General features: G+C 66.8%; 58 protein-coding genes and 1 riboswitch (2 of these 59 cut by a window edge). Of the genes, 27 read left to right on the top strand and 31 right to left on the bottom strand.

All coding sequences use genetic code 11. From position 1 onward, the window contains the following. The 4 genes from NVV99_RS08690 to NVV99_RS08675 form a co-directional block, all read left to right on the top strand. Positions 1-97: the 3' portion of a response regulator transcription factor gene (locus NVV99_RS08690; protein WP_006552214.1), read on the top strand. Its footprint begins 542 nt before the window's first position; only the last 97 of its 639 coding nucleotides appear in the window; the start codon falls outside the window, past its left edge; the stop codon is at positions 95-97. 120 nt (positions 98-217) lie between these two features. Beyond that, positions 218-1,537 (top strand): MFS transporter, encoded by a 1,320-nt coding sequence (locus NVV99_RS08685; RefSeq protein WP_170318517.1) that lies wholly within the window; start codon positions 218-220, stop codon positions 1,535-1,537. A gap of 174 nt (positions 1,538-1,711) precedes the next feature. Next, complete coding sequence (locus NVV99_RS08680; RefSeq protein WP_260782813.1) at positions 1,712-2,473, top strand: SDR family oxidoreductase; 762 nt, start codon at positions 1,712-1,714, stop codon at positions 2,471-2,473. A gap of 14 nt (positions 2,474-2,487) precedes the next feature. Next, on the top strand, positions 2,488-3,909 hold the full coding sequence (locus NVV99_RS08675; protein ID WP_252173295.1) for a TrkA family potassium uptake protein: 1,422 nt from the start codon (positions 2,488-2,490) through the stop codon (positions 3,907-3,909). An 87-nt stretch (positions 3,910-3,996) separates the two neighbouring features. On the opposite strand, the gene thiC is transcribed toward NVV99_RS08675, so the two are convergent. Then, positions 3,997-5,781 (bottom strand): phosphomethylpyrimidine synthase ThiC, encoded by a 1,785-nt coding sequence (thiC, locus tag NVV99_RS08670; protein ID WP_260782812.1) that lies wholly within the window; start codon positions 5,779-5,781, stop codon positions 3,997-3,999. After that, a riboswitch (TPP riboswitch) is annotated at positions 5,779-5,889 on the bottom strand. Its footprint overlaps the gene before it by 3 nt. Positions 5,890-6,185: 296 nt before the next feature. Then, on the bottom strand, positions 6,186-6,725 hold the full coding sequence (locus NVV99_RS08665) for a hypothetical protein (RefSeq protein WP_260782811.1): 540 nt from the start codon (positions 6,723-6,725) through the stop codon (positions 6,186-6,188). A 194-nt stretch (positions 6,726-6,919) separates the two neighbouring features. Between NVV99_RS08665 and NVV99_RS08660 the strand changes: the two genes are divergently transcribed. Continuing rightward, a complete protein-coding gene (locus NVV99_RS08660) occupies positions 6,920-7,648 on the top strand; it encodes an MOSC domain-containing protein (protein ID WP_260782810.1) in 729 nt (242 codons plus the stop codon). A 6-nt stretch (positions 7,649-7,654) separates the two neighbouring features. Here NVV99_RS08660 and NVV99_RS08655 read toward each other — a convergent pair whose 3' ends face one another. Beyond that, positions 7,655-9,085 (bottom strand): acyl-CoA synthetase, encoded by a 1,431-nt coding sequence (locus NVV99_RS08655; protein ID WP_260782809.1) that lies wholly within the window; start codon positions 9,083-9,085, stop codon positions 7,655-7,657. A gap of 138 nt (positions 9,086-9,223) precedes the next feature. Here NVV99_RS08655 and NVV99_RS08650 point away from each other — a divergent pair, with 138 nt between their 5' ends. The 3 genes from NVV99_RS08650 to NVV99_RS08640 all read left to right on the top strand — a co-directional run bounded on the left by NVV99_RS08650 (position 9,224) and on the right by NVV99_RS08640 (position 10,977). Then, a complete protein-coding gene (locus NVV99_RS08650) occupies positions 9,224-9,961 on the top strand; it encodes an IclR family transcriptional regulator (protein WP_064852319.1) in 738 nt (245 codons plus the stop codon). Between the two features lie 123 nt (positions 9,962-10,084). Beyond that, positions 10,085-10,759, top strand: a complete 675-nt coding sequence (locus tag NVV99_RS08645) for a hypothetical protein (RefSeq protein WP_071936068.1) — start codon at positions 10,085-10,087, stop codon at positions 10,757-10,759. Then, positions 10,759-10,977, top strand: coding sequence for a helix-turn-helix transcriptional regulator (locus NVV99_RS08640; RefSeq protein ID WP_260782808.1), 219 nt, complete (start codon positions 10,759-10,761; stop codon positions 10,975-10,977). Before NVV99_RS08645 ends, NVV99_RS08640 begins: the two co-directional genes overlap by 1 nt. A gap of 100 nt (positions 10,978-11,077) precedes the next feature. Here NVV99_RS08640 and fahA read toward each other — a convergent pair whose 3' ends face one another. The 4 genes from fahA to NVV99_RS08620 form a co-directional block, all read right to left on the bottom strand. Further along, positions 11,078-12,262: a fumarylacetoacetase gene (gene fahA, locus NVV99_RS08635; RefSeq protein WP_260782807.1), complete on the bottom strand. Its 1,185-nt coding sequence runs from the start codon at positions 12,260-12,262 to the stop codon at positions 11,078-11,080. Further along, positions 12,259-13,140 (bottom strand): hypothetical protein, encoded by an 882-nt coding sequence (locus NVV99_RS08630; RefSeq protein WP_260782806.1) that lies wholly within the window; start codon positions 13,138-13,140, stop codon positions 12,259-12,261. Before NVV99_RS08630 ends, fahA begins: the two co-directional genes overlap by 4 nt. Further along, positions 13,137-14,339, bottom strand: coding sequence for a homogentisate 1,2-dioxygenase (locus tag NVV99_RS08625; RefSeq protein ID WP_024102288.1), 1,203 nt, complete (start codon positions 14,337-14,339; stop codon positions 13,137-13,139). The genes NVV99_RS08630 and NVV99_RS08625 overlap by 4 nt, the downstream gene beginning before the upstream one ends. A gap of 116 nt (positions 14,340-14,455) precedes the next feature. Next, complete coding sequence (locus tag NVV99_RS08620) at positions 14,456-14,986, bottom strand: MarR family winged helix-turn-helix transcriptional regulator (RefSeq protein WP_006554665.1); 531 nt, start codon at positions 14,984-14,986, stop codon at positions 14,456-14,458. Between the two features lie 157 nt (positions 14,987-15,143). Here NVV99_RS08620 and NVV99_RS08615 point away from each other — a divergent pair, with 157 nt between their 5' ends. From NVV99_RS08615 to NVV99_RS08605, 3 genes are read left to right on the top strand one after another with little or no spacing between them, the layout of a single operon-like run. Next, on the top strand, positions 15,144-15,794 hold the full coding sequence (locus NVV99_RS08615) for a DedA family protein (RefSeq protein WP_006554664.1): 651 nt from the start codon (positions 15,144-15,146) through the stop codon (positions 15,792-15,794). A 9-nt stretch (positions 15,795-15,803) separates the two neighbouring features. Further along, positions 15,804-16,895: a sensor histidine kinase gene (locus NVV99_RS08610; RefSeq protein ID WP_071936064.1), complete on the top strand. Its 1,092-nt coding sequence runs from the start codon at positions 15,804-15,806 to the stop codon at positions 16,893-16,895. Continuing rightward, complete coding sequence (locus NVV99_RS08605) at positions 16,883-17,557, top strand: response regulator transcription factor (protein ID WP_138844829.1); 675 nt, start codon at positions 16,883-16,885, stop codon at positions 17,555-17,557. The genes NVV99_RS08610 and NVV99_RS08605 overlap by 13 nt, the downstream gene beginning before the upstream one ends. 13 nt (positions 17,558-17,570) lie before the next feature. On the opposite strand, the gene NVV99_RS08600 is transcribed toward NVV99_RS08605, so the two are convergent. Next, entirely contained in the window at positions 17,571-17,975 is a 405-nt protein-coding gene (locus NVV99_RS08600; RefSeq protein WP_252173299.1) for a hypothetical protein, read from the bottom strand. 216 nt (positions 17,976-18,191) lie between these two features. Between NVV99_RS08600 and NVV99_RS08595 the strand changes: the two genes are divergently transcribed. After that, positions 18,192-19,697, top strand: a complete 1,506-nt coding sequence (locus NVV99_RS08595; protein ID WP_006554660.1) for a YhgE/Pip domain-containing protein — start codon at positions 18,192-18,194, stop codon at positions 19,695-19,697. A gap of 27 nt (positions 19,698-19,724) precedes the next feature. Continuing rightward, entirely contained in the window at positions 19,725-21,395 is a 1,671-nt protein-coding gene (locus NVV99_RS08590) for a bifunctional 3'-5' exonuclease/DNA polymerase (RefSeq protein ID WP_041803479.1), read from the top strand. Here NVV99_RS08590 and NVV99_RS08585 read toward each other — a convergent pair. From NVV99_RS08585 to NVV99_RS08570, 4 genes are read right to left on the bottom strand one after another with little or no spacing between them, the layout of a single operon-like run. After that, positions 21,368-22,264 carry a DNA-3-methyladenine glycosylase gene (locus NVV99_RS08585; RefSeq protein WP_006554658.1) on the bottom strand — a complete coding sequence of 299 codons (897 nt, stop codon included), beginning with the start codon at positions 22,262-22,264 and terminating at the stop codon, positions 21,368-21,370. The two genes, NVV99_RS08590 and NVV99_RS08585, sit on opposite strands and share 28 nt — an antisense overlap. Further along, entirely contained in the window at positions 22,261-22,857 is a 597-nt protein-coding gene (locus NVV99_RS08580) for a methylated-DNA--[protein]-cysteine S-methyltransferase (protein WP_006554657.1), read from the bottom strand. The genes NVV99_RS08585 and NVV99_RS08580 overlap by 4 nt, the downstream gene beginning before the upstream one ends. Further along, complete coding sequence (locus NVV99_RS08575) at positions 22,845-23,360, bottom strand: RNA polymerase sigma factor (protein WP_037215917.1); 516 nt, start codon at positions 23,358-23,360, stop codon at positions 22,845-22,847. Before NVV99_RS08575 ends, NVV99_RS08580 begins: the two co-directional genes overlap by 13 nt. Then, positions 23,347-23,877, bottom strand: coding sequence for a methylated-DNA--[protein]-cysteine S-methyltransferase (locus NVV99_RS08570; RefSeq protein WP_006554655.1), 531 nt, complete (start codon positions 23,875-23,877; stop codon positions 23,347-23,349). The genes NVV99_RS08575 and NVV99_RS08570 overlap by 14 nt, the downstream gene beginning before the upstream one ends. 108 nt (positions 23,878-23,985) lie before the next feature. On the opposite strand from NVV99_RS08570, the gene NVV99_RS08565 reads away from it, so the two are divergent. Continuing rightward, entirely contained in the window at positions 23,986-24,708 is a 723-nt protein-coding gene (locus tag NVV99_RS08565) for a hypothetical protein (protein WP_024102294.1), read from the top strand. Positions 24,709-24,773: 65 nt separating this feature from the next. Here the strand turns inward: NVV99_RS08565 and NVV99_RS08560 are convergent, their stop codons facing one another. Continuing rightward, positions 24,774-25,394, bottom strand: a complete 621-nt coding sequence (locus NVV99_RS08560; RefSeq protein WP_006554893.1) for a TetR/AcrR family transcriptional regulator — start codon at positions 25,392-25,394, stop codon at positions 24,774-24,776. A 95-nt stretch (positions 25,395-25,489) separates the two neighbouring features. Between NVV99_RS08560 and NVV99_RS08555 the strand changes: the two genes are divergently transcribed. Further along, entirely contained in the window at positions 25,490-26,869 is a 1,380-nt protein-coding gene (locus tag NVV99_RS08555; RefSeq protein ID WP_260782805.1) for a cytochrome P450, read from the top strand. 4 nt (positions 26,870-26,873) lie between these two features. On the opposite strand, the gene NVV99_RS08550 is transcribed toward NVV99_RS08555, so the two are convergent. From NVV99_RS08550 to NVV99_RS08530, 5 genes are all read right to left on the bottom strand, one after another. After that, on the bottom strand, positions 26,874-27,608 hold the full coding sequence (locus NVV99_RS08550; RefSeq protein ID WP_019288270.1) for an SDR family oxidoreductase: 735 nt from the start codon (positions 27,606-27,608) through the stop codon (positions 26,874-26,876). Then, positions 27,605-28,633: a phosphotransferase family protein gene (locus NVV99_RS08545; protein WP_024102296.1), complete on the bottom strand. Its 1,029-nt coding sequence runs from the start codon at positions 28,631-28,633 to the stop codon at positions 27,605-27,607. The genes NVV99_RS08550 and NVV99_RS08545 overlap by 4 nt, the downstream gene beginning before the upstream one ends. Then, positions 28,630-29,841, bottom strand: a complete 1,212-nt coding sequence (locus tag NVV99_RS08540) for an acyl-CoA dehydrogenase family protein (protein ID WP_260782804.1) — start codon at positions 29,839-29,841, stop codon at positions 28,630-28,632. Before NVV99_RS08540 ends, NVV99_RS08545 begins: the two co-directional genes overlap by 4 nt. Positions 29,842-29,935: 94 nt before the next feature. Continuing rightward, positions 29,936-30,562, bottom strand: coding sequence for a TetR/AcrR family transcriptional regulator (locus NVV99_RS08535; protein WP_064256474.1), 627 nt, complete (start codon positions 30,560-30,562; stop codon positions 29,936-29,938). 47 nt (positions 30,563-30,609) lie between these two features. Then, positions 30,610-31,737 carry an NDMA-dependent alcohol dehydrogenase gene (locus tag NVV99_RS08530; RefSeq protein WP_006554686.1) on the bottom strand — a complete coding sequence of 376 codons (1,128 nt, stop codon included), beginning with the start codon at positions 31,735-31,737 and terminating at the stop codon, positions 30,610-30,612. A gap of 150 nt (positions 31,738-31,887) precedes the next feature. On the opposite strand from NVV99_RS08530, the gene NVV99_RS08525 reads away from it, so the two are divergent. Further along, the gene (locus NVV99_RS08525; RefSeq protein WP_260782803.1) at positions 31,888-32,328 is read left to right on the top strand and encodes an SRPBCC family protein; all 441 of its coding nucleotides are present in this window, start codon (positions 31,888-31,890) and stop codon (positions 32,326-32,328) included. Positions 32,329-32,336: 8 nt separating this feature from the next. Here NVV99_RS08525 and hppD read toward each other — a convergent pair whose 3' ends face one another. Further along, entirely contained in the window at positions 32,337-33,542 is a 1,206-nt protein-coding gene (gene hppD, locus NVV99_RS08520) for a 4-hydroxyphenylpyruvate dioxygenase (protein WP_006554688.1), read from the bottom strand. Positions 33,543-33,728: 186 nt separating this feature from the next. Here hppD and NVV99_RS08515 point away from each other — a divergent pair, with 186 nt between their 5' ends. The 3 genes from NVV99_RS08515 (at position 33,729) to NVV99_RS08505 (ending at position 37,119) form a co-directional block, all read left to right on the top strand. Further along, a complete protein-coding gene (locus tag NVV99_RS08515) occupies positions 33,729-34,238 on the top strand; it encodes an Lrp/AsnC family transcriptional regulator (protein WP_260782802.1) in 510 nt (169 codons plus the stop codon). Positions 34,239-34,379: 141 nt separating this feature from the next. Next, positions 34,380-35,633: a Glu/Leu/Phe/Val dehydrogenase dimerization domain-containing protein gene (locus NVV99_RS08510; protein WP_138844845.1), complete on the top strand. Its 1,254-nt coding sequence runs from the start codon at positions 34,380-34,382 to the stop codon at positions 35,631-35,633. A gap of 115 nt (positions 35,634-35,748) precedes the next feature. Further along, positions 35,749-37,119 carry an amino acid permease gene (locus NVV99_RS08505; RefSeq protein WP_260782871.1) on the top strand — a complete coding sequence of 457 codons (1,371 nt, stop codon included), beginning with the start codon at positions 35,749-35,751 and terminating at the stop codon, positions 37,117-37,119. On the opposite strand, the gene NVV99_RS08500 is transcribed toward NVV99_RS08505, so the two are convergent. Continuing rightward, positions 37,101-37,517: a VOC family protein gene (locus NVV99_RS08500; protein WP_006554692.1), complete on the bottom strand. Its 417-nt coding sequence runs from the start codon at positions 37,515-37,517 to the stop codon at positions 37,101-37,103. The genes NVV99_RS08505 and NVV99_RS08500 overlap by 19 nt on opposite strands. Positions 37,518-37,648: 131 nt before the next feature. On the opposite strand from NVV99_RS08500, the gene NVV99_RS08495 reads away from it, so the two are divergent. Beyond that, the gene (locus NVV99_RS08495) at positions 37,649-38,263 is read left to right on the top strand and encodes a dihydrofolate reductase family protein (protein WP_024102306.1); all 615 of its coding nucleotides are present in this window, start codon (positions 37,649-37,651) and stop codon (positions 38,261-38,263) included. A 160-nt stretch (positions 38,264-38,423) separates the two neighbouring features. After that, positions 38,424-38,984: a TetR/AcrR family transcriptional regulator gene (locus tag NVV99_RS08490; protein ID WP_006554694.1), complete on the top strand. Its 561-nt coding sequence runs from the start codon at positions 38,424-38,426 to the stop codon at positions 38,982-38,984. 35 nt (positions 38,985-39,019) lie between these two features. Here the strand turns inward: NVV99_RS08490 and NVV99_RS08485 are convergent, their stop codons facing one another. The 3 genes from NVV99_RS08485 to NVV99_RS08475 form a co-directional block, all read right to left on the bottom strand. Further along, positions 39,020-40,132: an alpha/beta hydrolase gene (locus NVV99_RS08485; RefSeq protein WP_024102307.1), complete on the bottom strand. Its 1,113-nt coding sequence runs from the start codon at positions 40,130-40,132 to the stop codon at positions 39,020-39,022. A gap of 220 nt (positions 40,133-40,352) precedes the next feature. Continuing rightward, positions 40,353-40,550, bottom strand: coding sequence for a helix-turn-helix transcriptional regulator (locus tag NVV99_RS08480; protein WP_024102308.1), 198 nt, complete (start codon positions 40,548-40,550; stop codon positions 40,353-40,355). A 2-nt stretch (positions 40,551-40,552) separates the two neighbouring features. Continuing rightward, positions 40,553-41,029, bottom strand: a complete 477-nt coding sequence (locus NVV99_RS08475) for a hypothetical protein (RefSeq protein WP_041803482.1) — start codon at positions 41,027-41,029, stop codon at positions 40,553-40,555. 148 nt (positions 41,030-41,177) lie between these two features. Between NVV99_RS08475 and NVV99_RS08470 the strand changes: the two genes are divergently transcribed. Both NVV99_RS08470 and NVV99_RS08465 read left to right on the top strand, forming a co-directional pair. Beyond that, positions 41,178-41,798, top strand: a complete 621-nt coding sequence (locus tag NVV99_RS08470; protein WP_006554698.1) for a class I SAM-dependent methyltransferase — start codon at positions 41,178-41,180, stop codon at positions 41,796-41,798. A 98-nt stretch (positions 41,799-41,896) separates the two neighbouring features. After that, the gene (locus NVV99_RS08465; RefSeq protein WP_041803483.1) at positions 41,897-42,409 is read left to right on the top strand and encodes a DinB family protein; all 513 of its coding nucleotides are present in this window, start codon (positions 41,897-41,899) and stop codon (positions 42,407-42,409) included. Between the two features lie 12 nt (positions 42,410-42,421). Here the strand turns inward: NVV99_RS08465 and NVV99_RS08460 are convergent, their stop codons facing one another. Further along, positions 42,422-43,036 (bottom strand): YdcF family protein, encoded by a 615-nt coding sequence (locus NVV99_RS08460; RefSeq protein WP_024102311.1) that lies wholly within the window; start codon positions 43,034-43,036, stop codon positions 42,422-42,424. 1,007 nt (positions 43,037-44,043) lie between these two features. Here NVV99_RS08460 and NVV99_RS08455 point away from each other — a divergent pair. After that, positions 44,044-44,268 carry a hypothetical protein gene (locus NVV99_RS08455; protein ID WP_024102312.1) on the top strand — a complete coding sequence of 75 codons (225 nt, stop codon included), beginning with the start codon at positions 44,044-44,046 and terminating at the stop codon, positions 44,266-44,268. Here NVV99_RS08455 and NVV99_RS08450 read toward each other — a convergent pair. The 4 genes from NVV99_RS08450 to NVV99_RS08435 all read right to left on the bottom strand — a co-directional run bounded on the left by NVV99_RS08450 (position 44,265) and on the right by NVV99_RS08435 (position 48,688). After that, complete coding sequence (locus NVV99_RS08450) at positions 44,265-45,038, bottom strand: PASTA domain-containing protein (RefSeq protein WP_024102313.1); 774 nt, start codon at positions 45,036-45,038, stop codon at positions 44,265-44,267. The two genes, NVV99_RS08455 and NVV99_RS08450, sit on opposite strands and share 4 nt — an antisense overlap. Before the next feature lie 525 nt (positions 45,039-45,563). Further along, complete coding sequence (gene eutC, locus NVV99_RS08445; RefSeq protein ID WP_024102316.1) at positions 45,564-46,328, bottom strand: ethanolamine ammonia-lyase subunit EutC; 765 nt, start codon at positions 46,326-46,328, stop codon at positions 45,564-45,566. Further along, positions 46,325-47,737, bottom strand: a complete 1,413-nt coding sequence (locus NVV99_RS08440; protein WP_024102317.1) for an ethanolamine ammonia-lyase subunit EutB — start codon at positions 47,735-47,737, stop codon at positions 46,325-46,327. The genes eutC and NVV99_RS08440 overlap by 4 nt, the downstream gene beginning before the upstream one ends. Before the next feature lie 120 nt (positions 47,738-47,857). Continuing rightward, positions 47,858-48,688 (bottom strand): SGNH/GDSL hydrolase family protein, encoded by an 831-nt coding sequence (locus NVV99_RS08435; RefSeq protein WP_260782801.1) that lies wholly within the window; start codon positions 48,686-48,688, stop codon positions 47,858-47,860. Positions 48,689-48,882: 194 nt separating this feature from the next. On the opposite strand from NVV99_RS08435, the gene NVV99_RS08430 reads away from it, so the two are divergent. Beyond that, a complete protein-coding gene (locus tag NVV99_RS08430) occupies positions 48,883-50,214 on the top strand; it encodes a serine/threonine-protein kinase (protein ID WP_024102319.1) in 1,332 nt (443 codons plus the stop codon). 6 nt (positions 50,215-50,220) lie between these two features. Here NVV99_RS08430 and NVV99_RS08425 read toward each other — a convergent pair whose 3' ends face one another. Next, the gene (locus NVV99_RS08425) at positions 50,221-51,252 is read right to left on the bottom strand and encodes a LacI family DNA-binding transcriptional regulator (protein ID WP_039584220.1); all 1,032 of its coding nucleotides are present in this window, start codon (positions 51,250-51,252) and stop codon (positions 50,221-50,223) included. A gap of 120 nt (positions 51,253-51,372) precedes the next feature. Here NVV99_RS08425 and NVV99_RS08420 point away from each other — a divergent pair, with 120 nt between their 5' ends. After that, on the top strand, positions 51,373-52,560 hold the full coding sequence (locus tag NVV99_RS08420) for an acyl-CoA dehydrogenase family protein (protein ID WP_024102321.1): 1,188 nt from the start codon (positions 51,373-51,375) through the stop codon (positions 52,558-52,560). Next, positions 52,557-53,660: a CaiB/BaiF CoA-transferase family protein gene (locus tag NVV99_RS08415; protein WP_024102322.1), complete on the top strand. Its 1,104-nt coding sequence runs from the start codon at positions 52,557-52,559 to the stop codon at positions 53,658-53,660. The genes NVV99_RS08420 and NVV99_RS08415 overlap by 4 nt, the downstream gene beginning before the upstream one ends. A gap of 13 nt (positions 53,661-53,673) precedes the next feature. Here the strand turns inward: NVV99_RS08415 and NVV99_RS08410 are convergent, their stop codons facing one another. Next, positions 53,674-53,886: a DUF4287 domain-containing protein gene (locus tag NVV99_RS08410; RefSeq protein WP_024102323.1), complete on the bottom strand. Its 213-nt coding sequence runs from the start codon at positions 53,884-53,886 to the stop codon at positions 53,674-53,676. A 119-nt stretch (positions 53,887-54,005) separates the two neighbouring features. Continuing rightward, positions 54,006-54,703 carry the 3' portion of a 3-oxoacyl-ACP reductase FabG gene (fabG, locus tag NVV99_RS08405; protein WP_006554714.1) on the bottom strand. The gene runs 61 nt beyond the window's last position, so only the last 698 of its 759 coding nucleotides appear in the window; its start codon lies beyond the right edge, outside the window — the gene reads right to left on this strand; its stop codon occupies positions 54,006-54,008.

The raw sequence follows: 54,703 nt of genomic DNA, 5'->3' as shown, positions 1-54,703 counted from the left end.
CACCGTAAAGACCTATCTGCAGAGCGCCATGCAGAAACTGAACGCGCGCAATCGCGTCGAAGCCATTGCACGCGCTCACGAACTTCGCTTGCTCTGAATCGAATTCGCTATACCCGGAGCGCACTCCACCTCTCCACATGGAGATGTTATGTGTTCTGGGTCACCCATATATTGAGCCGCAGAAATCATCTCGCGCTCGCGGCAACGGAGGCCCCACATGCCCAAAATGTCCCAAACATCGAAAGTAGGCTTTGCCAGCGGTGTCGGCACAACAGTCGAATGGTACGACTTCTTCATCTACGGCACCGCAGCCGGACTCGTCTTCAACAAGATCTTCTTCCCCGAGTTCGACTCTCTGATCGGCACTCTGCTCGCCTTTGCCACGTTCTCTGCCGCCTTCGTGGCGCGCCCGCTCGGCGGAGTGGTGTTCGGTCACTTCGGTGACCGGATCGGACGCAAGTCCATGCTCGTGATCACCTTGACCATCATGGGCTTGACCACTCTCGGAGTCGGGCTGCTCCCGAGCTACGAGACCATCGGCGTCGCCGCACCGATCATCCTCGTCACCTTGCGTTTCGTGCAGGGTCTCGCACTCGGTGGTGAGATCGGCGGGGCGATCCTCATGGCCGTCGAACACGCTCCCGCCGACAAACGCGGCTACTACGGCAGCTGGGTGCAAATGGGCGTGCCGGCAGGACTGATGCTCGGTAACACGGTCTTCCTGTTGATGGCCGGACTGTCTCCCGAAGCGTTCGAATCCTGGGGATGGCGCATTCCCTTCTTGATCGGCGGCGCATTCGTCGCGATCGGCCTGTTCGTCCGACTGCATGTCGGCGAAAGCCCGAACTTCGACCGCGTCAAGAAGAACGCACAGTTGGAGAAGCTGCCCATCGGGGTGGTCCTTCGCCACTACCCCAAGCAGGTCCTCCTGACCTGTGGTGCCTACTTCGCCATCGGCGTCACCTTCTACGGCACTACGGTATTCGGCCTCAGCTACGGCGTCACGCAGGTCGGCTACACCCGAAACCAGATGCTGACACTCGTCCTCGTCGCCATGGCGGTCACGTTCGTCGCACTACCGTTGTTCGGCAAGCTGTCGGACGCCTACGGCCGAAAGCCGGTCTTCCTCGCCGGGGTTCTCGCCATGCTGCTGTTCACCTTCCCCTGGTTCTGGCTGGTCAACTCCGGATCCTTCGCGCTGGCGATGATCGGGTTCGTGGTGTTCTGCCTCGCCTTCGCCACCTCCTACGGTCCCCTCGCAGCCTTCTTCGCCGAAGCCTTCGACACCCGCATCCGCTACACCGGAATCTCCTTCGGCTACACGATCGGCACCCTCGCCTCGAGCGCTCCCGCACCGATCGTCGCCACCTACCTGCTCGATCGCACCGGCTCGTACGTCGCCGTGGCGCTGTTCATGGTCGCAATGTGCGCCGTCTCCGTCGTCTGCGTGATCGCCATGCGCGAGACTTACCGACAGGACCTGTCCGACAACGACGAAACCTCCGGACAGGAACAGCTGTCACCGACCTCTCACTGAGCACGCGCACGCACCGGTCCCCGGTCGCCGACGTCCCGCCCCCTTCGGCCGGCCGCCGATTCGTCCGCACACGATCCCACGGCCGTGGACCTCGACAGACATCCATCCCACCCCGATTCCCGGGGGCGCGGAACTCCTCCCCCCGCGCCCCCGGCACCCTCGAAACGAGTCCAGATGAGCATCGCCGAACCGTCGCTGCACCCGTTGGCTCTACCCACCACCTCACTGCGTGCCCTGGTCACCGGCGTCGAACAGAACGAAGGCGCCCACGTGGCCCGAACGTTGGCAGCAGCTGGACACCACGTGTTCACGCACAGCTTCACCCTCGATGCTGCCGAGCACCTCGCCGGCCGAGTCGCCGATGACGACGGGATCGCTCATCCGGTCGCGGCCGATCTGACCCTCGAATCCGACGTCGACAACATGTTCACCCACCTCGAGCGACGATATGGCGGCATCGACGCGCTCGTGCACACCGCATGGCTACCCGGCCCGGAAACAGCATGCCACTCGCTGAGCGAGATCCGCCCCGCCGACTGGGGCCGGTTCACCTACGACCACATGGCGTTGTTGTTCCACACGACCAGACGTGCTGCAGTATCCCTGCACCGCACCGGCAGCATCGGATCGATCGTCACCGTCACCGGCCTGGATACGCTCCGCAGAATCACCGACACCGATCGAGGACCGGCGCGAGACTCCATGGACGGCGCAATCGAATCCTTCGCTCTCGCCGCCGGACGTGAACTCGGCAGTAACTTCTTGCGGATCAACAATATTCGTCTGGTACCCACCCCGACTCCGGAGACAAGTGTCACCGCTGCTGCCCCGATACGCCTCGAAGCGGTGCTGCCGGAGCTGATCGACCCAGCATCCGATATCGGCTCCGGTGGCATCTTCACTGCCTACACCTCGTTCCCTGCACCTGTGCGGTGATCGGCGTCGGCCCGATGTCCCCATTCGTTGTCATCGGCGCGTCGAATGTTGCCCGGCTCGTGTGCGCGTCGCTCACCCAACGCCACTTCGATGTTGTCCACCTCGATGCACCCGACGACCCGGAACTTCTGCAGATCACCCAGCACGACCCGGCCGGGGTCGCCGTCGTCACCCACGACGACGCGGTCGCCGTCCGTTATGCCCTCGCCATCGCCCACATCAGTCCCCACACACCGATGGTCGTGACCGTCTTCGATCGCACCATCGCCAACCAGCTCACCCGATTGATTCCCCACTGTCAGGTCACCTCCCCCGCAGACCTCGCGACACCGTCCCTGGCCGGCCCGTGCATCGCTGCCACGATCGACGCCGCGCACACCGCGCCCGATGGCACCACACGCGTCCTCCGACAATCCGCCCACGGTGACCAACCGACCTGGCAGCCGCTACCCCACAGCCGCACCAGCAGAATTCGCCGCCGATTCGTCCACTCCGTAGGCACACTACGATCCCACGACGCCGGCACCCGCATGCTGCTCACCGGCCTTATCGGACTGCTCGCCATCCTCCTGATCGATTGGATATGGCTCACTGTCGGCAAAGGCCACCACTGGGTCGAGTCCCTCAAAGAAGCAGTCCAGGTCGTCGCCACCGTCGGTCCCGCACCGGCCTCATACGGCGACCACACCTATGACGTGTTCGCGGCTCTGGCGATGTTGGCGGCGATCGTGTTCACCGCCATGTTCACCGCCGGGATAATCGAACGTCTGCTCGGAACCAGCCTCATCGGCTTGATCGGTCAACGGGTTCTCCCCCGCCGCAACCACGTCATCGTCGTCGGATTGGGACAGGTCGGTCTCCGGTTGTGCCTCGAACTCCGCAAACTCGGCATTCCCGTCGTCGCCATCGAACGCGACGATCGAGCCCGCAATCTGCGCCTGGCTCGAGCACTGAACATTCCCACCATCGTCGGGCACGGTACCGACAGAACCCTCCTCGAACGCGCCCGCCTCGACCGGGCCCGATGCCTTGCCGCCGTGGGCTCCGACGATCGTGACAACATCGCCGTGTCCGTAGCAGCCCACGGAGTGCACTCCGACGCCAGACTCGTCCTCAGAGCCGGCGAACACGAAGCCCTCACCGACACCGGATCCCTCCTCCCGCTAGGGATCACCAGGAATGTCGCAACCTTGAGTGCAACCTTCGTCGTCGCCCGACTGCTCGGTCTCGACGCACACCGTGTGGTAGTCGCAAACGACACGATCCACCTCGAACTCGACGGGTCCTTCGAACAGTTCGTCCTCGCCGCACGACACCATTGCCCCCATGTCACCGGGACAGATGCTCACTACCCCTCGTTCGAGGTACGACTCCGACGAACGCCTTCGAGGCAGCGCACATCAACATGGCACGAATCCGGAGCCGACAGACAATAGCGTCGACGATTGTCCAGCCATGCAGCGCTGGCGAGTTTCCTCCGTCGCACTGTGACCGCCAGCGACATTGGGAACTCACCCGACTCCTTACGTGGGCACACCGCCCGTTTCGGCTCCAATCGACTCGTGCCCCGCCACATCCTCGAAGGCCGGAACGGTGGGCGCGTTCAAGTACACCGTGCTGCCGGCGGCCCTGAACTGGTCGGACATATGTTGCATCCCGGCGACGGCGGCCTGGTCGGCGGCGTCACCGAACCTGGTCCGGATGTCTTGGGAGATACGCATCGAGCAGAACTTCGGCCCACACATCGAGCAGAAGTGCGCTGTCTTGGCCGGTTCGGCCGGAAGCGTCTCGTCATGGAACTGCTCGGCCGTATCCGGATCCAGCGACAGAGCGAACTGATCCCGCCACCGAAACTCGAAACGCGCCTTCGACAACGCGTCGTCGCGCTCGACGGCACCGGGATGGCCCTTGGCGATGTCGGCGGCATGAGCGGCGATCTTGTACGTGATGACCCCGGTCTTCACGTCGTCCCGATTCGGCAGTCCCAGATGCTCCTTCGGGGTGACATAACACAGCATCGCGGTGCCATGGCGGGCGATCTCGGTGGCCCCGATCGCGGAGGTGATGTGGTCGTAGCCCGGAGCAATGTCGGTCACCAGCGGCCCCAGGGTGTAGAAAGGCGCTCCATGACATAGCTTCTGCTGACGCTCCACATTTTCCCGCACCCGATGGATCGGGATGTGGCCAGGGCCTTCGACCATCACCTGAACGTCGTGAGCCCAGGCACGGGTGGTCAGTTCGGCAAGGGTGTCCAGTTCGGCGTACTGCGCGGCGTCGTTGGCGTCGGCGATCGACCCCGGTCGCAGCCCGTCCCCGAGGGAAAATGCCACGTCGTAGCGGGCGAAGATCTCACACAGTTCGTCGAAGTGGGTGTAGAGAAAATTCTCCTCGTGATGGGCGAGGCACCAACCGGCCATGATCGACCCACCTCGGGAGACGATGCCGGTGAGCCGCTCGGCCGTGAGCGGTACGTAGCGCAGCAGCACTCCGGCGTGGATGGTCATGTAGTCCACACCCTGCTCACACTGCTCGATCACGGTGTCGCGGAAGATCTCCCACGTCAGCGCATCGGCCTGGCCGGCGACCTTCTCCAGAGCCTGGTAGATCGGCACCGTGCCGATCGGCACCGGGGAGTTGCGAATGATCCATTCTCGGGTGGTGTGGATATCTTCGCCGGTGGACAGGTCCATCACAGTGTCCGCGCCCCAACGGGTGGCCCAGCGCATCTTGTCGACTTCGTCGACGATGGAGCTGGTCACCGCTGAGTTGCCGATGTTGGCATTGATCTTCACCAGGAAGGACTTGCCGATGATCATCGGCTCGGACTCGGGGTGGTTGACGTTGGCGGGGATGATCGCCCGACCCGCCGCCACCTCCGAGCGCACCAGTTCCACGTCGCAGTTCTCCCGCAGCGCCACGAACCGCATTTCCTGGGTGATGATCCCCGCCCGGGCATAGTGCATCTGCGTGACCGTCCGGCCTGTCTTCGCTCGCACCGGGACAGGTCGGGGCCCCTTCCACTCCTGGGACGCCTCTCCACGCCGCACAGCCGAGCGGCCATCGTCGAGCAGATCCCGTTCTCGCCCCGGGTAGTGCTCGACGTCGCCGCGAGCAGCAATCCAGTCGGCGCGCGTCGGCGGGAGCCCGACCAGCGGATCGCTATCGGGACCTGCAGTGCGGTAGACCTGCAGCGGCGGGTTCGGCACCCCGCCGGGAGAGTCGTTCAAGCGGATCTCTGTGACAGGTACACGCAGGTCGTGTTCCTCGTCGTGGACATAGCTCAGGGCATGCGAATTGGATGCACTCATCGGAATCGTTCCTACTTCCTTCGCCGGCATTACCCGGGCAGGTTCGACGGTCGCAGGCTGCCTCAGCCCGATCTCAGCCCCTGCAATAGGGCTCCCGTGGGGACGTCACAGACCCTAACACCCGACTCGTCTCGCTGCAGATGTAGCTGGTCCGGTCGTCGGAGCGGTGCGAAGTCGGCCCGTCCTGTACGAGCTACGAGGAGGTACTCTTCTGAATGTCATCGACTGTTGACTCGAGGAGATCGGGACCTTGTCCGCACAGCTGGCCTTCGATGGGGACTGCTGCACGATTCGGTGACAGTTTCGGTCACGCAGCCTGTGCGACTGGTGTGGTCATGATGGTTTCGAACTCGACCGGCGTCGATCGGGGGAGAGGCAGGTCCGGGACACCAGCAGGTCGACGGTCACGCCGAGAGGCCGTAATGCTTCGGCGATCTCTTCGAAGTGTTGCGCCGAGCGAGAATATCGGTCGGGGCCATGAGGACCGCCTGAAAGCCGCCTTCGATTACCAGTAACGCAAACGCAGTGGCTGCCAGGACGGGGGCCTTTCCGGCGCCGACGTCTCCCTGCAGCAGCCGATTCATCGGCCGGAGGCGGTCATGTCGGTGTGGATATCGGCTATCACCCGCAGCTGTGCACCTGTGGGTGTACGGCAGGCCGGCCAACCATGCATCGAGCAGTCGCCCGGTGGGCTTGTGGGCGATGCCGACTTCTGCGGCTTGTGCGTTTCGAAGCACTCCGAGGGCAAGCTGCGACCGCAGGAGTTCTTCATAGGCCTGTCGGTCCCGTCCCTTTTCTGCGTGCTGTTTGGATGCGGGGACATGGACAGCGCGTAGCGCGGTCAGCTGCGACGGCAGCTTCCGTTGAGCCAGCAAGGTCGAGGGATTCGGGTCATCCAGCTTCGGGAGTCGGCGGCGTGCATCGACCGCGGCACGGCGCAGCATCCACGTGTCCACCTCATGTTTCTGCGATTAGGGTAGATCGCGAGCAGTGGTGCGGTGGATTCGCTCATCGGTTCCAACAGTGGTGAGGTCATCTGCAATGCGCCGTTGAAGAACATGGGGAGACTCGGGTGTTTTCGTCCGCGAGTTGGAATCGCACGTAACATTTTCCCCAGTTCCCCGTATGCTCACGAGTCGTGCGTATCGATCAGGTGTGGCGTTATCCGGTGAAATCGTTCGGAGGAGAACGGATCGACGCCGCAGCGATCGAAGCGGACGGTGTGCGCGGCGACCACCTGTGGGCGCTGGTCGACGCCGAAACCGGAAACATAGCGAGTGCGAAGCGTTTCCGGCGCTACGGACTGCTGTTGACCTGCTCCGCACGACTTCTGAACGACGACGACCCCCGCGATCCGGCGGCACTCGAACTCACGCTCGCCGACGGCACGGTGGTGCGCGGCGACGATCCCGAGGTCGACGACCTGCTGTCGAAGCTGCTCGGTCACGACGTGCGGCTCGAACCGCGCGACCGCACCTACGACGAGGCGCCGGTGCATCTCGTCTCCCGCTCCGCGGTCGAAGCGCTCGGCACCGGCGACCCCACCGATGTCGCGTTGCGGCGGTTCCGGCCGCAATTGGTCGTCGACACTCCGGACACGACCGGTTTCGTGGAGGACGAATGGATCGGCCGACGGGTGTCGGTGGGCTCGGCAGTCCTCGAACCGCACAAGCGCACCGCGCGGTGCGTCATGGTGACGCTCCCCCATCAGGGGGTTCCCGCGCGGCGCGACATGCTGCGTGAGGTGATGACCGCGCATCAGGTGCCCAATGTGCCGGAGGGCAAGCCGATGCCGTGCATCGGTGTCTACGCGACCGTCCCGACTCCCGGCGACATCACCGTCGGCGACGAAGTCCGGATCGGGTAGACCGGGTCACTTCCCGGCGAGGTAGTCCTCGACGAGAAGCTTCTTCTGCACCTTGCCCATGGCGTTGCGCGGAAGAGCGTCGGCGGTACGGATCTCGCGGGGGCGCTTGTGGATCGACAGGGTCTGCGCGACGAAGTCCGAGAGTTCGCCCGGATCACGGAGATCCCCGACGACGTAGGCGACGATCCGCTGTCCGAGATCGTCGTCCGGCACACCCACCACCGCGGCCTCCTGCACGCCGGGATGGTTCAGCAGCGCGTGCTCCACTTCGCCGGCGCCGATCCGGTAGCCACCGGACTTGATCATGTCGACCGATTCGCGGCCGACGATGCGGTGGAAACCCTGGTCGTCGATCACGGCGATGTCGCCGGTCTTGAACCAGCCGTCTTCGGTCATCGACTCGGCGGTCTTCTCGGGGTTGTTCAGGTAGCCGTCGAACAGGGTCGCGCCGGACACCTCCAACTGGCCGAGGGTGTCGCCGTCGTGCGGCACGAGGTTGCCGGCCTGGTCGCGCAGGCGGGTGGAGACCCCGTCGATCGGCAGACCCACCCAGCCGGGCCGACGCTCACCGTCGTGGCGGGTGCTGATCGTGATGATCGTTTCGCTCATTCCGTACCGCTCGATCGGCGCGGAGCCGGTGAGGGCGAGCATGCGCTCGAAGACCGGCACGGGCAGGGGTGCGCTGCCCGAGACCAGGAGTCGTGCGGACGACAGTGCGCGAGCGGACGATTCGTCGGCGACGACCCGCGACCACACGGTGGGAACACCGAAGTAGAGCGAACCACCCGCCGCTGCATAGGCTTCGGGCTTCGGTCGCACCGTGTGCACGAGCGACGAGCCCTGCCGGAGCGCACCGACGACGCCGAGGATGAGTCCGTGGACGTGGAACAGCGGAAGTCCGTGGACGAGAGTGTCGTCGGACGTCCAGTTCCACGCCTCGGCGAGGCCGTCGAGGCCGGCCGCCACCGCGGACCGCGAGAGCACGACTCCCTTGGGGGCACCGGTGGTTCCGGAGGTGTACATGATCATTGCGGCGCTGCCCGGGTCCGCCTCGGCGTGCGAGGACGACGAGCGCGCGTTCGCGTCGACCGGGATCGCGGGCAGGGTGACGTCCTCGGGGGCAGTGCCGAGCCACACCTGCGCACCCGAGTCCTTCAGGATGTGCGCGCGTTCGGCCGGACCGGAATCCGGCGGCACCGGCACGGCGGCCACACCGGCCATGAGGCATCCGGTCGTGGCGATCACCGTCTCGATGCTCGCGGTGGCGTCGATGGCGACCCGCGAGGAACCGGTGACCTCGTCGGCCACCGCGGCGGCGGCTGCGATCAGTTCGGAACGGGTGAGCGATCCGTCTCCGACTCGGACGGCACTGCGGTCGTCGCCGCCTGCTCCGGACTCGGTGAGCGAGGTCAGCAACGGCACGGGCGTGGTGGTCATCGGTGGGTCCCTTCTCGACGTCCTGCCGGACGGTGTCGCGCAGCGTCTGGTCCATACTGTGGACCGATGTGCTACGATGCAGTCCGGCTCAACCTATATTCCGTGACGCCTGCCGTCAACGACGCGTGAAGGGTTCCGATGAACAGCGTTCTCACCGCACTCCGCGTGTTCGAGGAGGTCGCGACCACGCAACCGGTCGGGCTGTCGGAGTTGAGCAAGCGCCTCGACGTCCCCAAGAGCACCGTCCAGCGATGCCTCAGGACCCTCGCCGAGGCCGGCTGGCTGCGCCCCTCGACGGCGAACGCCGGGCAGTGGGTCATTACCGGCCGCGCGTTCAGCCTGGGCAGTGCGATGTCGTCCGGCGACGACCTACGCGAGGTCGCACTCCCGGAACTGAACCGCCTGCAGGCCGAGACGGGTGAGACCGTCCATCTCGCCGTGCCGGACGGGAACGAGCTGGTCCTGATCGAGCGACTCGACAGTCCCCATCAGCTGCGCGCCTTCCTCGCCCTCGGCACGCGCCTTCCCCTCCACGCCGCGTCGACCGGCAAGGCCTATCTCGCGTCGCTGCCCGACGAACGGATCGAAGACTTCCTCGCGACCGAACTCCCATCACTGACCGAGCGCACCGTCACCGAACCGGCGGCGCTGCGCGAGGAGATCGCCGAGATCCGCGCCCGCGGGTATGCCGTGACCGAACAAGGGCTGCACGACGGCATCGCCGCCGTCGCCGTCGCGCTGCGTGGGCGCGGTGGCACCGTGCGCGGTTGCTTCAGCATCTCCGGTCCGGCTTCGCGGCTGACACCCGACCTCTTCGCCGACTACGGCGCGAAGGCGCTGGCAGCGCGGGACGCGATCGAGCGTCGCCTACCCTGATCCGCTCCGAGCAGGACTGGCGGGCGCCCCCACCTCTGGACATATCGTTTATCGATAGGTATAACGATTATCGATGGTATCGACAATCGATAGCCCCGCCGTCCGGCGAGTTCGGAGACGACCATGAACTCCACCCACGACACCGACCGCCCCCAGGGCCCGGGCGCCGAACCCGACACGCTCTCCCCCACCGAGACGTCGAAGAAGGACCGCACCGATCTGCGGGCGTCCCTCACCGTCTTCGCGCTGACCTCACTGATCGTGCTCTTCACCTATGTCCGCGACCTCGCGAGCTCCCTCGGCGACGGCATCGTGACCGCGCGGGTCCGGTTCGACGACGCGGCAGCGGCGCCGGTGCTGTCCACCCCGAACGGCACCGACCTCCAGACCACCTCGACGACGGTGATCGACGTTCCGACCGACACCCTCTCACCCGTCAGCGTCGGCCTCCTCCGCGCCGGGGAGGCGGTACAGACGTTCGGTTACCTGACAGCCCTGGCCCTGCTGAGCTGGATCGTCGTGCGATTCGTCCGGGGCCGATTGTTCGACCGGGGTGTCATCCGGCTCGTGTGGGTCACGTCGATGGTGGCGATCGCGACCATCATCGTCCCGATGATTCCCCGCACGCTGGGCACCAACATGTTGATCCGTGACGTGGACATGAACGAGGTCCTCTCGAACGCGCCTCTCGGACCGGAGTTCTGGTACGCCTACGTCTTCTGCATGGTGATCTCGGCCGTGGGCGTGGTACTGCGGATCGGCAGCCGCATGGCGCGCGACAACGAAGGACTCGTCTGATGCCTCCGGAAACCGAGCATGCCGTCCGGTGTCATCTCGACGAGCTGCTGGCCGACCGGGGCATGACGCTCACCGAGTTGGCCGACAAGGTCGGCGTCAGCGTGGTGAACCTGTCGGTACTCAAGAACGGACGCGCCCGCGCGATCCGCTTCTCGACCCTCACCGCCCTGTGCCGCGTACTGGATTGCTCTGTGGGCAACATTCTTTCGGTCGACTGACCGACCCCGGAAAACAGCGATGCCCGGAACCTCGTGGGTTCCGGGCATCGCCGATCGGCCCGGCCGGTGGCGCTCCGGCTGACGCACGGACCTGTTTCCTCTATTCCCCGATCGCGGGAAGAATGCGGGTGCGGACCTCACCGAAGCCGATGCGGGTCCCGTTCGGGCCGGGCGCGGTGGCAGAGATGGCGATCTCGTCGCCGTCCTCGACGAAGGTGCGCGTCTCGTCGCCGACCTGCACGGGTTCTGCTCCGCCCCAGGTCAGTTCGATGAAGGCGCCGCGCTGGTCCTTCTCCGGGCCCGAGATGGTGCCGGAGCCGAACAGATCACCGGTGCGGGTCGCGGCACCGTTGACCGAGGTGTGGGCGAGCATCTGCGCGGGCGACCAGTACATCTGCGCGTACGGCGGGCGCGACACGACGTGCCCGTTCCACTCGACCTCGAGATCGATGTCCAAGCCCCACTTCTCGGTGCCCTTCAGGTACGGCAGCGGTTCCGGGTCCTGCACCGGGGTGTCGATGCGGGCGGCCTCGAGCGCGGCGATCGGGACGACCCACGGTGAGATCGACGTCGCGAAGGACTTGCCGAGGTTCGGGCCCAGCGGCACGTACTCCCACGCCTGGATGTCGCGGGCCGACCAGTCGTTGAGGATGACCGCACCGAAGCAGTGGTCGGCGAACTCGTCGGGAGTGATCTGCGAACCCATCGGGGAGCCGACACCGACGATGAAGCCCATCTCGGCCTCGATGTCGAGCCGGATCGACGGACCGAAGACCGGTGCAGGGTCGTTGGGGCCCTTACGCTGTCCGCTCGGCCGCACGATGTCGACCCCCGAGGTCACGACGGTGCTCGACCGACCGTGGTAACCGACGGGAAGGTGCTTCCAGTTCGGCATCAGCGGGTCGGGGTTCTGCGGGCGGAACAGTCGGCCGAGGTTCGACGCGTGGTTCTCCGAGGCGTAGAAGTCGACGTAGTCGGCCACCTCGATCGGCAGGTGCATCGTCACGTCGGCAACGGCGAAGACCGCCTCGTCGGCGACATCGCCGGTCACGAGTTCCCTGATCGCAGCGCGAACCTCGTCCCACCGTGCACGACCCTGGGCCATGAACGCATTGAGCGAGGGCTCGGCGAAGACGACGTCGTCCTCGAAGACACGGCTCAGGTCGAGAACCGCATCTCCGACGCGGACACCGACACGGGGTTCGCTGTCGGCCGTGGAGAAGATGCCGTACGGCAGGTTGTCGATGCCGAAGAGCGAACCCTCCGGAATGGCGATGGTGGTCATGCGTTCGTTCCTTCGGTGATCGGGGAAACGGTCGAGGGCGCCAGGCCGAGGTCGAGCAGATCCTCGAGCGGTTCGGCGATGCTGCAGGTGCCGTACGACAGGAAACGGCGCCGGACCTCTGCGGCCCGCTCGTCGGAGAGTGCGCCGAGACGTGCGGAGAGCACTGCCCCGTCACGTTCGGCCAGCACGGAAGCGACCTCGTCGATGTCGGCTCCGGACAGCACCGCGTCCACCGCGGCCAACAGGTTCACGAACCCGTGCTGTTCGAAGCCCGTCCTCGGGTCGGTGTTGCGCACCGCGTGGTGCAGACCGGCGGTCGCCTTGAACGGAACTCCCGTGGTGACGACCGTCGAGACCGCTGCGGCGAGCTCGGCTTCGTCCGGATAAGCCTCCGCCACGATCCCGCCGGTGCGGAACTTGGCGGCGTACGGCGTCCCGGTCAGTCGGGCGAGGATCGCGGCTCGGCGCTCGTCACGCGGAACCTCGACGAATACATCGATATCCGGTCGACTCACCCTGATCTCGTCGAGCGCCGCGAACAGCTCGTCGACGGATTGCTCTGCGGGGACCGCGATCTCGAGGGCCACCACGGACACCGAGTCCATTGCGTCGACCTGCTCGAGTGCGGGCCGGACGGCGGCGGTGCCGGTCGGTGCGGTCAGGCTCAGGGCCAGCTCACCGGGATACGGGTGCTGCGCCAGGTGATCTGCGAGTTCACCGAGGCGACCGGCCGGGAAGACGAACGCTCCGACGAGCGGTGCGTGCGCGGACGAGCGGTGCCCGGCGTGGGCGGGGACGGCGACGGGCAGCGGGGCGTTGCCCGGAGGGAACAGCGCAGCGTCGTCGCACAGTCCGGTCAGGAGAGGTCCGAAAGTCATTTGGCCGCTCCTGCATTGCGGTTCCAGCTGCCGGCGTAGGCGGCGTCCTCGCACGCGAGCGCACCCTCACCGAGTTCGAGCGGGCGGAAGGTGTCGACCATGACGGCAAGTTCGTCGAAGAACTCCACACCGATGCTGCGCTCGTAGGCACCCGGCTGCGGGCCGTGCGCGTGACCACCGGGGTGCACCGAGATCGAACCCTGGCCGATGCCCGATCCCTTGCGGGCCTCGTAGTCGCCGCCGCAGTAGAACATGACCTCGTCGGAGTCGACGTTCGAGTGGTAGTACGGCACCGGTACGGCCAGCGGGTGGTAGTCCACCTTGCGGGGCACGAAGTTGCAGATGACGAAGTTGTTGCCCTCGAACGCCTGGTGCGCCGGCGGCGGCTGGTGGACGCGACCGGTGATGGGCTCGAAGTCGTGGATCGAGAAGGTGTACGGGTACAGGCAGCCGTCCCAGCCGACCACGTCGAAGGGGTGGTGCGGCATCAGGTAGCGGGTGCCGACGATGCCCTGCGAGGTGCGGTGCTTGACCAGCACCTCGACGTTCTCCTCCTCGACCTGCATCAGCTCGGTCGGTCCGTGCAGGTCGCGTTCGCAGAACGGCGCGTGCTCGAGGAACTGCCCGAACTTCGACAGGTAGCGCTTGGGCGGCACGATGTGGCTGTTGGCCTCGATCGTGTAGGCGCGCAGCGGTGCGTCGCCCTTGGGTACCCAGCGGTGGGTGGTGGCCATCGGCAGCAGGACGTAGTCGCCGGCCTTCGCCTCGAGCGGACCGAAGACCGTCTCGACGGTGGCCTCACCGGACTCGACGTAGACCATCTCGTCGCCGACCACGTTGCGGTACAGCGGCGAGGGCTCGGTCGACACGACGTACGAGATGCGGACGTCGGCGTTGCCCAGGACCAGACGACGACCCGTCACGACATCCGTCTCGGCCCAGATCGTCTCGGGGAACAGATCGTGCAGCTTCAGGTGCCGCGGCTCGAGCGGATGGTTGGGCCTGGTGGTCTGATCGGGCAGCTTCCACTCGGTCGCGTCGACGATCGCCGACGGGATGTACCGGTGGTAGAGCAGCGCCGAGTCGGACGAGAAGCCCTCCTCGCCCATCAGCTCTTCGTAGTACAGGTTGCCGTTCTCGTCGCGGTGCTGGGTGTGACGCTTAGGCGGGATGACGCCGAGCTGTCGGTAGAACGCCATGATCTGACTCCTCGCGGATCTCGGGCGTGCGAGGGAAGGTCGCTCGCCTGGAATTAGTAAATACGTTAACTAATCCGAGGGTGTGAGCGCAACCACGGAGAGGTCACGAGGCTGTGTCAGTTGCGTCCGCGCACGTCGAACTGGCTGCGGTTGGTGATCAGCTTGTTCAGGAGCATCACGAGGATCTGCTGCTCGGTGGGGGTGAGCACCTCCACCCAGGCCTCCTCGCGCTCGTTCTGAGCACGGAAGCTGTCGCGGATCTCCTTCTCCCCTGCTTCGGTGAGCGACAACTGCACCGAACGCGCGTCGTGACTGACCGGAGTCTTCTCCAGGATTCCCGCCTCGACCAGCGGTTTCGCGAGGTTGGACACGGCGGCGCGGCTCATCCCGGTGAGCCGCGCGGCGACGTTCGGTTCGATCGGGCCCGCGAGCCAGATGACGAACATGAGCCGATAGGCCGACCACGACCGGCCACGCGGACGGTGGACCGCGGCCTCGAGGTCGTAGGTGACGATATCCGAGGCCCGATTGAGGGTGAGCAGGACTTCGGTTGCGCTGCGGTGATGTTCGCCGCCGAACTTGCTGTTCAGACGCTCCTGTGCGAGTTCGACGAAGGACCAGTAGTCGAGGTCGCGGGGTCTGGACATGCGGTCACAGTACCGCAGATCCGGGATAATTCATCTATTTACTATCCGGTCGAGCGACCGGCATTCGGCAGGACTGCGGAAAACCGCACTCCGAACGCCGCGAAGTCGGCGGAAAACCGCAGCGACCTGCACGTTCATCGCTCATAGTGTTCCGGACATGAACCTCGCACACACCCTCACGCAGTCCCCCACGGACGAACTCCACGGCCTCGCGGGTCTGTCGCTACAGCTGATGGAGATGCTCGGAGCACCCGGTGCCGGTGTCGCGGTCGCCGCGGAGAACCTCTTCCCACCGATCCCGAGCGAGGTGATCCTTCCCCTCGCCGGCTTCGCGGCCTCCCGCGGGGAGATCTCCCTCGTCTCGGCCGTCGCGTGGACCACCCTCGGCTCCCTCGTCGGCGCACTGCTGCTCTACCTCGCCGGACGCGCCTTCGGCCGTCAGCGGATGTATGCCGTTGTCGAGCGACTCCCCCTGGTGAACACCTCCGATCTGCGGCGCGGCGAAGAGTGGTTCGCCCGGCACGGCGAGAAGTCGGTGCTCCTCGGCCGGATGGTGCCGCTCGTGCGGAGCGTGATCTCGGTTCCCGCCGGGGTGGAGGCCATGCCCGTCGGTCGGTTCGTCGTCCTGACCGCCCTCGGTAGCGCCCTGTGGAACTCGATCTTCGTACTCGCCGGATACCTCCTCGGTGAGAACTGGGGAGTCGTCGAACCGTATGCCGATGTGCTGCAGAAACTCGTGATCGTCGCGGTGGTCGCAGCAGTGGCGGTGTTCGTCGTCCGCCGTGTCCGATCGATTCGCGCCCGTTAGGGTCGGTCCGTGATCGATCACCTTCGGCGCTCACTCGGGACCTCGGTCCGCGCCGTCGTCGGGCTTCTGCTCGGGATCGTCACCGCGGTGACGGGTGTGGCGGCATCGGCTCGCCGTACCACCGACGGACCGGGTCGCGCGGCCGAACGCGACCGTATTCGTCTCGTGCGATGGTTCGACGCCGAGGCGGTCCGGGATCTTCCGGATCGCGAGCCGACCGGATATTTCCTCGTCCGCCTGGCCTACGGTCCGCTCGTCGGCCTCGTCGTCCTGCTCGTCCTGATCTCCGCGACCGGCTACGGGGGCTGGGCGATCGTCCTGCTGGCAGGCGGTCGCATCTCCGTCGCCGACGGTCTCGTCTCGCTCCTCGTCGCCGCCGTGATGATCTATCTCTCCGTCCGGATGGCGATGATCGTGGGCCAGTGGGACGTCCGCACAGCCCTGCGGTTGCTCGGCGACGATGCCACGCAGCATCGCCTCCGCGACCTGCAGCGCACCCGCGCCGACGTCGTCACCGCCATCGACGACGAACGCCGGCGGATCGAACGCGCCCTGCACGACGACGTGCAGCAGCGGGCCGTCGCGCTCGCACTCGACGTCGGTCGCGCGCGTCGCACCGCCGAACGCGGCGGCGGGAACCTCGTCGCCGACCTCGACAACGCCGTCGCCCAGGCGCAGGCGTTGCTCACCGAACTGCGCGACGTGGCGTGGCGGATATACCCGGCCGCGCTCGACGAGCACGGACTCGCCGCGGCGCTGGAAGGGTTGTCCGCGCACACCTTCCTCCCCGTCGACCTGGATCTGTCGATCGACCCGGAACCACCACACGATGTCGCGGCAGCCGCGTACTACGTTGCCGCGGAAGGGGTCACGAACTCGACGAAGCACTCCGGCGCCGACAACGTGTCGGTGACCGTCGCGGCGGACGGTCACGTCGTCACGGTCACGGTCGTCGACGACGGATGTGGCGGGGCCGAGATGACGGGCTCCGGGCTGACAGGTCTCGCGCGCCGTGTCGCCGCGCTGGACGGGCAGTTCTCCGTACACAGCCCTCGCGGAGGGCCGACCGTCGTGGAAGCGAGGATCCCGTGCGCATCGTGATTGCCGAGGATTCGACCCTTCTCCGCGAGGGTTTGTCGCGGTTGTTCGCGGACGAAGGCCACGAGGTGATCGCCGGCGTGGGAAATGCCGTCGAGTTGCATCATGTCGTCGAGCGCGACGTGCCCGATCTCGTGCTGCTCGACGTGCGTATGCCACCGACCTACTCGACGGAGGGCATCGACGCGGCGCGGCGCATCAAGGAGGAGCACCCGCAGGTCGCTGTGCTCGTGCTGTCGCAATACGTCGAGCACCGGAACGCCACCGGTCTGCTCACGAACGGGTGGGGTGGCGTCGGCTATCTGCTCAAGGATCGTGTGTCGGACGTGGGGGCATTCCTCACCGATCTGGAACGAGTGGCTGCGGGCGGGACGGCGTTCGATCCCGAGGTGGTGCGGCAACTGTTCGCGAACACCCGCCGCGCCGACCCCATCGCCGCCCTCACCGAACGCGAACGCGAGGTGCTCGAGGCCCTCGCCCAGGGTCTGACGAACACCGGCATCGCCGGTCGTCTGACGATGTCGGTCAGTGCCGTCGAGAAGCACGTCAATTCGATCTTCGTGAAGCTCGACCTGCCGCGCGAAGCCGACCGTAGTCGGCGGGTACGGGCGGTGCTCCTCTATCTCGAGAGCACGGGCACCCCGAGCTCTCGGGACGACCGCTGACGCCCCGTGCGGATCAGAAGAGCGGATACACGAAGTGCCCGACGCCTCCGCCGGGTGCGCTCGACCCCGTCACGTTGGGCAGGTTCGCGGGCAGACGCTGAAGCTTATGTGGACGGCCTTCGAGGTCGGCCTGCCAGCAATCGGTCGTCACGCCGTGGAAGCCCTGACACACGATGCGGGTGTTCGTGCCGAAGGGCGAGGTCAGCCGCGGCTCGTTCACCAGCGGATTCCAGTAGGCAAGCTCGTCCGGCGTGAGCCAGTTGGCGGGGTCCACGTCGTACACGTAGATCGGGCTGTTGGGTTGCTGGACCGGCCACTCGTCCTGCGCCGCCGCGATGCCGGCGCCGCCGAGGACGATCCCTCCGGTCACTGCGGCGACCGCTCCCGCTCGCAGTACCTGCCGAAATCCGTTCGCCATCGTTCCCTCCACCCATTCTGTCGGATCCGTCCGTCGACCATATCGAAACACGGACTGCGGGGTCCGATACGACAAACCGAGATTGTCGATCTCCGACGCTTTCCGGCAATTCGGGCGGGGAGGACGCCTTCGAGTGACAGATCACGCAACCCGACCTCGCGTGCATTCGAGCACTCGAGCCCTCCAAGAGCACACATCTGTGTGCACAATTGATAGGTGAGTTCAACCCAGTCGACCACCGATCCGCACCACGGCACCCTTCGCAGCCCGCGCTTCTGGCTCGCGCCCTTCGCTGTCGTCGCAGCGATGATGAGTGCCCTGGCCTACTTCTATCTCGGCGCACTCCTCGATCCGAGCGAGAACCTGAGACAGTTCCCGATGGCCATCGTCAATCAGGACGTCGGCGATGTGCTGCCCGGATCGGACGAGCGACAGAACTTCGGCGACCAGATCACCGAGGGCATCCTCGACGGCATCGATCCCGAGGAGATCGACCTCCGACGGATGGGAATCTCGGCCGCCAACCAGGGCCTCGACGACGGCAGCCTGTACGGCGCGATCGTCATCCCGAGCGACTTCACCAAACGCATCTCGATCCTCGCGCAGGCCTCGGTCGTTCCCGGTGACATCGAGAAGCCGATCATCACCCTCTACACGAATCCCCGGACGGGCGCGTTCGCGACGGGCATCGTCACGACGATCGGCGACCGCGCGCTGACCCAGGTGAACGACACGGTCGGGCAGCAGCTGACCGAGACCGTCACCGCGACGCTCGCAGAGTCGGCACCCGACCTGCAATTGTCCGGAGCTTCCAGCCTCGTCCTGACCCAGCCGATCGATGCACTCACCGTCGAGCACAAGCCGCTGCCCGACGGGACGGGCGCCGGCCTGTCCGCCTTCTTCTACACCCTGCTGCTGATCCTGGCCGGCTTCACCGGCGCCACGATCATCAACGCGGTCGTCGACAGCGCCCTCGGTTTCGTGCCCACCGAATACGGCCCCCTCTACATCGCGCGGGAGACCACCCGGATGTCGCGCCTGCAGGTGCTGGCACTCAAGTGGGGCATCACGGTGGTCATGTCGTTGATCGTCTCGGCGTTGTATGTGTGGATCGCCACCGCACTCGGTATGCCGGCGCCGCGCGCGCTGCTGCTGTGGGAGTACGGGGCGCTCGCGATCTCGGCCGTGGGCATCACGTCCCTCGCGGTGATGTCGATCTTCGGCGCGGCGGGCCTGCTGGTGAACCTGATCGTGTTCATCGTGCTCGGCCTGCCGTCGTCCGGTGGCACCATTCCGATCGAGGCCACCCCGCGGATGTTCGAATGGTTGTCGACCTTCGAGCCGATGCACCAGATCTATCTCGCGGTGCGGTCCATCCTCTACTTCGACGGACGACCCGACGCCGGGCTCGGCCACGGCGTGACGATGACGATCGTCGGCGTCGTGTTCGGTCTCGTCGTCGGCGCCCTGGTGACGTGGATCTACGACCGCGTCGGTTTCCACCGGGCCGCGGACGCACCCGTGCGTCTGCCCTGGCGGCCGTCGCGACAGCAGGTTCGGGATTCTGCGGTCGCGACCGACACGGTTCGTTCGAACGACAGCGTGGACGCCGGTGAGGACGATCGTGACGATACGGGCGAATCCTCCGGCAGCTCCGAGCATGCGGGCGAAAGCGACGGGCCCACGAACGAAATGGGGGACCCCGCCGCGCGTCGGGGGTAGCGGCGGAGTCCCTCCACTACCACGGTAGTGGCGGTTCTCGCGGGGATCGCTCTCGATACGGGTGAATTCGAGGGTGAATCGGGGGGTCACCGCGCGTCGGGGTCTGTCGCCGTGATGGAGCACACTGTATGGGTGCGCACGGTCGTCGTTCCTCATCCTGCGGACGGCCGGGGCCGTCGCGGTGCAAGCATCGTCGAGGTCGACGCATTCGGTGCGCCGCTCGGTTCGGTGCGGGAGTACCCCGGATTCGCGGATGCAGTCGCTGCGATCGAAGCCGAATCGCGACCGCGCTGGGTGTGGACCTCGACGGCATCGGTCTATCCCGAGCTGCTCCGCGCCGATGTTCGGGTGCAGCGATGCCACGATCTCGCCACCACCGGCACCATCCTTGCCGTACGCGAGGGCCTGCCCCCGCCCACTGCGGAGGAGCCGGTCGACGAGCGGCCCGGCCTCTTCGATGCGGCTCCCGCGATCGACGTCGAGGCGGTGGTCGAGCAGTTCGCCGAACAACGTCGCCGCATCTCCGGCGACGCCCGCCTCGAGTTGCTCACCGCCGCCGAATCGGCCGGCGCTCTCGCAGCGGCCGAGATGGGTTTCGACGGGTTGCCGTTCTCGGCGCAAGCGCATCGTCGCCTCCTCGAGGACACCCTCGGGCCGCGCCCGACCGGCTACGACCTGCCGAGCCGTATCGCCGAAGTGGTCGAGGAGGTCAGCGCGGTCTTCGGCCGCCCCGTGAATCCCGCCTCCCACAGCGAGGTGCTCGAGGCGTTCCGTCGCGAGGGCATCACCGTCGAGTCGACCCGCAAGCATGTGCTGCAGCGGATCGACCATCCCGCGGTGCCTCTGTTGCTGCGGCACCGCGAGCTGTCGAAGTTGTACAGCACGAACGGCTGGCACTGGCTCGACACCTGGGTCCGCGACGACCGGTTCCGTCCGGTCTATGTTCCCGGCGCGGTCGTATCGGGCCGGTGGGCGAGTCGCGGCGGTGGCGCTCTGCAGATCCCCAAGGCGCTGCGGTCGAGCGTGATCGCCGACCCGGGGCGGTCGTTCGTCGTCGCCGACGCGGGCCAGCTCGAACCGCGCATCCTGGCGGCGATGTCGGGCGATCGGCGCATGGTCGCGGCGGCCGGTTCGGACGATCTGTACGCCCCGGTCGCCGCGGCGTCCTTCGGCGGCGACCGCGCGAAGGCGAAGGTCGCGGTGCTCGGTGTTCTGTACGGCGCCACGTCGGGCGACGCGCGTGCCCTGCTGACGGTGCTGCGTCGCAGCTTCCCGACCGCCGTCGACTTCGTCGAACGTGCCGCCCGTGCGGGTGAACGTGGCGAGGTGGTGCATTCGTGGCTGGGCCGTGCGTGCCCACCCGCTCCGGAAGGCTTCCACTCCCACGGTGATGCGCATGCGCGGGGCCGGTTCACGCGGAACTTCGTCGTGCAGGCCACCGCGGCCGAGTGGGCGCTGTGCGTGCTTGCGGAACTGCGACGGCGGCTGACCACGGATCCCGACCCGACGGCCGGCGATCTCGTGTTCTTCCAGCACGACGAGGTGGTGGTGCACACCGGCAACCCGGAACTCGCGTCGTCGCACATCACGGCGTCGGTCGAGGTGGCGACGCGCCTGATGTTCGGCGACACGCAGGTTCGTTTCCCGATGGACACCGCCGTGCGCAGCGTCTACGCCGAGGATGCGGGCGGCGAGTAGGTGGCGTGTGTCCACAGATGCATGACGGCGTAGGCCCGCCACGGCCGCCATTGTTCGGCGCGCTCGGCGGCTTCGCGCGCACTCTCCACCTGCAGGGCTCGTCGGAGAACGAGGTCGCCGGACGGATACGCGTCGCGGTCGCCGAGTCGTAGAGCGAGATAGTCGACGGTCCACGGTCCGATCCCGGGAAGCGCGAGAAGGTCTGCCGCGAACGACAGATGCTCCGGCGCCACCCCGTCGGCTGCGGCCCGGGCCAGTTCGGCGACGGTGCGGGCGCGCGACTGCGTCGTGCCGATGACGGCACGCAGCTCGCTCTGCTCGACCGTCGCGAGTCGGTGCGGCGTAGGGAAGCATCGCAACCCGCCGGGTGCACCGTCGCCGAAGGCTGCGACGAGTCGTCCTGCGAATGTGCATGCCGCAGCGACACTCACCTGCTGCCCGAGCACTGTCGACACGGCGGTGGCGAACCAGTCGGTGGTGCCGAGCACGCGCAGACCGGGGTGGGTCTGCACGAGAGGCCCGAGCACGGGATCGGGCTCGAATGCCGCATCCACGACGGACGGGTCGACGCCGAGATCGAGCCACTTCCGGACCCTCTCTTCGATCTCCTCGACATCCGCGCGACCTGCGGTCTCGACATGAACCTCGAGATGTCGCACATCCCCGTGTCTCCCGTCGTCGGGTGTCGCAGGGTCGGCGAAGCGGACGGCGACGTGCGCGGCGCCGCCGTTCGTGCGGATCGCGCGGTGATGGGTGCCGGTAGCGCTGTTGTGGTGTTCACAGCCGGGGACGGTGTGGCTTCGCAGCGACGCGAGCATCGGCCCCACCGCAACGGGTTCGGCCACCGGGATCCGGAGGGTGGTGATCATGCCACCGACTCGAGTTGCAGCAGCGCCCTCTTCGCCTCGACTCCCCCGACGTACTGCCCCATGCTGCCGTCGCTGCGCACCACCCGATGGCACGGCACCACCACGGGCAGCGGGTTCTTCGCGCACGCCGTACCGACCGCCCGCACCGCGCGCGGGCTCCCGGCCGCGGCGGCGATCTCGGCATAGCTCGCCGTGCGCCCGTATTCGATCTCGGGCAGACGCGTGATCACTTCACGACGGAATCCGTCGGCGAGACGCAGATCGAGCGGAACGTCGAAATGTGTCCTCGTACCGGCGAAGTACTCGTCGAGTTGCCGGACCACCGGGTCGAGTCGCCGCGGCGCGTCGAGCACGCGCGGGCTGATCCGGCGGGAGAGTTCGTCGAGCACGGCGTCGGATCCGTCGGCGACGTAGGCGACCCGCACGAGTCCGACGGGGGTGGTGGCCAGCAGGAGCGGACCGACGGGGGTGTCGACGACGCGGAACGCGACATCGAGCAACCCGGCCGCCTCGGCATCGAGTACGAGCTTCTCCCGCAACCACGCGAGATCGGCCGATCCGACCGAGGGTTGTGGAAAGTTCATGAGCGACATCCTGTTCCGTGTTCGATCCGACGACGCAACGCAACCCGACCGTCGGCCGCCGCGCGACGTGCCGCGGCCGGGCTGTTGCCGAGGATCGTGCCGATCTCCGCATAGGGCAGGCCTCCGACATAGTGGTAGACCAGCGCCGCACGCTGCGTGAAGGGAAGTTCGGCGACCGCGCTCCACAGTTCGTCGTCGCCCTCACCGGGGTTTCCCGTGGCCGACGCGGGTTCGGGGAGGTTCTCGGTGGGCACCGGCGTCCGCCCGCGCACCCGGTGGATGTCGACGGCCTTGCGGTGCGCGATGGTCACGAGCCACGCTTCGATGTTGCTGCCCGGTGGCAGGTCGGGATAGGCGCGCAACGCCGCGAGGAAGGTCTCGGACCAGGCGTCGTCGGCGTCGACCGGTCCGAGCAGTGCGCGGCAGACCCGGAGGACCGTCGCGCCGTGGCGGGTGACCACCTCCTCGAAAGGAGGCAGGCTCGCCCGCGGTAGGTGATCAGGCAGGGACATGGGTATCGCCGGCGACATCGGGCTCGGCGGAACTCAGCACCCGTGCCTCCTGGTCGAGCAGGAAGCGTTTGCGCTCGAGACCACCGGCGTAACCGGTGAGCTTGCCGCTGCTACCGATGACGCGATGGCACGGCACGATGATGCAGAGCGGGTTGCGGGCATTGGCCGCAGCGACCGCCCGTACCGCAGTGGGCCGGCCGAGGGCGAGTGCAATCTCCGAGTAGGTGCGCGTGGTGCCGTACTCGATCGTCATCAGCGCCTCCCACACCTCGCGTTGGAACGGGGTGCCGACGGGAGCGATGGGGACGGTGAACCGGGTACGGCGACCCGCGAAGTACTCATCGAACTGGGTGATCGCCTCGTCGAACCCCCCGGTGACCTGCTCGCCGAAACCGGCGCGGTCGGGCGCGGGGTGATGCTCGGCCATGTACACGCCGCTCAGGACGCCGTCGGTGTTCACCAACGTCAACTCGCCGATCGGTGTGTCGATCACGGTGTGGGTGCGCAATGCGGTCACGGCCTCGATCCTTCCATCCGGTGTGTGCTCTGTACCGGGTAGACGAACGGGACGCCGAAAATGTGAGGTCCGCGATCACGACGATCGGACGTACTGCACTATGACGACATGATCTCGCTGCCTGTGCCCGCGCTCGGAGTCTCGGTCGCCGGTTCCATCGTCGACGTCACCCGGACCGTGCTCGGACGCACCCGCGAGACCGCCGAGTTCGCACTGTCGCTCCCGACGCGGGTGGAAGGCCTGCTCAGCGAGGCCGAATCGCTCATCGACTCGGTCGAATCGCTGATCCGCCGCATCGACAGCGTGGTCACCGACGCCACCGACATCGTCGAGGGAGCGTCGGTGGCCGTCGCGCAGGCCACGCAGGTGATCGCCTCGACCATCGGTGTGGTGGAGGAAGCCGCCGATGCGGTCACGCGCGCCACGGAGATCATCGACTCGACGGGCGGGGTCGTGCGCGATGCGACGGTGGTCGCGGCCGACGCGCGGATCGTCGTCGAGTCCGCCGGCCGCAGCTCCGACGCCGCCGGGGAACTGCTCGAGACCTACAAACCCCTCGCCGAACGTGCCGCTCCCCTCGCCACCCAGTTCGTCGAGGAGTTCTCACCAAAAGAACTGCGCGCCGCGATCAAGCTCATCGACCGGCTCCCCGAGATCACCGAGCGGGTCGACGCGGTCCTGCCCATCATGGCGACCCTCGACACGGTCTCCCCCGAGATCCACGAACTGCTCCTCGTCGCGAAGGACGTCCGCCAGGCCATCGTCGGTGTGCCCGGCTTCAACTTCCTGCGCCGACGCGGGGAGGAGAAGGAGATCCACGGTGATGATTGACCGCACCGCGGTCGGGACGATTGACCGCACCGCGGTCGGTGATGATTGACCGCCCCCGGACGGCTCTACTGATGGGCCGTGGAGAGGAACTGGTGCGTCGCCACGTCGACGATCTCGTCGGGCGAGATGGCGATCTCGTCGTTCAACCACGCGGTGACCAGTTCGGCCAGACCCCCGACGAACAGCAGTCCGTTGATCTCGCCCCGTTCGGGCGGCCACGCCCGGTCGCCGTACATGCGGGTCGCTTCGTCGGCGACCATCTGGGCGAAACTCCGTAGCGACGCTCGTCTGTGGGTGCGCAGGGGTTCGAAGCCGGCGGACTCGATGAGTGAGACCCGGCCCTTGCGCGGGTCGTCGGTGAGGATCGCGACGAACGACGCGATGGCGTTCCGCACGAGGTCTTCGAGTGTGCCCGTGCCGGTGCGGAGCGCGGCGAGTACGGCCTCGCGCACCTCGTCGGCGATCTTGTCGAGGACCTGCTGCAGCAGATCGTCCCTGCTGGTGAAATTCTCGTAGAAATACCGCTCCGTCAGCTTGGCGTGGGCGCACATGGCGGTCATGGTGGCGCCGCTCTTCCCCGAGGCCGCGAACAGTTCCAGTCCTGCTTCGAGCAGGGCTTCGCGCCGCAGCGCGACACGCTGTTCGCCGCTCAGACCGGCATAGCGGCGGGGCGCGGGGGAAGTCATGGGACCGATCTTGACAGACCGGACCGATGTGACGCAGACTACACCCCAATCTGACAGGGTCTCCTGTCAGATATCCGCAGAACTGGAGGTTCGTCGTGACCCGGATCCTGGCGGCTCCCCCCGCCCACTCCCATCTGCGCCCGGTCCCGGGACGATCGGGAATACCCGGTATCGGGCACGTCCTCGAATACATCCGCGATCCACTCGCGATGATGCAGAAGCACTGGGACCGATACGGCGAGGTCTCCTGTTTCTCTGCGGCCGGTCGACGCTGGATCTCGGTTCTCGGACCCGACGCCTGCCAGGAGGTGCTGCAGAACAAGGACCGGGCCTTCGCCAACGGCGACGGCTGGTCGGCACTGATCGGGCCGTTCTTCCACGGTGGCCTCATGCTCCTCGACTCGGAGGAACATCTCCGACACCGCCGCATCATGCAGCAGGCGTTCACCCGATCACGCCTCGAGAAGACCGTCGGTGCCATGAATCCGTCGATCGCCCAGAAGCTCGACAGGTGGGTTCCCAGCGACGGATTCCGCGCCTACACGGCACTGAAGACACTCACGCTCGATCTTGCCACCGACATCTTCATGGGCGGCGCCGAGGACTCCACGCCGGCCGAGATCGAAGTGGTGAAGAAGGCATTCATCGACTGTGTGCAGGCTGCGACCTCGATCGTGCGGTATCCCGTCCCCGGCACCAGATGGAAACGCGGACTCGACGGACGCCGAGTGCTCGAGGACTTCTTCCGGCACTATCTACCGGCACGACGCTCGCGCGAGACGGACGACCTCTTCTCCGTGTTGTGCCACATCGAATCCGAAGCGGGACAACGGTTCAGCGACGACGAGATCGTCGATCACATGATCTTCCTGCTGATGGCCGCGCACGACACGTCGACCATCACGATCTCCACGATGATGCAGCATCTCGGGCAACACCCGCAGTGGCAGGACCGGTGCCGGGCCGAGTCGCTCGCGCTGGGCACCGCCGCACCGAGTCACGCCGATCTCGACGCGCTCGGCAGCCTCGATCTGGTGATGAAGGAATGCCTCCGGCTGGTCTCCCCGGTCCCGGTCCTGGCGCGACGGGCCGTGCGCGACACCGAGGTCCGGGGATACTTCGTGCCGGCCGGTACGTATGCCTCCGTGGCACCGCACTTCACGCACCACATGGCGGAATACTGGCCGGAGCCCGAACGTTTCGATCCCGAACGCTTCGCGGAGCATCGACGCGAGGACAAGGTGCACCGCTATGCGTGGGAGCCGTTCGGTGGGGGCGTGCACAAATGCCTCGGCATGCACTTCGCCGGGGTCGAGGTCAAAGCGATCGTCCACCAACTGCTGCTGCGCTTCGAGTGGCACGTCGACCCCGGCTACGTCGCCCCGCTCGACTTCACGTCGTTGCCGTTCCCGTCGGACGGACAGCCGGTCGACCTGCGACTGCGGTCGACCGACCTTGATCGTCAGGCCGTATAGACAGTCAGGCCGTGTAGAGACCTGCGCCCGCGCGGCTGAGCACGAGCTTGGGCACCACCGCCCGCGATGACAGCTCGAGCAGCGCGTCGACGATCTCGACGACGTCGTTCACCTCGATCATGGACTCGGCCGGGATCTTGTCCTTGATCCAGTCGGACATGTCGGTGTCGACGTAGGCAGGGGCGAGCGCCGATGCCGAGATGCCGTTGCCGGACTCCTCGGCGTTGAGCGTCTCCACCAGCGAGATCAACGCGGCCTTCGTTGCACCGTAGGCGGCGAGACCGGCCTCGGCGTAGACACCTGTGATCGACGAGAGCGCAACGATCTTCGATCCGCGGGCTGGATCGTTCTCCGCCTCGGTGCGCAGCAACGGCAGCGACGCCTGGATGAGCGCGAACGGGGCGTTGAGGTTCACGGCGACCGTCTTGTCGAACCGCCGGGCCGGGAACTCGGCGATCGGACCTGCCGTGCCGACACCGGCATTGAGGATCAGAGCCTTCATGGAACCGAACGCTTCGCGGTGCGTCTCCACGACGCGTGCGGTGGCTTCCGGATCAGCGAGATCGGCTGCGACGGCGCGTACCTCCTTGGCACCCGCCTCCAGCAGACGCTCGGCGACGCTCTCGAGGCGTTCCGCTCCGCGGGCGCTGATCGTCAGTGAATAGCCGCGTTCGGCGAGACGGGTTGCGATACCGAGGCCGATTCCCCTCGATGCTCCGGTCACGAGCGCGCTGGTCACGCGTGGGCTCCCTTCAGTGCTGCGAGTCCTGCTGCCACCAGGTCCGGCACGGCTTCACCGGCACAGTCGAAACCGTCGCCGACGGTCGCCCCGGCACGCCACCGATGGTTGATGCCCTCGGCGATCACGGCGAGCTTGAGGTAGGCCAGACCCATGTAGAAGTTCCAGTCGGCGATGTCGCGACCCGACGCCGTGGCGTAGCGCTGCACCAGATCGTCCGCTGCCGGCAGGCGGTCGCTCGACCATGCCGCCGGGAATCCCAGGATGTCGTCAAGGGCCGGATGCCGGTACGCGCACATCATGGCGAGATCGGTGAGCGGGTCGCCGAGGGTGGACAGTTCCCAGTCCACCACGGCGACGACGCATGTCGGATCGGTCGGGTCCAGAATGGTGTTGTCGATGCGGTAGTCGCCGTGCACGATCGACGGAGCGGGTGATTCCGGAATCGACTCGGCGAGCGCGGCGTGCAGCCGTTCGAGGTCCGGAAGTTCGCGGGTCTTCACGCGCCCCCACTGGCTCGCCCACAGCTTCACCTGCCGGGTCACGTAGCCGTCCGGCCGGCCCAGTCCCCCGAGACCGACGGCCTCGAAGTCGACGTTGTGCAACTCGGCGATGATGCGCACGAGTTCACCGACGCAGCGGTCGATCTCGTCGTCACCGAGCGCATCGAGGTCGGCCTTGCTGCGCACCACACGTCCGTCGACGAACTCGACGACGGTGAACGGCGCACCCATCACCGAGTCATCCTCGCACTGGACGACGGTGGGCGCGACCGGCACACCGGTGCCCTTCAGCGCCGACGTGATGCGGAACTCTCGGGCGACGTCGTGCGCCGACGGGGTCAGACCCGTGGTCGGAGGGCGACGCAGGACCCAGTGGGACTTCTCGTCGCGCAGCCCGTAGGTGAGGTTGGACTTGCCGCCCGAGATGAGCTCCGCCCGGAGTTCACCCTGAACGGTCACACCGCAATCGGCGAGGAAGCGCTCGAGGACGGCGAGGTCGAGTCCCTCGTGCACTGCGGTCATTTCGCGGCCTCGCGGGCTGCCTTGCGGACGGCGCCGACGGCACGCTTGGCGATGGCCCAGCGGTGAACCTCGGACGGGCCGTCGTACACGCGGAACGGCCGGACCTCGCGGGTGAGGCGTGCGATCGGAAGGTCCTCGGAGACACCGAGACCGCCGCACATCTGAGCGGAGCGGTCGACGATGCGGAAGATCGCCTCGGCGGCGAAGGTCTTGGCGATCGACGTGGCGTTCGAGGCGTGCGAACCCTGGTCGAGTTCCCAGCACGCCTGCACGAGCAGTGCGCGGGTCGCGGCGATGTCGATCTCGTTGTCGGCGATCATCTTCTGGATCATGCCGAGATCGCCGAGGCGGGAGCCGAAGCCTTCACGCTCCGCGACGTAGCGGACGGCGGTGTCGTGACCGCGGCGGGCGGCGCCGAGCCAGCGCATCACGTGCGTCATGCGGGCAGGGCCGAGGCGCACCTGCGCGTAGGCGAAGCCCTGATCGACCTCGCCGAGCACGGCGGAGTCGGGGACGAACAGGTCCTCGAAGTCGACCTCGCAGTGACCGCCGATCATGGAGCGGTCGAGGGTGTTGATGTGGCGGCCGACCTTCAGGCCCGCGGTGTCGGCGGGGGCGAGGAACATCGTGGCGCCGCCGCGCTGGCCGGGTTCACCCGAGGTACGGGCCATGATGATGAAGAATCCGGCACCGTCGGCACCGGTGATGAAGTGCTTGCGGCCGTTGATCTTCCAGCCACCCGAGACCTTCTCGGCGCGCGTGTTCAGAGCGTTGGGATCGGCACCGGCACCGGGGGCGGGCTCGGTCATCGCGAAGGCCGAGCGCACGTCGCCGGCGGCGAGGGGCGCGAGGAACTGCTGCTTCTGCTCGTCGCTGGCGATGTGCGCGAGCATGTGCACGTTGCCCTCGTCGGGGGCGGCGATGTTGAGCGCGGTGGGGCCGAAGAGCGAGTAGCCCGCGGCCTCGAAGACCGGGGCGCGGTCGGACATGTCCAGGCCGTGGCCGCCGTATTCGACGGGCGCATGCGGAGCGAAGACGCCGACAGCCTTGGCGGCCTTCTGCAGATCCGCCCGGATCGCGTCGCCACCGGCCGCGGCGATGTCGCCACCGTGAGCGTCCTCGACGGGAAGCACCTCGTCGCGGATGAACTGCTCGGTCCGCGCGATGAGGTCCCGGACGTGATCCGAGTAGGACAGGTCGACCGCCATGCTGAGCTCCTTCCATACCGACCGATCGATCGCTCGGTCGAGTTCACGGTGGCATATCCCCCGCCATCGGGTCAAGCCCGGACGGGGTGCTCGGCTACCTCGCTCCGACCGCGTTCCGCGCGACCTGCAGGTAGCGGTGCACGATCTCGTCCGGCGACAGCGAACCGTCCGGCCGGTACCAGCTCGCCACCGCGACGCACATCGTCGTCACGGCGCGACTGGCGTCCTTCGGATAGGGCGTGGAGAAGGTGCCGTCGGCGACACCGGCCTCGACGATCTCGTCGATCATGCACTGCTGCTCGTCGCGCAGGGCGACGAATGCACGGCGGGCCTCGGGTTCCATGCTGCGCATCTCGGTCGACGCCACGAACGCCTGATCGCGGCGGAACATATGGAAGCGCAGCAGCGACTCGACGACGGCGTCGAACTTCTCGGAGGGGGTTGGTCCGGCTTCATCGATCGCCTGCCGGCTGCGGGCGAGCAGGTCGTGCAGCACGGTGGTCGTGAGCGAGACGAGCAGCGCCTGCTTCGAGGGGTAGTGGTGGTACAGACCCGGCACCGACAGACCGGACCGCGACGCGACCTCGCGGATGGACGTGCCGTCGTAACCGCGTTCGGCGAACGCCTCGAGTGCAGCGGCGAGCGGCTTCGGCAGGTCGGTCGGGCCGTAGTCCCGCCAAGAGCCGACGTCGCCGGAAACCGAATCCTCACGCGTGTCCATGCTCAACACCGTAAGGGACGGCTCCGGCGACGTCGGCGCTCACAGGATCAGTAGTCGTCCTCGCCGTAGAGGACGAGACCGCGGAGGTTCTTGCCGGCGTGCATGTCGGCGTAGCCCTCGTTGATGTCCTCGAGCTTGTAGGTCTTGGTGACGAGGTTGTCGAGGTCGAGCTGCCCGTTCCGGTACAGCTCGAGCAACTTGGGGATCTGCGAGCGCGGGCCGGTGCCACCGAAGATGGCCCCCTGCAGACGCTTCTGCAGCAGCGTCAGCTCGAACAGGCTCATCGTCACCTGCGAGTCGGTGGCGTGACCCATGCCGACGACCACGACCTGGCCACCCTTGGCGGTGAGACCCAGTGCGGGGCCGATGATGTCGCCGGTGATCTCGCCGACGGTGATGACGGTGACGTTGGCCATCTGACCCCACGTGATCTCACCGATCACCGGTGCGGCCTCCTCGATCGACGCGAAGACATGCGTCGCGCCGAACTCCTTGGCCTTCTGCCGCTTGAACTCGACCGGGTCGATCGCGACGACGAACCGCGCCCCTGCGTGCGCCGCTCCCTGGACGGAGTTGATGCCGACACCGCCGACACCGATGACGACCACGGTGTCGCCGAGCTTGGTGCCGCCGATCTCGGTGGCCGAACCCCAGCCGGTCGCGACACCGCACCCGAGCAGGGCCGCCTTCTCGAGCGGGATGTCCTTCTCGATCTTGATGACCGACGCCTCGTTGACCGTGACGTACGGCGCGAACGTGCCGAGCAGGCACATCTGCAGCACCGGGTCGCCGTTCAGCGTCGCGCGGTAGGTCTTGTCGGAGATCGCCTGACCGGTGAGCAGGCCGGCACCCTCATCGCAGATGTTCTGCATGCCCTTGGCGCAGGCCCGACAGCGGCCGCAGGCGGGGATGAACGCGAGGACGACGTGGTCGCCCTCCTCGAGACCCCGCACTCCCGGGCCCACCTTGGTGACCACGCCCGCGCCCTCGTGACCACCGAGGACCGGGAAGGACGGAAGCGGTGTCGCCCCCGAGCGCAGATGCTCGTCGGAATGGCACAGACCCGAGGCCGCGAGGCGGATCTGCACCTCACCTGCGACGGGATCGCCGAGATCGATCTCCTCGATCTCCCACGGCTGGTTGATTCCCTTGACGACTGCTGCCTTCGTCTTCACCCGAGCCTCCTGAACCGAAAGTGTGTGTGACGTTCGTCACGGCATTCAAACACTTATCGTACGTTAGAGCAACGGGTTCGGACCTCTTCCACAGCGGGCAGTTACCCGCTACATTCGGTAACAGACAACTTCTCGTGAAGGGCTCCAGCCATGATTCACGTCCGCCACAGCGCCGTCGCAGACATCCCTATCGACCTCGCGTTCACCTACGTCGACGACTACCGGAACGTCCCCGACTGGATGTTCGGGGTGGCCCGCTTCCAACCCGTGAGCGAGCAGGTCTCCGGCCTTGGTGCCATCTACGACTCGACCATGCGGATCGGCCCCAAGGATCTCGGCTCGCGCGTGGAAGTCGTCGAATGGGAACGCAATCGCGTGATCGTCCTCGACTCGATCGCCGGATTCCGCGCCGCGTCGTCATGGACCTTCACGGACCTCGGCGACGCGACGCGGCTCGACGTCGACTTCGGCTACCGACTGCCCGGCGGGATCGCCGGCCGCACACTCGGCATGCTCATCGAACCGATTGTGGGAACGGCGATCCGGAAGACCGAGCACGCGTTGCGCACGCGGCTCGGTCAGCTCGTCTAGGACCGGACTCAGAAATTGCCGCGCGCGGCCTGCTCCCGCTCGATCGCCTCGAACAGCGCCTTGAAGTTGCCCTTGCCGAAGCCGAGCGAGCCGTGGCGCTCGATCAGCTCGAAGAACACGGTCGGGCGGTCGCCGACGGGCTTGGTGAAGATCTGCAGCAGGTAGCCGTCCTCGTCGCGGTCGACCAGGATGCCCCGCTTCTTCAGCTCCTCGATCGGCACCCGGACCTCACCGATACGGGCGCGCAGCTCCGGATCGTCGTAGTACGCATCGGGAGTCGCGAGGAACTCGACGCCCTCCTCGCGCAACTGGTCGACCGCCGTGAGGATGTCGTTGGTGGCCAGCGCGAGGTGCTGTGCACCCGGTCCGCGGTAGAAGTCGAGGTACTCGTCGATCTGCGAACGCTTCTTCGCGATGGCGGGCTCGTTGAGCGGGAACTTCACGCGGTGGTTGCCGTTGCACACCACCTTGCTCATGAGCGCCGAGTAGTCGGTCGCGATGTCGTCGCCGATGAACTCCGCCATGTTCGTGAAACCCATGACGCGGTTGTAGAAGTCGACCCACTCGTCCATGCGCCCGAGTTCGACGTTGCCGACGACGTGGTCGAGCGCCTGGAAGATGCGCTTGGGCGCACCCTCACGCTTGCGGTAGGTCGAGGTGCGCTCGATGTAGCCGGGCAGGTACGGGCCGTTGTAGCGCGACCGGTCGACGAGCGTGTGCCGCGTGTCGCCGTAGGTCGCGATGGCGCCGATGCGGACGGTGCCGTTCTCGTCGCTGATCTCGTAGGGTTCCTCGAGGACGGTCGCCCCCTGCTTGCGGGCGTGCTCGATGCACTTGTCGACGTCCGGAACCTGGAGCGCGATGTCGACGACGCCGTCACCGTGGAGGCGGTGGTGCTCGATCAGCGGGCTGTCCGGATCCACCGCACCCTTGATCACGAATCGCACGGCGCCGCTGCGCAGTACGTAGGCGTGATGGTCGCGGTTGCCGGTGGTGGGTCCGGAATAGGCGATGAGTTCCATGCCGTAGGCGGACTGGTAGTAGTGCGCCGTCTGCGTGGCGTTTCCGACCACCCACACCACGGCGTCCCAGCCGCTGACGGGGAAGGGATCCCGTTCGCTGTCGTACTCCACGAGACCGACCAGGCGCCGGAGCTCCTCGGCGTCGAGCTGAGCGAGTCGTTCGCTGTCGGTCAGGGTGTATTCCAGAGTCATCGCTGCAACCTCCTGCCGCTCACTGCGGCACAGTCGTTGTGTCGTGTGTCACCAGGAGAAACCCACCCGTCGGTGCGACGCAACGTCGCCTTCGGCAACTGGCCCGACTGACTGGAATCTGCCGGAATCCGCGCGTTCACCTATACAATCGGGCTAGTTTTCGGCGCTCGATGGGAAGGAACCGCGATGCGCGAGCCCGTGCAGCTGGACGAATTGGATTTCACTCTCCTCGAGGCCCTGCACGCCGACCCGAAGATCGGCGCGCTCGAACTGTCCCGTCGCCTGAAGGTCGCGCGTGCCACCGTCTCGGCCCGACTGCGACGCCTCGAGGACACCGGGGTCATCGCCGGCTACGAACCCCGGATCAACCTCGCCGCAGCAGGTTTCGAAGTGCAGGCGTTCGTGACGATGGAGATCGTGCAGGGCGCGCTCGAAGACGTCACCGAGGTCCTCGAAGGCATCCCCGGCGTCCTCGAGGCGTTCGCCACCACCGGCGCGGGCGACGTCCTGTGCCGCATCGGAGCCGAATCACACCTCGGTCTCCAGCAGACCCTCATCGAGCTGAACCGCTCCTCGATCGTCGCGCGGTCCACGAGTGTGATGGTGCTGTCGGAAGTGGTGCACTACCGGGCGATGCCGCTGCTCCGCACCCTCGAGCCGGAAAGATCCGCGAAGGCACCGGCCTACCGCCGCTGAACCGATCACGTCCACAATCCGTCTCCGACTAGCCGGATTGCACAGAAAAAAGCGCTTCGGGCATCCGGACCCTCCGCACGCTGCACAGTTCGATGAAGCACAGTTGCGCAGCATTTGTTACTGCCGTCACAGTCTTTCGCCATGAAGAACCTGCTGACGCGATTCGAAGAAAAAGCCCCCGAGATCGTCTTCGAGTGGCACGACACCGAGACCACCGCCCGGGGCTGGGTCGTCATCAACTCGCTGCGGGGCGGCGCGGCCGGCGGCGGCACCCGCATGCGCCGCGGCCTCGACCGGCGCGAGGTCGAGTCGCTGGCGAAGACCATGGAGATCAAGTTCACCGTCTCCGGACCTGCGATCGGCGGTGCCAAGTCCGGCATCGATTTCGATCCGTCCGACCCCCGCAAGGAAGGCGTGCTGCGCCGCTGGTTCGCGGCCGTCACTCCCCTGCTGCGTGCCTACTACGGCACCGGCGGCGACCTCAACGTCGACGAGATGAACGAGGTCGTTCCCCTCACCGAGTCCAACGGCTTGTGGCACCCGCAGGAAGGTGTCGTCAACGGACACTTCGGCAAGGACGAGCGCCAGCGCATCCAGCGGGTGGGCCAGCTGCGACTCGGCGTCGCGAAGGTCGTCGAGGACGCGCGGTTCACCCCTGCCACCAGCACGAAATACACTGTCGCCGATCTGATCACCGGCTACGGCGTCGCCGAGTCGGTCCGTCACCACCAGCTCGTCTATCGGGGCACCGACCTCACAGGCAAACGCGTCGTGGTGCAGGGCTGGGGCAACGTCGGCGCCGCTGCTGCCTACTATCTCGCTCAGGCCGGCGCCTCGATCGTGGGCATCATCGACCGCGACGGCGGCATCCTCGCACCCGAGGGTCTCTCCTTCGACGAGGTCCGCACCCTGCTGCTCGAGCGCGACGGCAACGCCCTGCACAGCGACCGCATGATCCCCTTCGACGAGGTGAACGACCGCATCTGGGATGTCGGAGCCGAGATCTTCCTCCCCTGCGCCGCGAGCCGCCTCGTCACCCGCGAGCAGGTCGACCGCATGGTCGCCGCGGGACTCGAGTCGATCGCCTCCGGCGCCAACGTTCCGTTCGCCGACGACGAGATCTTCTACGGCCCCACCTACGAGCACGCCGACAAGTCCGTTGCCGTGATCCCCGACTTCATCGCCAACTGCGGTATGGCCCGGGCTTTCGCCCAGCTCATGGAGGGCGACGTGGAGGTCTCCGACGCCGCGATCTTCGGCGATGTGTCCACCACCATCGAGACGGCCCTGCGTCGCTGCCACGACCGGTCGACCGAGCTCACCGGGCTCGCCGCGACCGCCTTCGAGATCGCACTGGACCAGCTGGTCCCGGCCGGGGAGCGCATTGATGACTGACACCCTGGCTACGGCGACGACCGGCGCCCAGGGCACCGCCGGGACGACGACCGGCGCCCAGGGCACCGCCGGGACGACGACCGGCGCCCAGAGCACCGCCGGCCTGCATCGTGCCATGCGGCCCCGCCAGCTCGTCATGATGAGCCTCGGTGGCGCCATCGGGGCCGGCCTGTTCGTCGGGTCGGGGGCGGGTATCGCCGTCGCCGGCCCGGCGATCCTGATCTCGTTCCTGGTGGCGGCCGTTCTCGTCGTGTTCGTGATGCGCATGATGGGCGAGATGGCCGCGGCCAACCCCGCCAGCGGTGCGTTCTCCGAGCACACCGAGAACGCGCTGGGCCCTGTCGCGGGACGGACCATCGGGTGGTTGTACTGGGTGCAGGTCATCATCGTGATCGCCGCGGAGGCCACCGGCGCCGCCGCGATCACCGCGGTGGCGCTGCCCGGCATCCCCCAGTGGGCGTCCGCGCTGTTCTACATGGTCGTGCTGACGGGCGTGAACCTGGTCGGCGTCCGCCGCTTCGGTGAGGTCGAATTCTGGTTCGCCGCAATCAAGATCGTCGCGATCGTCGGCTTCCTGGTGATCGGCATCGCGATGATCGCCGGGTGGATGCCCACCTTCGAGACGACCGGCTTCTCCAACCTCACGGCGCACGGCGGGTTCGCCCCCACCGGTATCGCCGGTATCGCCGCCGGCCTGCTCATCGTGGTCTTCGCGTTCGGTGGCACCGAGATCATCGCGATCGCCGCCGCGGAGACCGCCGATCCCCGTCGCAACGTGGGCCGCGCGGTGCGCACCCTGGTGTGGCGCATCCTCGTGTTCTACATCGGGTCGGTGCTCGTGATGGTGACGATCCTGCCGTGGACCTCCGAGGATCTCGCGACCGGTCCGTTCGTCGCCGTGCTGCAGGCCGGGGCCGTCCCGGGCGCCGCCGCGGTGATGACCGTGATCGTCGTGGTCGCGCTGCTCTCGTCGCTCAACGCGATGCTGTTCAGCGCTTCCCGGATGATCTTCTCGCTGTCGCACCGCGGATCGGCGCACCCCGTCTTCGGGCGGCTGTCGTCCAACGGCGTTCCCCGCAATGCGGTGCTCGCCTCGGTGGCGTTCGGCTTCGTCACGGTCGGACTGAACTATCTCTACCCCGACCGGGTGCTGCCGCTGCTGCTCAACGCCGTCGGCTCCACGACCCTGGTGCTGTGGACGTTCGTCGCGGTCTCGCACCTCGTGCTCCGTCGTCGCGCACGCCGCAACGGCACCGAGGATGCACTGCCGCTGAAGATGTGGGGCTTCCCGTACCTTTCGTACGCGACGCTCGGTCTGCTGGCCGGCATCGCGGTGCTCGCCCTGTTCGACACCGCTGCCCGCACGCAGCTGCTCGCGACCGGCGCGTTGACCGCAGCGATCGCCGGTACCTGCACGGTGCTGGCACGGCGACGCGCTGCGGCCGGGACGGCTCGGGTCGAGACGGTTCAGGAGCGCCAACCGTAGGGACGCGTGATTATCTCCATGAAGTGACCGGCGGGGTCGAGGAAGTAGGTTCCTCGACCCCCGTCGTTTCTGTTGATGCCGTGCGCCGACTGCCGGGGATCGGCCCAGTGTTCGATCTTCTGCTCGAGGATCCGGGCGTAGATCTCGTCGAACTCCTCCTCCGACACCAGGAATGCGTAGTGCTGCGGCGGATACTCCACATCCGGTGGCGGTTCGGCGAAATCGAGGGTGACGCCGTTGGCGAGTTCGACAGCGAGGAAGTGCCCGGCGGGCACCGGATCGGGCAGCCCGAACAGGGTGGTGAGGAAGTAGGCCGAATGCTGCTTGTCGTCGGCCGCGACGATGGTGTGGTTGAACGCAATACTCAAGGAGAACTCCTTGTGGTCCCGCGCCTCCATGCCTGACGCAGTCCGTCATCGACACGCGACGCTGCGTCCAGAGATACCTTCCGTGCCGGAGGGATGCAAGCGATGAGTTCTCCCCGCTTCCCGGGTCTGTACTCGGCGACAACCTTCGAAAGGGGACGACGATGAAGCTCACGGTGACGACCTTCGTATCGGCCGACGGTGTGGCCCAGGGACCGGGTGGCCCCGACGAGGACCGCAGCGACGGCTTCGACCGCGGCGGTTGGGTGGTGCCGCTGTTCGACGAGGACACCGGCAAGTTCATCGACGAGGTGTTCTCGAAGGTCGACGCATTCCTGCTGGGCCGGAACACCTACGAGATCTTCGCTGCGTCGTGGCCGAACTCGACCGATCCCGACGATCCGGTCGCCCGTGCACTCAACACCCTCCCGAAGTACGTCGCCTCCACGACGCTCACCGCCCCCGAGTGGCAGAACACGACGGTCCTCGAGGGCGACGTGCCCACCGCGGTCGCGGAACTGAAGAAGCAGCCGGGACGGGAACTGCAGGTGCACGGCAGCATCCGTCTGGTCCACACCCTCTTCGAACACGGTCTCGTCGACGAGTACCGCCTCATCACGTTCCCGGTCGTCCTCGGTCAGGGGCGGCGGCTGTTCCCCGTCGGGGGTCGCGACACGAAGTTCGATCTCGTCGAATCGCGCACCACCTCGACCGGTGTCGTCATCACCGTGTATCGGCCTGCCGGACGACCCGAGTACGGACTCGCCGAAGTCGAGTGACCCGAAGTACGAGCCGGTCTGTATCGAGAGCTGCTCTGGCTCGCCTGCCTCATCATCTGTTCGAGACGGCTACGGACCTCGTTCCGGAACGGTCGGCCGGGGCCCGCTCTTGGGGGCCGGTCAAGATAGCATCGGGGCGGGAACTAGGTCAGGACTGGAGATGCCCCGCAACAGACGTCCGCAGGATCGGGAAGAGAAACGCGCAGAGATCGTGGTAGCCGCCCGGCGGTTGTTCGTCGAGGAAGGATACGACGCGGCATCGATGACGCGGATCGCCCGTGACGCCGGAGTCGTGTCGAACACGCTGTACTGGTACTTCCAGGACAAGGACTCGATATTGATCGCGGTCCTGGATGCGGTTCTGGCCGACTCGATGGCCTCCTACAGCGAGATACTGGGCTCGGGCCTGGCCGATCGACTCTTGTGGTTGGTCGAAGAATTGGAGCAACTGGGTCGGTTGGTGAGCACGGTGCACACACGCGCCGAGAAGTCCGCGTCCGTTCAGCAATGGCACCAGCAGTTCCACACACTGGCCGAAGGATTGTTCCGGGCAGAGCTGATCGGACTCGGCGTGCCCGCTGACGAAGTCGATCCGCTGGTCTCGATCGGCGTTTTCGTGGTCGAGGGCTTGCTGATGCACCCGACGGATCAGGCTCAGCGGCGCGCGGTGATCGAGACGTTGCTCAACAGCGCTCGCAGTCGTGCCGCAGCCACCGGCTGAGCACCTGATCTGCGCGTCCACGAACGCGGAGCGACCTACTGTGCGGTGCGGTCGAATTGCCTTTCCAGGAAATGGAGTTGGTCACGCACGGCGCGTTCGAAGTGGTCACCGACGTAGATGTCGAAGTGGTCACACACGTAGCTCTGAACCTGTACGTGCGCCAGACCCTGTGCGTGACGCTTCGTGGTCTTCGCGGGCGCGGCCGCGTCGTTGTCGCAGACACACAGCAACGTCGGAATGCTGAAGCGGGCCAGCGCACGACCGGGTCGATCGAGCGGAAGACGCAGCGCCAGCCGGGCAGCGAGGGCATTGGCCGCCTCGAATTCGCCGTTCGGACCGCGCAGTACACCCCAGACGCTGTCGCGGCCGACCCCGGTCTCGGGTTCTTCCCCACCGTCGATCTCCGTCAGCTCGATGTTCTTCGACAGCTGAGCCCGCACCGACGGAAGTCGTTTCAACACCGCGCTGGTGCGCCGCGAGAGCCGGGTCCCCGCGGGCAGGAGTGCGGAAGCGCCGGCGAGGGCGTCGGGTGAGGCCACGAACGCGGGCATCCAGGACGTCCCCGCCATCGGCAACAGGATCGGCTTCGCGCCGAACCACGACCCGACCGTGTCGAGAATGCCTGCCACTGTCAGTGCCACCACGCTCAGCGGGCCGGTCCGTATCCGCGCGCGCAACGACGCCGGACCGTCGGTGAAGGGGCACTGCGCCACGATCGCCGCGATACGGGTGTCCTCGGAGGCGACTCGAAGGACATGACCTCCGCCGAACGAACTGCCCCACAAGGCGATCCGGTTGACGTCGACCTCAGGAAGTGTGCGCGCGAAGGCCAGAGCGGCATGCCAGTCGGCGCGTTGCCGGCCGATGTCGAGGATCTGGCGCGGCGCTCCGCCGCTGGCCCCGAGGTGACGGTAGTCGAACACCAGCACCGACCACCCCGCGGCGGCGAACCGTTCCGCGTAGGCATCCAGGCGCATCTCCCGCACCGCTCCGAGCCCGTGCCCCATGATCACCATCGGGCGCGGACCGTTCAGGTCGGGTGCGGTGTACAGCCATGCCGCGCACTCGTCCTGGCCGGAGACGAACGAGACCTCGCGCCGCTGCACCGCTACCACCTCGCGCCGATCGGCAGACTCACCGATGTTCATGACTAGCACCCTCCCGCTTCACCACCACATTTCTTGGACGCCATTCAAGAAGGCGTGACGATTACGGTAAAGGCTTCTTGGATGCCGGTCAAGAAGGGAGGGCGAGGTGTACGTCGACGACATCACCGGACTCACACTCACCGTTGACGCCGGTAGTACGCTCGAGTGATCGGCAAGTGACCGAGCGGGTTCTGTCGGGGAATCCGCTCGGCCCCTTCGCTTATCCCTCGTCGGGCAGGAATATCTCCTCGATTCGACGTCCGAACAGGTGCGCGATGCGGAACGCCAACGGAAGGGACGGGTCGAATCGCCCTTTCTCGATCGAGATGATCGTCTGGCGCGATACCCCGAGTTCGTCGGCGAGCCTCTGCTGCGACCATCCGTTCTCCGCGCGCAGGGCCGCCAGCGAATTCCGCACCCTCAGCCTTTCCGACGCTGCACGGCGTAGCGCACACCGAACGACGCGAAAGCCACGAGGATGACCGCCATCAGCGCGTGCAGGCCCTCGACCTCGATCGGAGCGAACGCCAGAGCGGTGCACCCCAGGCCCGTGACGAGGAGGATGTCGGTGAAAGCGCCCGAGGCGGCTTTCTCGTACCAGGACGACTCGACCGAATCCTCGGGCCGGTCCGTGGCGCCTTCGAGGGTCGACCGATCCACGAGGAGCACCCACGACAGGGCCGACAGTGAGGGTGCGGTCGCCAGCGCGACCGCCACGCCGGCGGCCACGGGATAGTCGGGCACCAGCCCCAGAGCAGCTACCACCGCTGCCAGAACGGCTGTGGCCAGGATTCCGAGGGCGATCGCCGGCGGTACCGCGCCGATCCACCGCGAACCCATCCGCACCTTGCCCCACTTGCTTCGCCCGACCACCGATCCGGCACCCCCGCTGTCCATCGTTTCCCCTTTCGCCGTAAAGCACACTTTACATGTAAAGGTAACTTAACAGTCCGTTCGGTGCGACAGAAACGAGGGGTTCCGTTCGGCCGGGCAGGTGTCATGATGGATCGAGCAGATCGACACGCCACCAGGCGAAGGGACTGCCATGAGCCTCTACAACGATCACGTCGTACCGCGACTGGTGAACATCGCCTGTGCACCGTCGTTCACCGAAGCGAACCGGAAACGAGTGTGCGCCGGCCTGAGCGGCCGCGTCGTCGAGATCGGATTCGGATCCGGCCTCAACGTTCCCTACTACCCCACCACCGTCGAGTCGGTCAGCGCCGTCGAACCCGCGGACCTCGGATGGAAGCTCGCACGTTCGCGCATCGATGACTCCCCCGTGCGCATCGAACGATCCGGCCTGGACGGTCAGTCACTCCCGTTCGAGGACAACACCTTCGACAGCGCACTGTCGACGTGGACGCTGTGCACCATCCCCGATGCCGACGCGGCTCTGCGCGAGATACGTCGTGTCCTCGCACCGGGCGGCACCCTGCATTTCGTCGAACACGGACTCGCGCCGGACGAGAACGTCCGGCGGTGGCAGCACCGGCTCGAACCGATCCAGAAGCGCGTCGCGGGTGGTTGCCATCTGACACGACAAATCGCCGACCTCGTCCGCGGTGCGGGGTTCGAGATCCGCGAACTCGACACCTTCTACGAGGAGAAGACGCCGAAGTTCTTCGGTGCGCTGTCGCTGGGAGTGGCGACACCGACCGCGTGAAGGCGGATAACTGCACAGCAACGTTTGCACACTTCCGGGGACAGATACACGGTGTCGACATCGAGCACATGTCCACTATGTCCGCGATGATTGCATGCATGCCCTCGGACACCCTGCCACTCGCCACGCGCACGCTGCTGAAGCAACTCGACCTGGTCTGGCTCTTCACGGAACAACACGTCCTGCCGCGGATCGACGAGGCTGCCGTGCACTGGGAGCCGTCGTCGAACTCCGTGGGCGTCCGGCGGGTCGACGGGCGTCTCGTCGCCGACTGGCCGGACGAGACGGCCGAGGCCCTTCCCGAGCCCACGATCGCGTGGCTGCTCTGGCACATCGAGTGGTGGTGGACGAACACCGTGGCGGTCTGCAGTGGGGGAACTGCGGTCGGGCCGGACGCCTACGAGTGGTCCGGCTCGACCGACCACATCCGGGCTCTTCGCACCGAATGGGCTGCCCTTCTCGAGACTGCCGACATCGAGAAGACGATCGTCGGACTCATGCCCGAACCCTCACCCCTGTGGGAAGTCGCCGGCTGGGTCAACTTCGAACTGGCGAAGAATGTTTCGGAGATCAGTCAGGTACTGACGCGGAAGGCGAATACGCCGGGCTGATACTTCCTGCGTTTACGCTGGGACGATGCCCGCGATCGGAATGCGCGCGTCGACCGCCTGCCGGAAGTTGATCATCGCGCGTTCGAGGTGGTCGCGGTTCGTCACCAGCACAGCGCCCGTGGCTCGCCGTTCGAGCAGAACGTCGTTGGTGAAGCGTGCGTTCTCGACGGTGGAGGTCGACTGCGATTCCTCGGTGATGCGCTCCGGCGGAATGCCTCGCACGACCAGCCAGTCCTTCATGGCCTGCGCTTCGGTGACGCCGTTGCGCGGCACGCCACCGGTGACGACGATCGGAGATTCCGGATAGCGTTGCGCTGCACGGAGAGCTGCCTCGAGCCGTTCTTCGAGCACCGGCCGGATCTTGCCGTCATCGGTGAGTCCGGCCCCGAGCACGACGAGATGCGTACCCCGCGGATTCAGGTCGAGCATCAGCGGGAAGTGCGGTGTCAGCTTCTCGAGCTCGGTGCACGCGATGATCAGCGCGTCGATGGTTCCCTGGCACAGCGGGGTGACGGACAGTGCACCGTTCACGACGGTGTCGATTGCAGGAGTCGCCGCTGCCTGCCCCGTCGATACACCTACCGCGGCTGTGGCCGCGACTGCGGTCGCCACCACCGTGCGTCGCACAGCTCCCACGCGAGCCCCCTTTCTTCCCGGACATCGGCCGTGCCGCACTGTGCCATCTCGACGCGCACGTGTGGGAAGTTGGGGCTCGACGCGAAGAAGTATCACCATAGGCCGCGTCGGATTCGATGACGGCTGACAATCGGTTTTACATCCGAACCACTGGTCTATCCATGAACAAGCGCGACAATCGTTGCAAGAGGCGCCATTCGGACGAATCACTGCGCTTCCCGTACTTGCAGAACAGACAGAAACAGAACGTGTGTTCGAGTTGACGACTTCGCACACCCGTGCGACCATCCCTCCACCGACCTGAAAACAGGTCGACCCCGGAAGGTGCGCCAACACCTCACCGGGGTCTGGGCACAAGACAGATAGGACTGTCATGCACCGTAGGGTGGAGTCTATCCACACGCCTTCGAGAGGCGTATTCCAGCAACGAGCCGCGAGCGCATTCGTCCGCGCCGGTCGCCGCACACCCGTTCCCCCGGGTTCACGCCCGACGTCCTGACTTTCCAGCCCTCCGATCCACCGTGATCGGAGGGCTCGAGGCGTTTCACCTGCATCGTCGCGCACGAGGGCCGTTCCGGTAGCCGAGGCGCGTCGACGCAGCTCGTCGCTCGTCTCCCACAGTCCGACGTCAGCGCGCCGACGCTGCGAGCCGGGGCCGTTCCCTGTCTCGAAACCGACTGGGCACCAGTATCCCTCGTCTCCACAGCTGGTGGTGGAGCACCCGATCGTGCGGGTCGACACGAACGACCGGGTCCAGTGCGAGCCGCACGTCCTCCGCGACGTGGGGCTATCCGTGCTGGCCGAGACGGTCTATCGGGGCATGGCGACCGGGCAGCCTTGGGGAAGGGGACGACGACTCAGGGACCCGAAGGGTCTCCGATCGGTCGAGGGCAGCCGCCCGCAGGGCGCCCGATTCGTTCCCGATCGAATTCATCCTCGTTGCGCGAACCCCGGGTGGAGTGCTGTGATCGAAGCACGGGTCTACGGGAGGGGCCGACGTGACCGGCGTCGTTCAGTTCCGCGAGCGGGACGACACCCCGAAGGAACAGGCCTCTTCCGGCCGAATCGCCTCGACCATCAAGGATCTCGGACTGAAGGCTGCGATGGCGGGCCTGCGGGTCGAGGCCCTACGGCCGGGATCGGTGGGATTCCCGAGGGGCGGCCGGAATCCGTCGAACACCGCCACCGAGGATCTCTCCCGCACGGAGCAACCGATGGCCTAACAACCGCTGAACTCGTCCTCTTTCAGAACCGACAGCACTGGGTCGCCTTCACCGATCGATGCTCCCGCCGAGGGAGTCTGGTCGACGACGACCCAGTTCCTGTCCCATACCTGCGCGCGTCCCTGACCGGTCGCGTCGACGCTCGTGGAGTAGAACACGCCGGCGGCCTGGATGGTGTCCTGTGCCGCTTGGAGATCCATGCACACGACGTTCGGCATCACCGCAGTGGACGCGACAGCCGCGACCTGCGTGGTGGAAACTCTCGTGGCGGGAGTGGTTTCCGGAGCGACGGTCCGTGCGGTGGTGGCAGCCGAGGTCGTGTACGGCGTGGTGGTCGTCGGTGCGGCAGCGCGAGGAGTCGTACTCGCGTCGTCCTTCGTGGGTGAATCCAGCCCGTCCGAGATATCGCTGATGATTCCCATGAGGACGATCAGTCCGGCGACGGCAGCGGCGATGACCACCCCGCGGCGGATCCTCGGAGGCTTCGGCGGCTCGGGAGGCGGCGCCATCGCCGCCCGCACATCCCCTGCAAGGAACGCGCGGTGGCCGGCTTCGGCACGTGCGGCGATCGCGTCCTGCTCGGCCTTGATGCGCCTGCGGTGGTCGCGCAGGGGCTTGCCGATCGCGAGATATCCCAGGCCGGCCGCGAATGCCACGAACAGGATCGCGTCGGCAAGGTTGCCGTTGACTACTTCCACGATCGCCAGCCACAGCGTGATGGCGGCGAACATCCCCGCTACGACTCGCAGGTAGGGGACGACGAACTTCATGTTTCTCCTTCAACCCGACACCAGGCCCCGTGTGCCGCTGCTTTCTCGACCGCACACGCGCTGACCCGCTCAACGAGGTCGCCGATCGGCTGGCGGTCGCGGCGAGGCGCTGCCACGACGCGAACGTTTCGCCGGAGGTGGCGTCGACGATCGCGAACAACATCGTCGCTTCGTTGAAGAACCCGCTTCCCGAAACCGCTTGACCCGAACAAGTTCCACGAATTGCAAATAGGAGACCCAACGAGTACTCGAGATTTCGACCAGCGCTACAACGCACATCTGACCGCGTCGCTCGCCGCAAGCGTCGGCATCATGCTCGGCAGCATCGGCCCCTGACCCAGATGGTCGACCAGCAGGGTTGTGAGCCTCATCTTCAGGTTGTCTACCTCTCGAGAAGCTTGCTCGGGCACAGCAACGTAGGCAGTGGGACGAGTGAGATGTACCCTGGCAATCTGCACACAACGGCGCAATCCTCCGCCCTCGACCGAGGGCAGCAGAGCGCGAAGTGGTCATAGGTGCGCGCTATTACGCGCTCTGCTGACCGCTTCGCGCTCCGCTGTCGGGGTCGGTGAGTGCGGGATCCCGCGAGGTGTCCTTCAACGCCACCCCCGAGGCCCCCAACTGCCGCGCCCCGTTCACGAGGGCCGCGACGACGCGCGCCGCGTGCTCGTAGGTCATCCCACCGGGCGGATGGATGTTGGACACACAGTTGCGTTCGGCGTCACTGCGTCCCGGCGTCGGGTGGTGCGTCAGGTACACGCCGACACTGTCGGCCACCGACAGGCCGGGGCGTTCGCCGATGATCACGAGCATCGTCGTGACGCCGAGCCGCTCACCGATATGGTCGCCCAGCGCGACGCGGGCCTGCGTCGCGATCACCGGTGACGCCACGGTCAACCCGGGCAGGGCAGCGACGATCGCCGCGAGCAGATCGGGTCCGTGGGCGTCGAGAGCGGTGGACGACAACCCGTCGCACAGCGCGATACCGAGATCGGCCTCCATGCGCGGCAGCGTGGTCCCCTCGGCGAGCTGCCGGCCGAGGTCGGGGCGACGCAGATACGTACTGCGATCTCCTGCTGCGCTTTCCACGATCAACTGCTCACCGAGCCCGAGATCACGAACCCGCTGAGCCAAGGAATGCACATCGAGCGGGACGTGCACGGCGTCGCGCGCCTCGGCATGGGCCGCCACGAATTCCAGATGACGGCGCGTCGGGATGCTGTTCCCGGTGCGTCCCAGGCCGATCCGTGCCTGGGTGTTCCGGCGCAATTCGTCCCACAGGTCGCTCACAAGGCACCTCCGAGTGCGCGCAGAGGGGACGTGCCGACGTCCACCGGCAGGATGCGACCGATGTCGTCCGCCATACCCTGCCTGCGTAGCCAGTCCTCGAACTCCGGTGCCGGCCGCAGGTCGGCGGCCTCCCGCACGTACAGCGCGTCGTGGAACGACAGCGATTGATAGCCGAGCATCACGTCGTCGGCACCCGGCACTGTGATCACGAATGCTGTTCCGGCAACGGCCAACAGGGTCAGCAGGGTGTCCATGTCGTCCTGATCGGCCTCGGCATGATTGGTGTAGCAGACGTCCACGCCCATCGGAAGGCCGAGGAGTTTGCCGCAGAACTGGTCTTCGAGACCCGCGCGGATGATCTGTTTGCCGTCGTACAGGTATTCCGGTCCGATGAACCCGACGACGGTGTTGACGAGCAGCGGTTCGAACTCGCGCGCAACGGCATAGGCGCGCGCTTCGAGGGTCTGCTGATCCACCGGCCTGCCACCGGTTCCGAAATGGGTTCCCGACGACAACGCCGAACCCTGCCCGGTCTCGAAGTACATGACGTTGTTGCCGACGGTCCCCCGTCGCAGCGACCTGCCGGCCTCGTTGCCCTCCCGCAGCACTGCGAGGTCCACACCGAAGCTGCGGTTGGCGCCCTCGGTGCCGGCAACGGACTGGAACACCAGGTCGACGGGTGCGTCCTTCTCGATCAGGTCGATCGTGGTGGTGACGTGGGTGAGCACGCACGACTGGGTGGGGATCTCGAATCGCTGCCGGATCTCGTCGAGTAGGTGCAGCAGGTCGGACACGGCGTGCGGCGAGTCGCTCGCCGGATTGATGCCGACGACCGCGTCGCCGCATCCCATCAGCAGGCCGTCGAGGACGGACGCGGCGACCCCACGCGGGTCGTCGACGGGATGGTTCGGTTGCAGGCGCGTCGCGAGCCGCCCGGGCAATCCGATGGTCGTGCGGAACGCGCTGGTCACCGTCGCAGCGCGGGAGACCGCGATGAGGTCTTGATTGCGCATGATCTTGCTGGTCGCCGCGACCGTCTCCGGGGTGAGTCCCGGCGCGAGTGCCGCGAGAACGTCGGCGGAGTCCGGTCGGGCCGCGACCTCCAGGAGGTGGTCGCGCAGTTCCCCGACGGTCATGTGCGAGACCGGCGCGAAGGCCGTCGCGTCGTGGGTGTCGACGATCAGCCTGGTGACCTCGTCGGTCTCGTACGGGACGACTGCCTCGGTGAGGAAGGTGGTCAGCGGGAGGTCGGCGAGGGCCAGCTGTGCCGCGGCGCGTTCGGCGTCCGAGGTGGCGGCGCAGCCGGCGAGTTCATCGCCCGAGCGGCGCGGGGATGCTTTGCCGAGCAGATCGACGAGGCCGTCGAAGACGTAACCGGTTCCGCCGAGCTGTTGTCGGTAGATCGTCATCGAGGCCTCCCGCGCAGGACCGGTTCGACGGATGTGAGCACGCAGTGGAGTGCAGCATTCCACTTTTTCGCTGTCGTGTCCGGCGAGTGTCGCGAACGAAACGTCGCTGGTCGTCGGTTCCTAGCCTCGCTGGTACCAAACGTTCGTCACCCGCTGCGCCATGTGCCGCATCCCCGCAGCGGTGGGGTGCAGTGCCTTCGCCAGCGACAGCGACTGCCGTCCCTCGTAGAAGCGCTGCTCGGAGGGCGCACACGCGTCGTGCCCTTCCGATCCGGCCATGACGTCGACGAACTCGGCACCGGCCTCGCCGGCGGAGCGGGCGAGTACTCGGTTCATCCGCACGAAGAAGTTCGTCACGAAGGAGGCGTCGGCATCGCTGGTGGGGATGTTGGGCCAGCAACTCCGGTTGCCGAAAACACCGCCGTGCCCGACCAGCAAAACCCGTGCGCGCGGTGCGCGTTGCTGGACGGCGGTGAGTGTCGCGGTGAGCTTCGGTCCGAGTGCACTCAGGGCGGCATCCATGCGCGACGTGGTGCCCGGATCGGTGCGGCAGTGCGCATCGCCGCCCGGAAGCTCGGTGTAACAGGCCGAGACGAGCCCCGCCCAGCCGACATCGTTGCCGCCGATGCTCAGCGTGACGAGATTCGTGTCCGGAGTGAGCGAATCGATCTGCGGCGGGACCGATCCGGTCGACGTCTGCTGCGGGACGGACGTGATGTGCTCGGTGCGTGCACCCGAACACGCGACGTTGACGAAGCTGACGGTCTGAAGCGAAGCCGCGACGAGGTTCGGATATCCCGCATCCGCGCGGGCACATCCGCTGAGCATCGCCGCTGCGTCGAGGTAGGGTCCGGCGGCACGCGAGTCACCGAGCGCGACGTATCGGATGCCCTGCTCGCTACCCGGGTCGCTCATCGCGGACACCGGCCACACCATCGATGCAGCTGCCATGCCGGCGACGATCCCGGCTCGCACAATCGTCTTCATCCAGACCCTCCGGCAGCGTGGTTCTCCCGGGCATGAGATCGGCACGAATTACAAATGTGTTACGAGCACCGGGTGAAGATCACGGATGAAGCTCGGGCACACATCCTCCCACCAGCGCATTTTGTTTACTCGCCCCTTCGAACGGCTACCGTCGACCTGTGACCGTCCACAAAGTTCTCGACGGCCGCTACGAGCTGAGCGGTCTGCTCGGCGTGGGCGGCAGCGGCGAGATCCACGACGGTTGGGACACCCGCCTCCACCGGCCCGTCGCCGTCAAACTGCTCGGACGGGAGGTCTGCAGCAGACCGGACGTACGACGTCGTTTCGAAGTCGAGGCCCGGGCCGCCGCGGCCCTGAACCACCCTCGCATCGTCGCCGTGTACGACACGGGTGAACACGACGGACGTCCTTACATCGTTATGGAACGGCTCTCCGGGCGGACCCTCGCCGACGACATCACCCGCGGACCCCTACCCGCCGATCGGGTGCGCACGGTGCTCGCCGGAATTCTCGAGGCGCTCGTCGCCGCGCACGGTGCGGGGATCCTCCACCGGGACATCAAGCCGGCGAACGTGCTCATCACAGAGAACGGCGAGATCAAGGTCGCCGACTTCGGTATCGCGAAGAGCGTCGGCGACGACCTCACCCACACCGGTGAACTCGTGGGGACCGTCGCCTATCTGAGCCCGGACCGCATCACCGGACACCCCGCGTCCGTGACGGACGATCTGTACGCGGTCGGGGTCGTCGGCTACGAGTCCCTGTGCGGGCGGAGGCCGTTCGCCGAGGACAACATCCTCGCGCTGGCACGGGCCATCACGCACGACCGTCCGCGGCCACTCGCCGATCTCCGCCCGGACGCCCATCCGGGGTTCGTCGCGGTGATCGAACGGGCCATGGCACGAGAGCCTTCCGACCGGTTCCGCAGTGCGCACGAGATGTTCGCGGCATTGCAGAGTTCCGACGGAAACCGCGCTGCGACAGCCTTCCTGCCGGCGAGTGAGATCGGCGGACCGACGACCACTGCAGGCACGGACCGTTCCCGTGGAGTTCTCGTCGCAGCGGGTCTGACGCTGGTCGGGGCGCTCGCCGTGGGCGGTCTCGCACTCGGATTCGGGCGGGGCGATTCCCCGCCGGCGGCCACACCGGAGACGCGGACGCCGGGCATGTCCGCATCGACGCCCGAGCGGGTACCGGCAACCACCGAGCTTCCTGCGACCCCCGAATCCACGGTCGTCCCGGCGCGCACAGCGGACGAGACCGCCGTGGTTCCGCCCGTCGTGCCCGCTCCGGAGACCACTCCCGTCGCACCGCCTGCGGATGCCGGGCCCACGAGGTCCGAACCCGAGTCCCGCGGGAACAGCGGACCCGGCAACAACAACGGTAACGGAAACGGAAACTCGCAGGGGAACAACGGGAACCACAACGGCAACAACGGCAATGGGAACGGGAACACCGGCAACGGGAACAGTGGCCGCGGTAACGGGTGAGATCGCTCAGCTCGAGGCGCGCACCACGAGTTCGACGGGAAGTCGCGTCGATTCCGTTTCTCCATTTCGCACGAGTTCGAGGAGCCGCTCGATGGCGGTCACCCCGATATCGTGCGCGGGCGATCGCACGGTGGTGAGCGGAACCGGCAGCTGCGCCACGACGGGGATGTCGTTGTAGCCGACCACGGCGAGATCGTCCGGGATGGACAGACCGAGGTCGCGGGCGACACCGAGGATGCCGATGGCGATGGTGTCGCTGACCGCGAAGATCGCGCGGGGACGGTCGGGGCGGTCCAGCAGCGCACGCGCGGCCTCCACACCCCCGGCGACGTCGAAGCTCGACCGCATGATCCGCTCGGGCGGCAGTGGCGCCGACGCTTCCTTCAGAGTGTCGACGAAGCCGTCGCGGCGGTCGCGGGCGGTGCTGGCGTGGTCGGGGCCGGCGATGATCGCCAGGTCGTCGTAGCCGCGGTCGAGAAGGTGCCGGGCGGCCAGTGCTCCACCCCGGTAGTCGTCGCCCACCACGAACGGCAACCCCGCATCGGCGTGCCGGGTGACCGCGAGGATGGGCAGCGATCCGAGTACCAGCGACTCGACGAACGGACCACCCGGGAGGTGCATGCTGCTCAGCAGCAGACCGTCGACCTGCCGGCCCACGAGCAGCGCGATGGCACGACGTTGTGCCTCGAGGTCGTCGGGTGGGCTCGACAGCAGTACCGAGTAGCCCGCTTTCGTGGCGGCTTCCTCGATGCCCTGGTAGGTCGTGGCGACCACGCCGTCGGTGAGTCGGGGCATGACGACACCGAGGGTCGTGGTCTTGCGGGTCCGCAAGCTCGCCGCCCACAGGTTGGGGCGATATCCCAGTTCGGCCGCGACCTCCCGCACCCGCAGTGCCGAGTCCGACCAGCCGTCGACCGGTTCGGGCTGGCGCAGCACACGGGATGCCGTCGAGACGTGGACACCGGCGCGCTCGGCGATCTCCTTGAGCGTCGGGGCGCGGTCGGGACGGGGCATGCGGCTCTCCTGCTCGTACGGCATCGAGTTCGCGTTCCGAGTTGACGTGCCCGGAACGTGTCTTTAGCGTAGGCCATGCAATCGATCGCGCAAACGTTCTCACAATCGTTCTGACAAACGTTTCCTCGACCACCGGAGAAGGCCATGTCCAACGCTCAGTCGCTCACCCAGCTGTTCGCCCTCGACTCCCTGCTCGAGCAGGAGGAGATCGACATCCGCGACACCGTCCGCAAGTTCGGCAACGAGCGCATCCGCCCGCACGTGGCCCAGTGGTTCGAGGAAGCCAAGCTCCCGGCACGCGAGCTCGCCAAGGAACTCGGACAGCTCGGTGTGCTCGGCATGCACCTCGACGGCTACGGCTGCGCCGGCATGAGCGCCACCGCCTACGGCCTGGCCTGCCTCGAACTCGAGGCCGTCGACTCCGGCATCCGCAGCCTCGTGTCCGTGCAGGGCTCGCTGGCGATGTTCTCCATCCACCACTGGGGCAGCGAGGAGCAGAAGCAGGAATGGCTCCCCCGCATGGCCGCCGGTGAGGCCATCGGTTGCTTCGGCCTGACCGAGCCCGACTTCGGTTCCAACCCCGCCGGGATGCGCACCAACGCAAAGCGCGACGGCGACGACTGGATCCTCAACGGCACCAAGATGTGGATCACCAACGGCTCGATCGCCGACGTCGCCGTCGTCTGGGCGCAGACCGACCTCGAAGAAGGCGCCAAGGGCATCCGCGGCTTCGTCGTCCCCACCGACACCCCCGGTTTCTCCGCACCGGAGATCCACTCCAAGATGTCGCTGCGCGCCTCGGTCACATCGGAGCTCATCCTCGACGGCGTGCGTCTGCCCTCCTCGGCGATGATGCCGAAGGCCGAGGGTCTGCGCGGACCGCTGACCTCCCTCGGCGAGGCCCGCTTCGGCATCGTCTTCGGTGCCATCGGTGCCGCCCGCGACTGCCTCGAGACCGCCATCGAGTACTCGCAGTCCCGCGAAGTGTTCGACAAGCCGCTCGCCGGCTACCAGCTCACCCAGGCCAAGATCGCCGACATGGCGCTCGAGGTCGGCAAGGGCCACCTGCTCGCCTACCACCTCGGTCGCATCAAGGACCGCGGCGAGATCGCCCCGGAGCAGGTCAGCCTCGGCAAGCTCAACAACGTGCGTGAGGCCATCGCCATCGCCCGCGAGTGCCGGACCATCCTCGGCGCCAACGGAATCACGCTCGAGTACCCCGTCATCCGTCACGCCAACAACCTCGAATCGGTGCTGACCTACGAGGGCACCTCCGAGGTCCATCAGCTGACCATCGGCAAGGCTCTGACCGGTGAGGCAGCCTTCCGGTGAGCGGAGCGTTGGAAGGGCTGGTGATCGCCGACTTCGGTCGCGTGCTCGCCGGCCCCTACGCCACCATGCTGCTCGCCGACCTCGGGGCAGAGGTCGTCAAGATCGAACGACCCGGCTTCGGGGACGACACCCGGCACTGGGGACCACCCTGGGCCGGCGACGAGTCGACCTATTTCCTCGGCGTCAACCGCAACAAGAAATCGGTGGCCATCGACCTGACCACCGACGAAGGACTCGAGCAGGCACGCGATCTCGTCGCCCGCGCCGATGTCGTCGTCGAGAACTTCTTGCCCGGCACGATGACTCGGCTCGGGCTCGGATACGAGCAGGTCCGGGAACTCGACCCCGGCATCGTCTACACCTCGATCACCGGCTTCGGCGGGCACAACGACCTGCCCGGTTACGACCTGCTCATCCAAGCCGTCGGCGGTCTGATGAGCATCACCGGGCCCGACCATGCGACACCCACCAAGGTCGGTGTCGCCGTGGTCGACATCATCACCGGAATGCACGCTGCGCTCGGCATTCTCGCCGCGCTACGGCACCGCGACCGCACCGGCGAGGGCCAGCGTGTCGAGGTGAACCTGCTGTCGTCCCTGTTGTCGGCGCTGGCGAACCAATCGTCCGGCTACGTCGCGGCAGGAGTGGTGCCGAAGGCGATGGGCAATCGCCATCCGAGCATCGCGCCCTACGAGGTGTTCCACACGGCAGACCGGCCGTTCGTCCTCGCCGTGGGCAACGACCGTCAATTCGCTTCCCTGGTCGTGGTTCTCGGCGCACCCGAACTCGCCACCGACGAGCGGTTCACCACGAACACCGCCCGCGTCGCGAACCGGGAGGAGCTGACGAAGATCCTCGACGAATTGCTGTCGACGGACACCGCCGACGCGTGGTTCGACGCTCTGACCGCAGCCCGGGTGCCGTGCGGACCGCTCAACGACATCGCTGACGCGGTCGCGCTCGCCGAACGACTCGGCCTGTCGCCGGTGGTGTCGATCGACGATCCCGACCGGGACGCTCCGCTTCGTCAGATCGCCAACCCGATCCGGCTCAGCGCCACCCCCGCGACCTACCGCACCGCACCCCCGCGGCTGGCGTAGTCGGACGCTCTCGTCACTCGGACTTCTGTTCCTTCAGAGTGTGGGCGACGAGAGCGTTGGCGTGCCCGTGGCCCATCCCGTGTTCCTGCTTCAGCCAGTTCACGAGCTCCATGTGTTTGGCAAGATCCGACGCTCGGATCATGTTCTTCCACTCCTCGATCGGGCGTCCGTACTTCTGCTCGATCGACGGAAAATACGACTCGGGTCCCTTGACCTTCTCGCTCATGCCGGAGACGTTAACCGCGGCGACCGACACGGTCGGGCCGTTCCGTTCGATCCGCAGGAAAACGACCGCGGCGCCGCAGTCCCGGATGGGACGCGGCGGCGCGGATGTACGGAAGGGGATCAGGCCTTCGGGCCACCGGCCACGTAGATGACCTGGCCGGACACGAAGCCCGCGCCCTCGGACGCGAGGAACGATGCGGTATGGGCGATGTCGTCGACCTCGCCGATACGGCCGACCGGGATGTCGGCCGCGATGTTCGACTTGAAGTCGTCGAACGACAGGCCGAGACGCTCGGCGGTCGCGGCGGTCATCTCGGTGGCAATGAAGCCCGGCGCGATGGCGTTGGCGGTGACACCGAATTTGCCCAGCTCGATTGCGAGGGTCTTCGTGAAGCCCTGCATGCCGGCCTTGGCAGCGGAGTAGTTGACCTGGCCGCGGTTGCCGAGGGCCGAGGTGCTCGAGAGGTTGACGATGCGACCGAACTTGGCGTCGACCATGTAGCTCTGGACGGCACGCGTCATGAGGAAGGCGCCACGCAGGTGCACGTTCATGACGGCGTCCCAGTCCTCGACCGTCATCTTGAACAGCAGGTTGTCGCGCGTGATGCCGGCGTTGTTGATCAGGACGGTGGGCTCGCCGAGTTCGGTGGCGACCTTCTCGACGGCAGCGGCGACGGACTTCTCGTCGGAGACGTCGGCACCCACGGCGAGTGCCTTGCCACCGGCGGACTCGATAGCCGAAACGGTGTCCTTGCAGGCGGATTCGTCGAGGTCGAGGACGGCGACCCGGTAGCCGTCGCCGGCGAGCCGCTTCGCTA

This window comes from Rhodococcus sp. PAE-6 (genome assembly GCF_025290685.1).
Classification (GTDB): Bacteria; Actinomycetota; Actinomycetes; order Mycobacteriales; family Mycobacteriaceae; genus Rhodococcus; species Rhodococcus pyridinivorans.
The sequence above is the reverse complement of the archived record's forward strand: the minus strand, read 5'-3'. Positions and strand labels throughout refer to the sequence as shown.

What these genes read in the sequence shown, in the direction of transcription:
- NVV99_RS08685 (WP_170318517.1), top strand. Translation starts at nt 218, where the DNA reads ATGCCCAAAATGTCCCAAACATCGAAAGTAGGCTTTGCCAGCGGTGTC.
- NVV99_RS08680 (WP_260782813.1), top strand. Translation starts at nt 1,712, where the DNA reads ATGAGCATCGCCGAACCGTCGCTGCACCCGTTGGCTCTACCCACCACC.
- NVV99_RS08675 (WP_252173295.1), top strand. Translation starts at nt 2,488, where the DNA reads ATGTCCCCATTCGTTGTCATCGGCGCGTCGAATGTTGCCCGGCTCGTG.
- thiC (WP_260782812.1), bottom strand. Translation starts at nt 5,781, where the DNA reads ATGAGTGCATCCAATTCGCATGCCCTGAGCTATGTCCACGACGAGGAA.
- NVV99_RS08665 (WP_260782811.1), bottom strand. Translation starts at nt 6,725, where the DNA reads ATGCTGCGCCGTGCCGCGGTCGATGCACGCCGCCGACTCCCGAAGCTG.
- NVV99_RS08655 (WP_260782809.1), bottom strand. Translation starts at nt 9,085, where the DNA reads ATGACCACCACGCCCGTGCCGTTGCTGACCTCGCTCACCGAGTCCGGA.
- NVV99_RS08650 (WP_064852319.1), top strand. Translation starts at nt 9,224, where the DNA reads ATGAACAGCGTTCTCACCGCACTCCGCGTGTTCGAGGAGGTCGCGACC.
- NVV99_RS08645 (WP_071936068.1), top strand. Translation starts at nt 10,085, where the DNA reads ATGAACTCCACCCACGACACCGACCGCCCCCAGGGCCCGGGCGCCGAA.
- NVV99_RS08640 (WP_260782808.1), top strand. Translation starts at nt 10,759, where the DNA reads ATGCCTCCGGAAACCGAGCATGCCGTCCGGTGTCATCTCGACGAGCTG.
- fahA (WP_260782807.1), bottom strand. Translation starts at nt 12,262, where the DNA reads ATGACCACCATCGCCATTCCGGAGGGTTCGCTCTTCGGCATCGACAAC.
- NVV99_RS08630 (WP_260782806.1), bottom strand. Translation starts at nt 13,140, where the DNA reads ATGACTTTCGGACCTCTCCTGACCGGACTGTGCGACGACGCTGCGCTG.
- NVV99_RS08625 (WP_024102288.1), bottom strand. Translation starts at nt 14,339, where the DNA reads ATGGCGTTCTACCGACAGCTCGGCGTCATCCCGCCTAAGCGTCACACC.
- NVV99_RS08620 (WP_006554665.1), bottom strand. Translation starts at nt 14,986, where the DNA reads ATGTCCAGACCCCGCGACCTCGACTACTGGTCCTTCGTCGAACTCGCA.
- NVV99_RS08615 (WP_006554664.1), top strand. Translation starts at nt 15,144, where the DNA reads ATGAACCTCGCACACACCCTCACGCAGTCCCCCACGGACGAACTCCAC.
- NVV99_RS08600 (WP_252173299.1), bottom strand. Translation starts at nt 17,975, where the DNA reads ATGGCGAACGGATTTCGGCAGGTACTGCGAGCGGGAGCGGTCGCCGCA.
- NVV99_RS08585 (WP_006554658.1), bottom strand. Translation starts at nt 22,264, where the DNA reads ATGATCACCACCCTCCGGATCCCGGTGGCCGAACCCGTTGCGGTGGGG.
- NVV99_RS08580 (WP_006554657.1), bottom strand. Translation starts at nt 22,857, where the DNA reads ATGTCGCTCATGAACTTTCCACAACCCTCGGTCGGATCGGCCGATCTC.
- NVV99_RS08575 (WP_037215917.1), bottom strand. Translation starts at nt 23,360, where the DNA reads ATGTCCCTGCCTGATCACCTACCGCGGGCGAGCCTGCCTCCTTTCGAG.
- NVV99_RS08565 (WP_024102294.1), top strand. Translation starts at nt 23,986, where the DNA reads ATGATCTCGCTGCCTGTGCCCGCGCTCGGAGTCTCGGTCGCCGGTTCC.
- NVV99_RS08560 (WP_006554893.1), bottom strand. Translation starts at nt 25,394, where the DNA reads ATGACTTCCCCCGCGCCCCGCCGCTATGCCGGTCTGAGCGGCGAACAG.
- NVV99_RS08545 (WP_024102296.1), bottom strand. Translation starts at nt 28,633, where the DNA reads ATGACCGCAGTGCACGAGGGACTCGACCTCGCCGTCCTCGAGCGCTTC.
- NVV99_RS08540 (WP_260782804.1), bottom strand. Translation starts at nt 29,841, where the DNA reads ATGGCGGTCGACCTGTCCTACTCGGATCACGTCCGGGACCTCATCGCG.
- NVV99_RS08535 (WP_064256474.1), bottom strand. Translation starts at nt 30,562, where the DNA reads ATGGACACGCGTGAGGATTCGGTTTCCGGCGACGTCGGCTCTTGGCGG.
- NVV99_RS08525 (WP_260782803.1), top strand. Translation starts at nt 31,888, where the DNA reads ATGATTCACGTCCGCCACAGCGCCGTCGCAGACATCCCTATCGACCTC.
- hppD (WP_006554688.1), bottom strand. Translation starts at nt 33,542, where the DNA reads ATGACTCTGGAATACACCCTGACCGACAGCGAACGACTCGCTCAGCTC.
- NVV99_RS08515 (WP_260782802.1), top strand. Translation starts at nt 33,729, where the DNA reads ATGCGCGAGCCCGTGCAGCTGGACGAATTGGATTTCACTCTCCTCGAG.
- NVV99_RS08510 (WP_138844845.1), top strand. Translation starts at nt 34,380, where the DNA reads ATGAAGAACCTGCTGACGCGATTCGAAGAAAAAGCCCCCGAGATCGTC.
- NVV99_RS08505 (WP_260782871.1), top strand. Translation starts at nt 35,749, where the DNA reads ATGCGGCCCCGCCAGCTCGTCATGATGAGCCTCGGTGGCGCCATCGGG.
- NVV99_RS08500 (WP_006554692.1), bottom strand. Translation starts at nt 37,517, where the DNA reads ATGGAGGCGCGGGACCACAAGGAGTTCTCCTTGAGTATTGCGTTCAAC.
- NVV99_RS08495 (WP_024102306.1), top strand. Translation starts at nt 37,649, where the DNA reads ATGAAGCTCACGGTGACGACCTTCGTATCGGCCGACGGTGTGGCCCAG.
- NVV99_RS08490 (WP_006554694.1), top strand. Translation starts at nt 38,424, where the DNA reads ATGCCCCGCAACAGACGTCCGCAGGATCGGGAAGAGAAACGCGCAGAG.
- NVV99_RS08485 (WP_024102307.1), bottom strand. Translation starts at nt 40,132, where the DNA reads ATGAACATCGGTGAGTCTGCCGATCGGCGCGAGGTGGTAGCGGTGCAG.
- NVV99_RS08475 (WP_041803482.1), bottom strand. Translation starts at nt 41,029, where the DNA reads ATGGACAGCGGGGGTGCCGGATCGGTGGTCGGGCGAAGCAAGTGGGGC.
- NVV99_RS08470 (WP_006554698.1), top strand. Translation starts at nt 41,178, where the DNA reads ATGAGCCTCTACAACGATCACGTCGTACCGCGACTGGTGAACATCGCC.
- NVV99_RS08465 (WP_041803483.1), top strand. Translation starts at nt 41,897, where the DNA reads ATGCCCTCGGACACCCTGCCACTCGCCACGCGCACGCTGCTGAAGCAA.
- NVV99_RS08450 (WP_024102313.1), bottom strand. Translation starts at nt 45,038, where the DNA reads ATGAAGTTCGTCGTCCCCTACCTGCGAGTCGTAGCGGGGATGTTCGCC.
- NVV99_RS08440 (WP_024102317.1), bottom strand. Translation starts at nt 47,737, where the DNA reads ATGACGATCTACCGACAACAGCTCGGCGGAACCGGTTACGTCTTCGAC.
- NVV99_RS08435 (WP_260782801.1), bottom strand. Translation starts at nt 48,688, where the DNA reads ATGGCAGCTGCATCGATGGTGTGGCCGGTGTCCGCGATGAGCGACCCG.
- NVV99_RS08425 (WP_039584220.1), bottom strand. Translation starts at nt 51,252, where the DNA reads ATGCCGTACGAGCAGGAGAGCCGCATGCCCCGTCCCGACCGCGCCCCG.
- NVV99_RS08420 (WP_024102321.1), top strand. Translation starts at nt 51,373, where the DNA reads ATGTCCAACGCTCAGTCGCTCACCCAGCTGTTCGCCCTCGACTCCCTG.
- NVV99_RS08410 (WP_024102323.1), bottom strand. Translation starts at nt 53,886, where the DNA reads ATGAGCGAGAAGGTCAAGGGACCCGAGTCGTATTTTCCGTCGATCGAG.